The sequence below is a fragment of the Thiocapsa sp. genome (assembly GCF_022340925.1).
Classification (GTDB): domain Bacteria; phylum Pseudomonadota; class Gammaproteobacteria; order Chromatiales; family Chromatiaceae; genus Thiocapsa.
Window position 1 is genome coordinate 1 of sequence record NZ_JAJDNA010000014.1, and the last position, 46,026, is coordinate 46,026.

Here is a 46,026-nt window from a genome sequence, read left to right on the forward strand (position 1 = left end):
CCTGTACTCGGCCCGCAAGGAGGAGCTGATCAAGCCTTTGCTCGATCGCTTTACCGAGCAGACTGGGGTCGAGGTCAACATGGTGACAGACAAGGCCGAGACCCTGCTCAAGCGTCTGCAGAGCGAGGGGATCAACTCGCCTGCCGATCTCTTGGTGACGGTCGACGCGGGCAACCTCCACCGGGCGCGCGCGGCGGGGGTGACCCAAGCGGTCCACAGTCAGGCGTTGACGGAGGCGATCCCCGCGACCTATCGAGACCCGGACGGCCACTGGTTCGGACTCTCGTTGCGCGCACGCCCGATCATGTATGTCGACGGCAAGGTGGAGCCGGGCAGTCTCTCGACGTACGAAGATCTCGCCAACCCCATGTGGAAGGGACGCATCTGTGTTCGCTCCTCCGACAATGTCTACAACCAATCGCTGGTCGCGTCCATGATCGCGGCGGACGGAGTCGAGGCCACCGAAGCATGGGCCAGAGGGCTGGTTGCCAACATGGCACGCCCCCCTCAGGGTGGTGACCGAGACCAGATCGCGGCGGCAGCGGCCGGGCTGTGCGACATCGCCATCGCGAATACCTATTACCTCGTCGGCATGCTGACCTCGGGTGATCCGAGTCAGGTCACCGCGGCCGAGGCGATGCGTGTCCTCTGGCCCAACCAGGACGGTCGCGGCGCGCATGTGAACGTGAGCGGGATTGCCATGACCCGCTCGGCGAGGAACCAGGAGGCAGCGCTCAAGCTCATGGAGTTCCTGGCCAGTCCCGAGTCACAGGCCTGGTATGCGGAGGTCAACGGGGAGTACCCCATACGCAAGGATGCCGAGATCAGCAAGCTCCTCCGGTCCTGGGGCACGTTTAAGGCCGATGACTTGCAGCTCTCGAAGCTCGGCGAGCTCGGCCCGGACGCCGTGCGACTGATGGACCGCGCGGGCTGGAAATAGACGCAAGGCGGCGGGAGCAGCGATAATGAGGCCGCGCGCGGCCTCATCGCTCAACTCAACCGAGAGACCTTTGCAGGTTTGAGTCCACGCGCGGTGCCGAACCCCGGTCGCCCGCAGTCAGGGCGATCCCACCCCTGTACCGTACCCATACCCGTTCACGGGCTCCAATCGACCGGATTGCGGCCACCTCCGCATCGCCAACCGGAAGGCCTCCCGCAGAGCCGCCTCTGCGTGAGTCGACGAAACGCCCGTAGGAAAACCGGGAGACCATCCGACTGATGAGGCAATCTTGAGCAGCAACGGGCAACGCGGCCTCTGGACCGCCGGGGTCACTGCGACAGCGCTCGTGCTGGCTTTGCCGGTGCTGGTGATCATCGGTTTTCTCTTCGTGCCCTCGGGCGATGTCTGGCAGCATCTGGTCGACACCGTGCTCGCTGACTATGTCGCGAGCTCGCTCCTGCTGATGCTCGGCGTTGCCATCGGCACCCTGATCGGGGGTGTGGGAACCGCCTGGCTGACGAGCATGTGTCGGTTCCCCGGCCGCGGGTTGTTCGAGTGGGCGCTGATCCTGCCGATGGCGATGCCCGCGTATATCATTGCCTACACCTACACCGGCTTGCTCGATTTTGCGGGCCCTGTGCAGACCGCCCTGCGGAGCTGGAGCGGGTGGGGAGTCGGGGACTACTGGTTCCCGCAGATCCGCTCCCTCGAGGGTGCCGCGGTGATGCTCGCGCTGGTCCTCTATCCCTATGTCTACCTGCTGAGTCGCGCCGCCTTTCTCAGCCAGTCGCTGTGCGTCTTGGACGTGAGTCGCACGCTCGGCAACGGACCCTGGCGGACCTTCTTCGTTGTCGCCCTGCCGTTGGCGCGTCCCGCGATCGTCGCGGGGTTGACGCTTGCCCTCATGGAGACCCTCGCCGACTACGGAACGGTGCACTATTTCGGGGTCCAGACCTTCACCACCGGTATCTTTCGCACCTGGTTCGGACTGGACAATGCCGCAGCAGCCGCACAGCTTTCGGCGATGCTGCTCGGTTTCGTCCTGGCCCTGATCGCCCTGGAGCGCATCTCGCGCCGCCAGGCCCGCTATCACGACACCAGCCAGCGTCATCAGTCGATTCGACGCTATCCGCTGGGCGGCTGGCGCGCCGGGGCGGCCATCGGCTTCTGCCTCATCCCGGTGATGCTCGGTTTCGTGATCCCCGCCGCGCAGCTCGCCAGCTGGGCCATGACGACCGCCGACCGCGCCTACGATGCCGCTTTTTGGCGCCTGGTCCTCAACAGCCTGGAGCTTGCGTCCGTGGCCGCGTTCCTGTGCTTGCTGCTGGCCCTTTTGCTTGGCTACGGCAGACGCCTCCATCCAACCCGCCAGGTGACCACTGCGGTCAAGCTGGCCGGTCTCGGGTATGCGGTGCCGGGCACCGTGATTGCCATCGGCGTCATCATCCCCTTTGGCTGGTTCGACAACACGCTCGATGCCTGGATGCGCCGAAGCTTTGGCATCTCCTCTGGCCTCCTGCTGAGCGGCACGCTCGCGGCCCTGATCTTCGCCTACCTGACACGGTTTCTCGCCGTCGCGCTCCAGACGGTCGAGGCGGGTCTTGCCCGGATCCGGCCGTCGATGGACGAGGCCAGCCGGGCCATGGGTTATCGACCGGGTCAGGTGTTGCGACGCGTGCACATCCCGATGCTGCGCGGGAGTTTGCTGACGGCCGTCCTGCTGGTCTTCGTCGATGTGCTCAAAGAGCTCCCGGCAACCCTGATCCTGCGGCCATTCAATTTCAATACCCTCGCGGTCCGCGCCTACGAGCTGGCCTCAGACGAACGCCTGGCCGATACCGCACCCGCCGCGCTGACCATCGTGCTCGCCGGGCTGCTTCCGGTTATCCTGCTCAGCCGGTCCATCACTAAGTCCCGCAATGCCGACACAGCTTGAGGTTCGAGACGTCTGCGTCGCCTACGGCGACAACACCATCGTGCGCGAGGTCTCCTTCGTCCTGGAAGAAGGAATCATCGGCTGCCTGCTCGGGCCGAGCGGCTGCGGGAAGACGACGCTGCTGCGCGCCATCGCCGGCTTCGAGCCGATCAGTCACGGCGAGATCCTGCTCCACGGGCACCGGGTCTCCGCGCCTTGGAGCACGCTCCCGCCCGAGCAACGCCGAGTCGGCATGGTCTTCCAGGATTTCGCCCTATTCCCGCACCTGAGCGTGGCCCGCAACGTCGCGTTCGGGCTCCAAGGGCTCGGGCGGGCCGAACGCGGTCAGCGTGTTGCCGAGCTCCTGGACCTGGTGGGTCTGCGTCACGCGGCCCACCAGTATCCGCATGAGCTCTCCGGCGGCATGCAGCAACGCGTTGCCCTCGCCCGCGCCATGGCGCCGCGCCCGCAGATCTTATTGCTCGACGAACCCTTTTCCAGCATCGACGCCGAATTGCGCGAGCAGCTTGCGCGCGAGGTCCGGGATCTGCTGAAGCGTGAAGGCGTGACGGCGATCCTCGTCACCCACGATCAGCTTGAGGCCTTCGCCATGGCCGACCAGATCGGGGTCATCGCAAACGGCCGCGTCCGCCAATGGGGGACCGGGTTCGGACTCTACCATGAGCCCGCGGACCGTTTCGTCGCCGACTTCATCGGCCAAGGCGTCCTCCTCCCGGCCGTTGTCGTGGACGAGACTCGCGTCAAGACCGAGCTGGGCCGAGTCGCCGGAAGCAAGCCGCACGGTCTCTCGCCGGGGACACTGGCGGAGGTGCTGATCCGGCCGGACGACATGCTCTATGACGAGACCAGTCCCAGGCGGGCGGTCGTGGTGGAGCGAGCGTTTCGAGGGGCGGAGTATCTCTATCAACTCCGGCTCGCGAGCGGGACCGAGGTCCTCTGTCTCGTCCCGAGCCATCATCAGCACGCCATCGGAGAGGAGATCGGGATTCGGCTCGAGGCAGACCATCTGGTGGTCTTCCCGTGCGAGACCGACGAGCCCTCTCGGCCCGCCTCCCTCGCTGACCCGGTCGGTCAATGATCAACATGGCAGGAAAGCCCGTCACGCCACACGTCCCCGATCCGCCAGGCGCCTCGGCTCCGGCGATCCCGGCGATGTTGCGCAATCTCATCCTGATCGATCTCGCCGCCGCCATCCTTGTTGCCCTGCCCTCGTTCGGTGGCAACCCCCCGACCGGCAGCCTTCGGGTCCTCTTTGCGCTACCATGGAGGCCCTGCGTGAGCAATGTGGCCGGGCTGCTCGGTTTGGAGTCGCCTACGTTGAATCCCGCCTTGCTCGCAATCGGCGCGGGCATCAATGCAGCCATGCCGGCTGTGATTGGTGGCTCGAGCCGCGGCGGTAAGTCTCCCTGATGCTCAACCTGGGATCTCAGATGGAACGCTCTAACCTTTCCCCGTGGCCTGGTCTCCTCTTGGCTTGCACCTTGGTGGTTCCGACGCTTTCCGGTTGCGCGAGCCAGTTTCGCGAGCGGCAGCTGATTCCGCCCACCGATCCCGGGGCGCAAACCTGTATGGCGCAATGCGAATTCAACAAGGCGCAGTGCGAGCAGCGCCAACACGGACGGGAAGAAGAATGCCGGACTCACCACGACCGGCTGACGGCGGACCTGAATGCGTGCCGTGCCACGCCGGGCGCACTCTGCCCGCAGCCCGAGATCTGCCTGGGTGCGGACCTGGTGATCTGCGAGACCCGGTACGACGAGTGCGTCGTCGCCTGTGGCGGCAGGGTCGAGACCCGTTTCTCGCTCACCGGGGAGTCCGCACCCTGACCTCGTCGCGCACCTCACGGCTGGGGTGGACGATCGCCAGTTCTCCCGCGTCCGCACCCCCGAGCAGCTCGGTCACGAGCCCGCCCCGGCGCCCCACCGCGACCTCGCGCAGGTGAGCCCGCCCCTGCTCCATCACGAACATCGCCCACGCCTCATCCTGGCGGAACAGACTGCTGGTCGGGACTTGCAGCACCCCTTCCGCCTCCCACAGGATGAATCGGGCATTCACTCGATAGCCATCCCCAAGACGGTCCCAGTCGTTTGTCGGTGAGACGATCTCCACGATCACCCAGACGCGTTGCTCCTCGACGCCCAGTGCGGAGATCTTTGTGAAGGCGGTGGGTTCGACCCGCTTGACCCGCCCCTCCAGCGGATGGGGCGAGCCCCAACGCTCGAGCCAAACCCGTTGACCCGGGGCGATCCGCACCGCATCGGCGGACAGGACATCCACCTCGACCTCGAGACGGCTGGGATCGCCGATGACCAGAATCGGCTCCCCCGGCTGAACCACCCGCGCGCTCTCGAAGTACCGCCCCAGCACGAACCCGGCCACGGGCGAGCGCAGCTCCAAGACGCCACTGGCCTCCGGGTCCTGTCGGCCCGCGTAGGCGAGCTCAGTGCGCGCTGCCTCCAGCTCGCAGTCGGCGACGCGCATCCGAAAGCGCGCCGACGCCAGCTCTGCCACCGCCCTCCTGGCTTCGGCCTCAGCCTGCTCGACCAGGCTCTCCGAGATCATCCCCTGTCGGCCCAACGGCCGAAGCCGTGCATATTCGCTGCGCGCGAGCGCGTCTTCGGCCTCGGCGGCCTTGACCCCCTCGCCTGCGGCAGCCAACAAACCCTCGGCAGCGGCAACCCGAGCCCGCGCCCGCTCGATGCTGCGCACATCGAGTGCCGGCGATGCCGGGGCATCCAGGGTCGCGACCAGATCACCCTCCGCCACCGGGTCGCCGACCTCCAGGGCGAGACGCCGTGCGTGCCCGGCAATGGGCGCGGAGATCTCATAGCGGTCGACGACCCGGGCCCGGCCCTCCTCCTCTAGACTGACCTCGAAATGCCCGCGGGCGATAGGTTCCACATCCACCAGGATCGGCACCGGACGAAAGCCCCAGAACAGGATTGCGAGCAATCCCGCCACGGTCAAATAGGGGACGGCGCGTCGCCACCTGGTGACCTGATCCCGGTTCATTCTCGTGTCTTCAAGACCGACAACAAGTCGAGACGACCGAGCTGTCGAGAGACGATCAACCCCGACAACAGGGTCGCCAGGACAACGACGGTCGCGGCGAACGCGTACACACTCGGCACGATGACCAGGGGAATGCGATAGAGATCGGACTCGACCCCATGGACGATACCGACAATCAAAGCCGTCCCGATGATGAACCCGACCGGGATCGCCGCCAGCGTGATCAAGGCGAGCTCCCCCAGCAGGACGTAAGCGATCTCGCCGCGGCTGAACCCAAGCACCCGAAGGCTAGCCAGCTCCCGAGACCGCTCGGTGAGCGCAATCCGCGCATTACTGTAGACCACCCCCACGGCAATGCTTCCGGCCAACAGGGTGCTGATGAAGGCGAAGGTCAGCACGATCTGCCCCATCGAGTCAGTGAAGCTCTCCACTGCCGTGAGCCGATCCGTGACACCAGCAACGCGTGGCGTTTCCTTCATTGAGGCGACGATCGCCTCCCGGTTTCCCGGACTCACCGCGAGCAAGGCGCCGGATATCGCGCGGCCCTCCTTCAGGAGCCTGTTCAATGCCTGGAGGTCCATGTAAGCGGCAACCCCGATAAGCTCCTGAACCACCCCCGTGACCGGCACCTCAAGGACGTCTCGCCGACCCTCGAGCACCTCCAACGTTACCCGCCCCCCTGGACGCACATTCAAGACGCCCGCGAGGAAATCACTCAAGACCAATCCCGCCGGCGGGAGCTCTACCGGCCCGAGCCGGTCATCGAGGACCCGTCTCAGGATGGACGGCGACTCGATCCCCTGAACGGTGCTGAGGTAACTGGCTGGGCCGTGACGGAGCCGAACGGCGACGGCTCGCACCGGCTCGACGCGGTAGACGCCGGACAAGGACGCCAGCTCCTGCATGGCCCGGCGCGAGGTCGGCTCGACGAACGTCAGTGCCAGATCATCCCGCTGTGCCAACCCGTATTGAACCTGGATCAGGTAGTCAAGCGCACCTTCCTGAAAACGCCCTACCATGAGAATCCCGCACGCCATGGCGATGCCGATTACGGACAACATCGCCTTGAACGGACGTCGCTCGATATTGCGCAGGATCATTCGGGTGCGTTGGTTAAAGCAGCGCTGCAGACCCAGACGTTCGACCAGCGTCGGACGAAAGACCGGCGGCGCCTCCGGGCGCATCGCCTCGGCCGGTGGCAGCAGCACCGCACGACGCACCGCGGCAAGCGCACCGGCAATGCCGGCCAACAGGGTGACCAGTATGCCAATGATGATCGTCGCGGGACGTATGCAGAAGTCGAGGTACGGGAAATGGAAGAAGCCGCGATAGAGCTCGGCCATCTGTCGGCCGAGCCAGGTGCCAGCGGCCAATCCGATCGTCAGACCCAGCGCGACGATCAGCAGCACCCACAGGCTGTAGTGGAGTCCGATCTGCCGATTGGTGTAGCCGAATGCCTTGAGGATGGCAATCTGCTCGCGCTGCGTGCCGATCAAACGCCCGAAGACGACATTCAGCAGAAAGGCCGCAACCCCCAGGAAGATCGCCGGGAACAGCCTGGCCATGGCTCCCAGCTGGTCAAGCTCGGAGCTCAGATAACGATCCGAGATCTGCTCCTCGCGGGGAATCGCGCCGAGCCCGCCGTAGGGGGCCAACAGCAGATCCAGTCGCTCGATCACGTCGCCGATGCGTGCCTCGCGGCGCAAGCTGACCGTCAGGCTGTTGAAGGCCCCGTCCATGTCGTAGGCATTGGCAAGCTGGGTTCGGTTCATCCAAAGCACGCCGTGGCGTGCGAAATCCGGGAAGAGATCACCTGGCTTGATCTGATAAATGTGTTCCGGAGACAGGGCAATACCCACGATCTCAAGGGCTTGGCGACGGCCATTGATAATCGCGCTCAACTGATCGCCCGGATGAAAGCCGTGCGCATCGGCGAAGGCTTGGCTGACGACCAAGTCCCGATCACGGTCCGGCTCCGGAAGTCGCCCCTCGCGGATATACAAGCGATTCAGCGCTGCATTCCGGCCATCGGGTAATGAAATCAGCATCCCGGTGGCCGGATCGTCAAAATCGGGGATATCCAGATTGACGCCTGCAACCACTCGGGTCTCGACCTGCTGCACGCCTGGGATCGCTTCGATTTCCTCACGCAGTGACTCGGGCGCACGCTCTAGCGTGACGAACAGGTCGGCAAAGCGATAGTCCCGATAAAAGGCGTTACGGGTGAGGGTCAGAGCATCCAGCGAGGAAAGCGCCATCAGCAGGGTCGAAACGCCGCCGGCAATGACGACGGCGATCGCAACGGCCTGACCGCGCATCCGCCAAGCCTCGCGCAGCAGCTTGCGGGTCAGGGCATTCACCAGCTCAAATCCCGCGGCGATCGCCTGACCGGATTGGTCCGCTCGGCAAGGATCCGCCCGTCGCCGAACTGGATGACGCGGTCCGCCATGTCAGCGATCACCGCATTGTGGGTGATGACGACCGTCGCGGCGCCGAGGTCGCGATTGATGCGTTCCAGGACCTCCAGAACGACGACGCCGGTGCTCGAATCGAGCGCGCCCGTGGGCTCGTCGCACAGCAGCACGCGAGGGCGCTTCGCAACCGCCCGGGCGATGGCGACGCGCTGCTGCTCGCCACCAGAGAGCTGCGCGGGGAAATGGTCCATCCGCCGGCTCAGGCCGACCAGCTCAAGGGCTGCCTCCGGGGTCATGGCGTCCTGGGCGATCTCGGTCACGATGGCCACGTTCTCACGCGCCGTCAGGCTCGGGATGAGGTTGTAGAACTGAAAGACGAACCCCACCGTTTGGCGTCGGAACGCAGTCAACCCACGCTCGTCCAGGCGGGTCAGGTCCAGTCCGTCGAAGATGATCTGACCTGCTGTCGGGGAATCCAGGCCGCCGAGGATATTGAGAAGGGTTGACTTGCCGCTGCCCGAAGCGCCGAGCAGCACCGCGAGCTCGCCCGAATAGAGGATCAGATCGACGCCGCGAAGGGCCTCGACCCGCACCTCGCCCATGAGGTAGACCTTGGTGATGCCGCGGGCCTGGAAGACCGGAGCCGCCGGGACACCCGGGTGATTCATTCGACCTGATACCGGCGGACCGGGTCGGCAGACAGTGCCGAGCGGAGGATGCGCGTGGAGCTCGTTTCAGCACAGGCACCCTCTCGCAGGGACGCAGGCTCCAAGCGGTTGGGGCCGCAGCGCCGCAGGCGATCGGCCATTCCCTGGCACCGTCGGAATAGAACAGGCATAATCATTGCCTATCGTTAACGGATTTCCTTACACACTGGACTGAGGCTAGACGATGAATGACACGAATGTGACCTGGCACGAGCATCAGGTCTCTCGTTTCGAACGCGAAGCGATGAAGGGACACAAGGGCTGTGTCATCTGGTTCACCGGACTGAGCGGCTCGGGCAAGAGCACGGTCGCCAATACGCTCGATCACAAGCTGCACCGCGCTGGCCTGCACAGCGCCGTGTTGGACGGCGACAATGTACGCCATGCGCTCAATGCAGGACCCGGCATGCTCCGGGAAACGCATGGCGAGTCATTCGCGGAGCGCTTTGGTCTGGGATTCTCGGCCATCGACCGCGAAGAGAACATCCGGCGGATCGGCGCCGTGGCTCAGCTCTTCTCCCAAGCCGGCATCATCGCCCTCACGGCATTCATCAGTCCGTACCGACAGGATCGGGATCGCGTCCGCCGCACCATGGATGCAGGCGAGTTCATCGAGGTCCTGGTCGATACACCCATCGAGATCTGCGAGACCCGCGACCCCAAAGGACTCTACAAAAAGGCGCGGGCGGGCGAGATTAAGGGATTCACTGGGATTGATGACCCCTACGAAGCCCCGCTGGCGCCCGAGCTCCGGCTCGATGCCAGTGAGAAAGCCCCTGAAATCCTGGCCGACGAGGTGATCGGCTACCTGGTGGACCGCGGCATCATCCCGTCGATTGCCTGAGGCCGGCTCGCTGCCCAGAGCCACGGATGTGACACGAAAACGGCAGTGGAGCGAGTCCGTTCCGCTGCCGTTCTCAAGCTCAGCCCTTTTCCAACAGGTTGCGGAGATCGATGATCGCGGCATTCGCCCGCGAGATATAGGAGGCCATGACCAGGGAATGGTTACCCATAGGGCCGAAGCCGGTGCCGTTCAGGATCATCGGGCTCCAGATGGGATTCTGGGTGTTCTCCAACTCGCGGATAATCTGCTTGAGTGAGACCAGGGCGTTTTTGTCACGCAGCACCGGCTCGAAATCGATTAGCAGCGCCTGCAGGCTGTGAAGGAGCGCCCAGGTATAGCCGCGCGCTTCGAAGAAGACATCGTCGATCTTGAGCCAAGGGGTCTTGTTCTGGGCCTCCTGCGGGGATGGGCGCGCCTGCTGGGCGTTTGGATCACCCGCGAGCGAGATGTCCAGCTGGGCTTGGCCGACGGCATAGGAGAGGCGTTGTGCGAGGCTCCCGAGACGCTTCTCCGCCACCGCCAGATAGGACCGCAAATTGTCAGAACGTGCGAAAAACTGTCCGTCTCCGGCCCTATCGTCGCTGAGACGGTCAAAGTAACGATACAAGGCCTGGACGCCGCGGCGATACTCCGACTCGGTCGATGGCAGGATCCAGGACTCCGAGTCGTAGCTGAACTGGGGCTCGGCGATCTGTAGATCGGCATCTTCAACCGATTGGGTCTGTGAGCGCGAGAACTCGTTGCGCATCGCCCGATTCAGGTCACGCAGCTCGGTCAGGGCACCGAATTCCCAATTTGGGATGTTGTCCAGGAAGACGCCGGGCGGCGTCATGTCGTTGCTGAGATAGCCGCCGGGTTTCTTCAACAGGGTCTCGGCGATACCGATGGCAGCGGCTGTGGTCCGCGTGCCGGTCACGAGCTTCGTCTCGTCGCCGCCTGCAAGCTCCTTCGCCCGCTCGTTGACGTCGAACTTTGCCGGCGATCGCGACCAGATGATCGCGAGGATGGAAATGACCACCAGATAGGTCAGGAGAAAGAGGCCGAGGGTCCACCACAAGCCTTTCTCTCGCCAGGTCCGAGGATCATAGAGCGTGACGACCTTGGTGACCGTCTTGGGCAGTTGCGCCTTATCCATCGTTGTCTCCGTAGGGGCTCAGGGGGAATTCAGCCTTCGCGGCGGCATTCTCCGCTTAATCTCGAGCAAGGTCCAGCCAGCGGCACCCACGCGTCAACAGGGTGGAAAGGCGCATTCCTCGTGATCCCCGGACTCGCCTGAGCCAAGACGCCACACCGCGCCGGACAGGTGTGTGATCAGGGGGAAAGCGGAGGTGAGGATCCAGCCCACACGCCGGCTCCCGAACGGGCGGCCAGCGCGTGGGGCGACCGTTAGCGCATGGGGGCGAAATGCATCATCCAGCGCGGCACGGTGTCAGCAGGCTGACGCGGCGCAGTGGACTCTGTCGGGAGCGGCTCCGCCTCCGCGGGCGCCGCGTGTGAAGACGACTCGGCGGATGATTCCGGCCTCTCGGCTGCTCCCGGCTGAAGGGTAGCGGGAACCTCGGGCGCCGCCGGCTCGGCCACGGCAGCAGGGGCCGGCGCAACCGGTTGCGTCGCCTGCGCGGGCGTCTCGGGCACGAGCTGCACGTCAACCGGGACTAGGGGAGCGGGCTCGACCGAAGTGACCGACTCTGCACCGAGGCCGGCCGGCTGGGCTGCAGGCAGAGGGCCGGCCTCGGGACTCGTGGGTAGGGTCGGGTGTGCCAGCCCCGCTTCGACCTCGGTCGCGGGGTGAGTCATCGAGTGCGGGGCGGGCAGCGGCGCGAAATGTGGTGCCCCAAATGCCCTCGGAGGCTGCACCGGAGCCGGCGCGGCGGTGTCGACGGCACCAGCCTCGTCTGCGGGGGCGGCGGTCATTGGTGCAGGCTCGGGCTCGCCTGCAACGACCTCAGCCTCCGGGGGCGGGGCTGTCTCAGGCCGGGCCGTCGCGGCGGACTCTGGCTCCGGGGCCGCAGCCGCGGCCGCCACGCCCTCGGGCGTGGCAGTCGCCTCGGGCTCCGGGGCCGCCACTCCCTCCGCCTCCGGTATCTCTGGAACGACATCCGGCGCCGGCAGCGGAGCGAAGTGCGGCATCCTGTACTCCGGCACCGGTGGCGCTTCAGCAGGGGCTTCGGTGACCGACCCGGCGGCGGGGCCTGACGCGGTCCCCGCCTCCACCGCCCCGGCGGCGGGTCCCGGGCCGGGCGGAGCTGATGGCGTCGGCGCGGGTTCGGCCACAGCCGTCTCGGGCTGAGGGCTCGGCGGCGCGGCAGGCTGGGCCAAAGTCAGGCTTCCGATCGGGGCGAGGTTGGCAGCGACTTGCGCCGGATCAAGCTGACCCTGGCGCGCCGCCAGAGGGTCGGCAAGGGTGACGTACAGGGTCCCAAGCACAGTCAAAACGCCCACCGTCCAGACGGACGTCTTACCGATATCGATAGCCGCCAGTTTTGCTCGCGCCTCGTCGAGCATGGCCACGACCTCTTTCATCAGGCTGATCCTCTTGTTCGGGTGGCTTCGCGTGTTTTGTTGTCTGAAAAACCTGCTTAGGCTGCCTGAATGGGCGCGGCGGTTCAAGGGAGAATGACATGGACGAGGCCGCGCAACCGGGCACCCCAAGGTATACTGCACCGGTCCTCTTCAATGCGAGTCCCGGACTGTCAACTGCTCGGCGCGGCCTATCTGGGGTCGGACGAGCGATGCCTCGGGCGCAGTTCACGACATCCGGCAAGGCTCCAACAACGCGCTCCCTCAATGCCGACCAACCTTCTCGCAGGTGCCGGATATCTCCTCGCAGGGGTCCGGCTGATCATCCGGCCGGGACTTCGGCGCTTCGTCGTCATTCCGCTCGCGATCAATGTCCTGCTTTTCTCAGCCGCAGTCTACTCCGGCGTGACCCTGTTCGAGCACCTGGTCGACTCCTTGCAATCGCGCCTACCGGGCTGGCTCGGCTGGTTGGACTGGATCCTCTGGCCGATGTTCGTCCTGGTTCTCCTGGTCGTCGTTTTCAACGGATTCGCACTGGTCGCCAACCTGATTGCCGCCCCCTTCAACGGCCTCCTCGCCGAAAAGGTCGAGCAGATCCTCACGGGTCGCCCGCTCGATCAGAACAGCAGCCTTGCGACGCTGTCCGCCGCGATCCTGCCGAGCCTGATCGACGAGATCAGGAAGCTGATCTACGCGTTTTCCCTGGCGATCCCCTTTCTTGTGCTCCTGTTCGTCCCTCTCGTGGGCCAAGCCCTGTGGTTCGTCTATACCGCATGGGTGCTCGCTGTCCAGTATTCCGATTACCCGATGGGCAACCACGGCCTGCGATTCCGTGATATGCGTCAGCGTCTTGCCCGGCGGCGCGCGCTGAGCCTTGGATTCGGAGCAGCTGCCGCGCTGCTCAGTGTGGTCCCCTTGGTCAACTTCATCCTCATGCCGAGCGCGGTGGCCGGCGCAACCGCCATGTGGGTGCGCGAGCTCAGGGGCGCGAGCAACTACCAGCGCGCCAGCGAGTCCCGCGTGGCGACCCGATCTGTCCTGCTGTCGATCGATCACCTCTCCGGTGGCATGAGCGGCGAGGTGCTGACAGGGCCTCACTCGGGCCAACCGCTCAGTGGCATCCCGACGGAGGATCTGATCGACCTGCTGCAAACCTGCTACCGAAACGACCCGGAGTCCGCCGAGGCGCTGGAGGTCTACCTGGAGCGCGAGCGCGGGTACAAGACGACCGAGTCGATCAGTTACCAGCGTCGCGAGCCCCCGACCGCACCGGCCGAACGCATGCACCCCGACGAGGCCCGGGCGGTCCTTGGACTGGGTCTGGATGCTGGTGCACAGGAGGTCCGCAGTGCGCATCGACGGCTGATCCAGCGACTGCATCCCGACCGCGGCGGGTCGGATTATCTGGCCGCGAAGGTCAACGAAGCCAAGCAGATCCTGCTCGAGTGAGCGTCCGATCATGATGGCCGATGCGGCGGAACCGAGAGGATCAACACGGCCATCCCGCAAAGACCTATACTCGCGCGTTGCCGAGACGAGCCGTTCTCGCATCCGAGCCAGTCCTTGCGAGCCCCTGGTCCGGGCTGATTGGGCCGTGGCAGGATCGCCGCTGGCGCGCTCCAGACGGAACGCGGCGCCGTCTCGACCGTCTGATGATCGCAGTCCGGCTGCATGCGAGCCCAGTCCCGATATCCGTCGCCGCGCACGCCAGGTCGTTTCCAGATCAAGAGGCACTGATCCGCCATGTTTGCCCGTATCCTGCTCGTCCTGGTGGTGCTCGCGGCACTCATCGGCGGGCTCGCCTACTTCAAGTACCGCCAGATCGAGGAGCAGATCGCCTTGTCCTCGCAGCCCATGCCGGCGCCCACGGTCACGGCCGTGACGGTCGCGCCGAAGGACTGGGAGCCGACTCTGGAGGCGGTCGGCACCGTGCAGGCGATCCAGGGTGTGGAGGTCAACAACGAGGTGGCGGGTCAGGTCACGGCGATCGAGTTTGACTCTGGCGCCATGGTCAAGCGGGGCGAGGTGCTGGTTCGCCTTGCCGACGAGGTCGACCAAGCCGACTTGGAAGGGTTGCAGGCCGCCGAGCGCCTTGCGCAGATCAAGGTCGAGCGCAACCGCACGCTGCTCAAGGACCGTGCCGTCGCCCAAGGCGACTTCGACGAGATCAGCGCACAGCTCGACCAGGCCCGCGCCCAGGTCAAGGCGAAGCAGGCGACGATCGAGAAGAAGACCATTCGTGCACCCTTCGACGGTCAGTTGGGCATTCGTCAGATCAATCTTGGCCAGTTCCTTCCCGAAGGCTCGCCGATCGTCCCGCTCCAGACGCTCGACCCGATTTATGTCGACTATGCCCTTCCAGAGCGGCACCTGGGACTCTTGTCGGTCGGTCAGGCCGTGCGGGTACGCATCTCCGCCCATCCCGAGCGGGCATTCCCCGGGACCGTCCAAGTCATCAGCCCGGGGATCGACCAGGGTACGCGGAACGTCCGCGTCCGTGCCCTGCTGAGCAACCCCGACCTCGCCCTGCGGCCCGGTATGTTCGCCCGCGTGGCGACCCTGTTGCCGCGTGAAGAGGCCGTGCTCACCCTCCCCCGCGAGGCCATCGCCTTCAACACCTATGGGGATGCGGTCTTCGTCGTCCGTGCTGAGGAGGGCAAGACGATCGTCGAGCGCCGGCAGGTCCGCACCGGCGCGGTGCGCGGCGACGAGATTGCGGTCATCGAGGGCCTCGCCGCGGGCGACCGCGTCGTCTCATCCGGCCAGGTGAAGCTCAGGAACGGGCTGGAGGTGAGGACCGTCGAGCCGGATCAGCCGCGCGAGTCCGAGGCGGCGCCGGAATGAAATTCACCGACATCTTTGTCTACCGCCCGGTGCTGGCCAGCGTCGTCAGCCTCCTGATCCTCATCCTCGGAATCCGGGCCTTCGTCGACCTGGAGATCCGCCAGTATCCGGAAACCCAGAACACCGTGGTCACGGTCACCACCGCCTACCCCGGCGCCAGCAGCGATCTGGTCCAGGGCTTCATCACCACCCCCCTGCAGCAGGCGATCGCCGAGGCCAACGGCATCGACTACCTGGTCGGAACCAGCACCGCCGGGGTCTCGGTCATCGAGGCGAACATGCGCCTCAACTATGACCCCAACGCAGCCGTGGCCGAGATCCAGGCCAAGGTCGCCAGCCGCCTCAATGTCCTCCCCGAGGCCGCCCAGAACCCGGTCATCGACTCCACGACCGGCGACTCCACCGCACTCATGTATCTCGCCTTCTACAGCGAGGAGATGACGCTGCCGCAGATCACCGATTACCTCATCCGGGTCGTTCAGCCCCAGCTCCAGGCCTTGGATGGAGTCGCCAAGGCCGAGATCTTCGGCGACCAGACCTTTGCGATGCGGATCTGGCTCGACCCCGCTCGGATGGCCTCCCTGGGCGTGAGCGGGGATGATGTAGCGCGCGTCCTCGAGGAGAACAACTATCTCGCCGGAGTCGGACGGCTGCGCGGGGAGCAGGTGCAGATCGACCTCTCCGCGACCACCGATGTCAGCCGCGTAGAGGATTTCCGGCGCCTGGTGGTCCGCACCGAGGACGACACCCTCATTCGGCTCGACGACATCGCCACGGTCGAGATGGGGGCCAAGACATATGACTCCAGCACCTTGTACAAGGGAATCCCCGCCATCTTCATCGGCATCGAGCCCTCCCCGGGCTCCAATCCGCTCGAGGTCGCCGCGCGGGTTCAGGATCTGATGCCGGAGCTCAGGCAGCAGTTTCCGGAGGGACTCAAGGCGTTCGTCCCCTATGACGCCAGCGAGTTCATCCAGGAATCCATTAAGGAGGTCTTCACCACACTCGCCGAGGCGGTGCTGATTGTGCTGTTCGTGATCTTCCTCTCCCTGGGCTCGGTCCGCGCCGCCCTGGTTCCCTCGGTGGCCGTGCCCCTGTCGATTGTGGGCGCAGGCTTCCTGATGTTGCTCATGGGCTTCTCGGTCAACCTTCTGACCCTGTTGGCGATGGTCCTGGCGATCGGACTGGTGGTCGATGACGCCATCATCGTGGTGGAGAACGTGCATCGCCATCTGGAGATGGGCAAGAGCGGCATTCAGGCGGCGCTCGATGGGGCCCGTGAGCTCGCCATGCCCATCATCGCCATGACCACGACGCTGGTCGCTGTCTATGCCCCCATCGGGTTCATGGGCGGACTCGTGGGCTCCCTCTTCACTGAGTTTGCCTTCACCCTCGCGGGGGCGGTGGTGGTCTCGGGTGTCGTTGCCCTGACCCTCTCCCCCATGCTGGCCGGTCGCGTGCTGCGCGCAGGCAGCGAGCAGAGCCGCTTCGAGCGCCGCGTCGAGCACGCCTTCGGCGGGCTCGCGGCCGGCTATCGGCGCCTGCTGCGCGGCTGGTTGGACTACCCGGGCGTCACCCTGCTGGTCGCAGTTGTGGTGCTGGGCGCCATCTACGGCATGTACAGCATGACCAAGAAGGAGTTGGCGCCGACCGAGGACCAGAGCATCCTCTTCTTCATGGGCACCACCCCGCAGACCGCCACCGTCGATCTCAATCTGCGCGCCATCGACGAGATGCTGCCCATCTTCGATTCCTTCCCTGAGTACAAGGAAAGCTTCATTATCGCCGGTATGGGTGGTGACCAGAGCAGTACCTTCGGTGGCTTCAAGATGTCCCCGCCCTCTGAGCGGAAGCGTTCGCAAATGGAGATCCAGCCGCAGCTGCAGGGTATGCTCGGCGCAATCACCGGGATGCAGACCGTCGTCTTCCCCCGGCCGAGTCTGCCGACACCGGGGAGAGGCATCCCGCTCGAATTCGTCATCCTGTCCGACCGCCCCTTCGTCGAGCTTGATGGGCTTGCCGATCGGTTGCTGGGCAAGGCGATGGCCAGCGGCAACTTCATGTTCCTGAGCAAGGACATCAAGTACGAGCGACCGCGTACCGTCCTTGACGTCGACCGCGACCTCGCCGGCGATCTCGGGATCAGCATGGCCGATCTCGGACGGAGCCTCTCAGTGATGCTGAACGAGGATTACGTCAACTGGTTCAGCCTTGAGGGGCGGAGTTATCAGGTCATTCCTCAGGTCGAGCAGCGCTTCCGCAACGACATCGGCGAGCTGCAGGACTTCTACGTCCGCAATTCAGCCGGCGACCTGATCCCCCTGGCGGCCCTGGTCGACATCCACGACGAGGTCGAGCCGTCGAAGCGCGTCCAGTTCCAGCAGCTCAATGCCATCACCCTCTCCGGTGTCATGACGCCCGGGATCCCGCTGGGAGCGGCCCTGAGCTATCTCGAGCAGGAGGCCTCAGCCCTCTTTCCGCGTGGCGTGCGCTGGGACTTCAAGGGCGAGTCGCGCCAGTTCAAGACCGAGGGCGCCGCGCTCGAGGTTACCTTCTTCCTCTCGCTCCTGATCATCTATCTGGTCCTCGCGGCGCAGTTCGAGAGCTGGCGCGACCCCTTCGTCATCCTGATGTCTGTCCCGCTCACCATCGCCGGCGCCCTTGCCTTCCTCTTCCTCGGGTTCGCGAGTGTCAACATCTACACCCAGGTGGGCCTGATCACCCTGATCGGCCTGATCGCCAAGAACGGCATCCTGATCGTGGAGTTCGCCAACCAGCTCCGCGAGCACGAGGGTCTCTCGAAACGTGAGGCGGTCGAGCGGGCTTCGGCGATCCGGCTCCGCCCGATCCTGATGACGACGGTGTCTATGCTGGTGGCCATGATCCCGCTCCTGACCGCAAGCGGGCCGGGTGCCGTCAGCCGGTTCGACATCGGCCTGGTGATCGTGACCGGCCTTGGTATCGGCACACTCTTGACGCTGTTTGTCGTGCCGGCCTTCTACCTGCTCCTTTCGCCCGAGAAACACCGGGCGATGGGCGCCCCGCGCCCCGGACTGGAAGCTGCACAGCATCCCTAGAAGCCTGTTGACGTTCATCTGAGCGAGGCTGACGGCGAGCAGTTCGTCACGCTGGCAAGGCGCGGCGAGGAGCAACAGTCGGCTCGATGACACCGTCGACGCGGTCGCTCGGGATGCTGCTCGGCGGTGCGCCCGCGCAGCCGAATGCCCCCGCACCTCTCCGGTGCAGCCCCAGGGGAAGCGCACCAATCCGTTCCGGACAGCCCGCCTTGCATCCCGGCCCCGGCGGCGGCACCTCGGGCGGCATCTGATGGCCCGGGAATTGCGCTTAGCTGAAGTACGCTGGCGCCACGCGGGCCCTGCCCTACCATCCGCTCGCGGATACGCCAACATGGAGCCGGATCCCGGGTAGAGCCTGTCTGACTTGAGGCTGATCGACTGCGCCGGAGGGACAGCGGTCCGTATCCGCACGATAACCGACTCAGGAGGCGAGCCGAGGCGATGATGGCCCTTGCAAGCAGCGCGGTCTTCACCGCGCCCGCCCGGATCTTCAACCACGACATCATGGGCTGCACAGCGGAGGGTGTTGCCGGGAATCACCTCTATTCGGGCCGAGCGCTGGCCCTTACCGAGCCCGGGGACATCATCCAGCTCCACCCCGCACTCAAGCCCCAGTGGGACTTCATCTGCGCGCACTACACTCGCGTTGGACTCTCCTTCACCGAGCAGGTGATCTGGAATGTCAGACAGCGCGCCCTGGAGGAGCATGCAGATCGCGAGATCTCCGTCTTCTTCTTCGGCGCCGCCGAGCATGCGGCGCGCCCGAACCAGGCCTGGCATGGGGTGGTGCAGCACATCAATTCCAAGAACAACTTCATGGCCCTGGCGGAGGCGCTGGGGGTGCCGGTCCCGCGGACGCTCTGCCTCGCCGACGTGGCAGATATTGGGACGACGGAGATTGCACGAGCGCCTTACCCCTGCTATCTCAAAGCCGCCGTCTCCGTCTCGGGGGTGGGCATCTACCGCTGCGCCGATTCGGCGGAGCTGCGCGACGCGTTGAGCCGGTTCGCGACCGGCGTTCCGATCCAGATCCAGGCGGAGGTTGCCACCGATCTCTTCCTCAATCTCCAGTACGAGGCGGACGCCGTCGGCTACCGGCCCATCGCGACCACCGAGCAGTTGCTGGAGGGGCCGGTGCACCAGGGCAACCGCTATCCTGCGCGCCACGCCCCATGGTCCTGCGTCGAGCCGATGGCGGAGTGGCTGCACCAGGAGGGAATCCGAGGCGTATACGCCTTCGATGTCGCCGTGATCGACCGCGACCAGGGCCCGGAATATCTCGCCATCGAGTGCAACCCGCGGTTCAACGGGGCCTCCTACCCCACCGCCGTGGCGCGCAAGCTTGGCATCGACTCCTGGCTCGCCCGCACCTTCCGCACCGAGCACCGCTCCCTGGCCGAGCTCGACCTGCTCGGCATCGAGTACGACCCAGCGAGTGGGGAGGGGGTGATCCTGGTCAACTGGGGGCCCTTGTTGGTGGGCAAGCTCCTCGTCCTGCTGGCCGGCCCGCCCCCTGCGCAGGAGCGCCTTGCCCTGGAGCTTCAGAGACGACTCTGATAGCTTCACCCCCATGCGCCCCGCGGCATCGAAAACGTCATGAGGCACCGCTTGCGGTGCCTCGATCGTACCTGGCCGACCTCGATCTGCCCACAACCTCTCGCGCGGACCCTCATCGAGCCTCATGCCCACCGACCGTTTCTCCCTCATGGTCCACGGCGGCGCCGGCGCCCTGGACAACGTCAAGGACGACAGGACCGCGGTGCGCTACCTGGAGAGCTTGCGCATCGTGCTCGAGCACGGCCGGGCTATCCTCTCCCGCGGGGCCAGCGCCATTGAGGCCGTGGAGACCTGCGCCTCCCTGCTGGAGGACGACCCCCTGTTCAACGCGGGCTGCGGCTCGGTGCTCAACGAGCTGGGTCGGGTGGAGATGGACGCGGGGATCATGGACGGCCGCGACCTGGCCGCCGGTGCCGTCGCCGGGATCTCCAATATCGCCAACCCGGTCCAACTCGCCCGCCTGGTGATGGACGGCAGCGAGCATGTGATGCTGATCGGGGAGGGGGCGATGCGCTTCGCGGAGCACTGCAAGGTACCCTTCGCGCCGGATCACTACTTCCTCACCCCCGAGCGCATCGCCCAGCTCGATCAGGCGCGCCTGAAGCACCGCATCATGCTCGACCACGACGAGGCCGACGAGCTAGCGGAGTCGCAGAAATACGGCACCATCGGCGCGGTCGCGCGCGACGTGACGGGGAACCTCGCGGCGGCGACCTCCACCGGCGGCGTCGTCAACAAACGCCTCGGCCGGGTCGGGGACACGCCGATCATCGGCGCCGGGGTGTACGCGGACAACGAGACCTGCGCCGTCTCAGCGACCGGCTTCGGCGAGGACTTCATGCGCACAGTCATCGCCAAGACCATCGCCGACGTCCTCGACTTCAAGGGCGGCGATGCGCACTCGGCGGCGGATGAAGGCATGAGCTACCTGAAACGCAAGGTTGCCGGCCGCGGCGGGGTCATCGTCATCGACCGGGACGGCCGCTGTGCCGCCGGCTTCACCACCAAGCGGATGATCCACGGCTGGATCGCGCACGGCGGCGAGACCGTCTGCCGCTTCTGAGTGGCTGTCATGATGGGGGGGAAGACCGCTCGCGCGGCACGCTCCGGTCACGGACGACGATGGCAGCGAGCCGGAATGCGATCCCAGTCGGGCGCCGCACAGGACGACACTGAGGCTTCAGGTCCAACCGAGGCGGGAGCCGTCCGACCCCCGAAAGCGCTCACCCACCCTTGCCCGAACCATCCACCGCACGCAGTCGGCCGCGTCCAGCGCGCCCTCTTCCGGAGCCCAACGCGCAAAGTCCTCGGCCTGAACCGGTGAGAATGGTCCCGGCTTGCACTCGAAGACGAGGGTGTCGGGCCTCAAACAGATCAACGAATGCCAGGTTCCCTGAGGACATTCGAGACCCGTGCAGTCCTGGTCCGCTCCGGCCTCGGTTCGCCCGGTGACGCGCCCTTGCTCGTCAAAGCCGATCCACGCGGCGATCCCCTTCAGCACGAGAATGAGCTCCCACTTCGGTGGACGGCGGTGTCGGTGGGGCCGGACATAGGTTCCCGGCTGCATAGCGATCAAGATTCGCTGGACCGACTCGCCGTGGGAGTCGTGAATGAGGTGATGGGCCCGCCGCCGCGGAGACGCAAGGGCCCTTTCGCAGAGGTCATCGAACAATGCGGTATTGATGATCTTCATCGCGTGATCCAGCAGCTGACAACCAGGCGAACGCGGTCGGGTCGCGCGGCCGTTCGCCGGGTGCCAGCCAACTCACCATCGATCCTCAGCCGCCCTGCGGGCCTGCCACATCGACGAGCTGATAGAGGGTTCTGCGTTCCTTTGGCGCCCTCCCCGGCGTGATATGCCCGTCCAGTAACCCAGCAGCCGTGGAATCGCGGCGCACCCGGGCACAAACGGTTGCCCTTCCCTTGCAGACGTCGGCCCCGGGGGCTTGGCGGTTCACAGGGTTGAGATCCCCGGGACCAATCCCAGCTCGCCTGGGCGTTCATGCTCATCGCGCTGACCGATCCGCTGACCCTGCCCTCGCGCGCCAGCCAGGTGTCTTCCAGGCCGGCCGGTCGCGCCGCATCCAGCGCCCGCCGCGCCCCGATCGGACGGACCCGATGCCAAGTCCCGATGCGATCTGCGTTGCACTTGGACGGCCGGCTCTTTCGGTTGGGGGTCAAGCGCTGGGCTCGATCGGCACGCTCAGGTTTGTGCCGCGATTGAGACCGGCTGCCACAAGGCGCTCGACGCGGCCACCAAGAGACCAGCACGGCGCCCGACAGGTTGTGCCAAACGGGTTAGGGCGCGCCTGGCAAGCGCACTGCATCGAGACCGCTGCCCTAAGCCGCTGCTTCCAACGCCTGCTCCAGGTCGGCGATGATGTCGTCGATGTGCTCGATGCCGACCGACAGGCGCACCAGGTCCTCGGAAACCCCGGCACGGGCCAGCTCCGCGGGTGACAGCTGACGATGTGTGGTCGTCGCCGGATGGCAAGCCAGCGTCTTGGCGTCGCCGATGTTCACCAGACGCACCGCGAGGTTGAGGGCGTCGATAAAGCGCGCACCGGCCTCGCGTCCGCCCCTGATGCCGAACGACAGGATCGAGCTCGCCTTGGCGCCGTCCATATATTTCTCGACCAGCGGGTAATCGGGGCTGTCGGGCAGTCCGGCATACCGGACCCATTCGACCCGGGGCTGCTCCCTGAGAAAATTGGCCACCGCCACCGCGTTCTCACAGTGGCGATCCATGCGCACGTGCAGCGTCTCGATCCCTTGGAGGATCAGGAAGCTGTTAAAGGGGGAGATGGCCGCGCCCATGTTGCGTAGTGGCACCACGCGCGTGCGGCCGATGTAGGCTGCCGGGCCGAGCGCCTCGGTGTAAACCACCCCGTGATAGGAAACGTCCGGCTCGTTGAGCATCGGGAAGCGGCTCGCATGCTCGGCCCAAGGGAACTGGCCTGAGTCCACGAGGATGCCGCCGATGGTGGTGCCGTGTCCGCCCATGTACTTGGTCAGGGCATGGACGACGATGTCGCAACCGTGCTCGAAAGGGCGGCAGAGGTAGGGGCTCGGCACCGTGTTGTCGACGATGACCGGCACGCCGTGAGCGTGCGCCATCTCGGCGATTGCGGTCAGATCCGCGACATTCCCGGCAGGGTTGCCGATCGACTCGCAGAACACCGCCTTGGTCTGATCGTCGATCAACGCTGCCATGCCGTCAATGTCATTGGGCACGGCGAAACGGACCTGGATCCCGAGCCGCGGCAATGTGTGTGCAAACAGGTTGTAGGTCCCGCCATAGAGGGTCGAGACCGCAACGATGTTGTCGCCGGACTGGGCGATGGTCAGAACGGCGTCGGTGATCGCCGCCATGCCCGACGCCAAAGCCAAGGCAGCAACGCCCCCCTCCATGGCCGTGACCCGCTTCTCAAGCACATCGCTGGTAGGGTTCATGATCCGCGTATAGATGTTCCCGGGGACCTTCAGATCGAAGAGATCAGCGCCGTGCTGCGTGTCGTCGAAAGCGTAGCTTGTCGTCTGATAGATGGGGGTTGCCACCGCCTTCGTGGTCGGGTCGGGGGCAAAGCCGGCGTGAATCGCGAGGGTCTCGATCTTCATGGTAGCTCCTGGTGGTGTTCTGATTATGGTCGCCGCGACGCTCCGGAACGGAACGCTGTCGCGGCAGCGCGCCGGCCGTTGGGCGGTGGTTTGATGGTCGCGGTCCGCGCGCCGGGTGGTCCGACAGTGCCCGCGGCACGGCACGGGGTTCGGCGAGGCCCTGCGATGTTAGCCAGCGACGAGCGGGCTGTCGATCCGCGGTCGCGCAGCGGCACACGACCGTTGGCCGACGCGGCTGTGGTTGCCAAACGAAGGCGGCCCAGCCGGCCGGGACGAGGTTCGCGAGACGACAGCGGGGCGAAACCCCGGTTTGCTTGACATCAAGACCGTCACTCCGGTCCGCGGCTTCTGGTAGATTTGCGCAAACCGAAGCCGCTATTCGCTGACGACAGACGACAACATCGGAGGACGGGGCAGATGGTCGAGATCAAACATCACGAGACGGGAAAGATCCTGGAGAGGATCGACGCGGACTCCCTGGCCGGTGCCGACCTGCGTGACATGCAGCTGAACGGGGCCGATCTGCGGGATGCCGACCTCACGGGCGCCAACCTCGAGTCCAGTGACCTCGTCGGGGCCAGGTTGAGCCGGGCGCGCCTGGTCGACGCCATCCTTGTGGCAGCCGATCTGACCGATGCCGACCTCAACGCGGCCGATCTGCGCCAGGCCCATCTGGGCGCGGAGCGCCCTGCACGCGCGGCGACCCTCAATGGCGCGGACCTCTCGCATGCCAACCTGGAGCGCGCGGATCTTCGCCATGCCCACATCCGATTCGCCAACCTGCAGGGCGCCAGCCTGAGCCATGCAGACATGCGCGACACCGACTTCCATGGCAGCAATCTCTGCCACGTGACAGCTTCCAAGGCACTCTTCATCCGTGCCAACCTGCGCGAGGCAAACCTCTGCGGCGCCGACCTGCGCGACTGTCATCTCAACGATGCGAACCTGGTCGCCGCGAGTATGCACGAGGCGGACCTGACCAGCGCCAGCCCCGGCGGCTTCACCGTCGTGAATCTCGCCAATTTCGAGGGCGCCGACCTGAGCGGGGCCAAGATGCGCAGCGTCTCGGCACAGGAGACCAATTTCCGAAACGCCAACCTCACCGATGTCGATTTCACCGACGCGGTGCTCGGCGGTGCAATCTTGCGCCGTGCCGATGTCACCAATGCCGATTTTTCCGGGGTCGAGCTGGCGAGCGTCACCATGGAATTCGCCAACTTCTCAAAGGCTCGCAATGCCGTGTACCCATCCTACAAGAAGAATCTCCGATAACCCATGCCAACAGATGGATCGACAGCGGAACGGATCGCCGTTCTCGGCGCCGGCATCTCCGGTTTGAGCCTCGGCTGGCTGCTCTCACGAATCGGGAAGCGGGTCACCGTATTCGAGTCCACGGATCGCATCGGCGGGCTGGCGCGAACCTTCGACTGGTATGGCGTGCCCTGCGATATCGCGCCGCACCGGCTCTATTCGAAGGACCAGGACCTGATTGCCCTCATCGAGTCAATCGTGCCTTTGCGCGAGCATCGTCGCAACAGCCGGATCCTGATGAAAGACCGGGTCATCCAAGATCCGATCAACCCGCTCGAGTTGGTGCTGCGGTTCGACCGAAGAACCGGCGCCCGCCTGGTCTGGGGCTTTCTCGCGCGCCCGAAACTGCCGGAAGACTCTTTTGAGGCTCTCGCCCTGAACCGTTATGGAAAAGGACTCTACGATTTTTTCTTCGAGCCGTATACGAAGAAGATGTTTGGCGTACCCCCGAGTCAGATCTCGGTGACTTGGGGACGCGAGAAGCTCCGCTCGTCCGGACTCCTGGATGCAGTCCGGCGCGGCTCCAAGACCTTCTTCAGCACCTTTCACTACCCTGCGGAAGGGGGATACGGAGGCATCGCCGACGCGATGCGGGAGCGGATTGAGGGCGAGGTCAAGCTCGAGGCCAGGGTTACCGGCATGGAGCACTCCGAGCAGCGTATCACCGCGATCGAGTACCAGCAGCGCGGCGCGACGCATCGGTTCGAATGCGACCGCGTCTTCAGCACCATCCCCGCCACCCGACTCGGTCGGATGTTCGGGGAAGATATCCGGTTGCGGTTTCGCGGCATCCAGCTGGTCTATCTCCATGTCAAGCGGCCGCGGGTCATGCCCTATCAGTGGGTGTATTTCGGCGACGGCGAGGTGGTGATCAACCGCATGGCCGAGTTCCGCAACTTTCACGACCCCGGGATCGCATCGGACAACACGGTGCTCTGTGCCGAGGTCACGGCCGAGACCGATCGACCCGTGGAAGACGTGTTGGACGCCCTCGAGCGTTACCACCTCGTCGAGCGCGCCGATGTCGACGATGTGCTCGTCGTGCCGGAGCGATTCGGCTACCCCGTCTATGACCGGGGCTTCGAGGCGGCTAAGGCGCAGGCCGAGACCCTCTTCGGTCGCTTCGACAATCTGCATCCGGTCGGCCGCAACGCCGAGTTCCGCCACATCGAGGTCGACGAGGACCTCGAATCCGCCCTGGCGGTCGTCCGACGCCTGTACCCCGGCGCAAGGCTCGGCACATGAAGCGGCTCGCCGCTCTGCTGGTCCCCATCCTGTTCACGGCAGGCCTGCTGATCTATGCCCTGGCGGGCATCGATCTGGGTGCGTTCTGGACGACGTTGCTCGACGCACAGCTCTGGGTGATCGCGCCCTTCCTCGTCTTGCTCACGCTCTTCTGTCTCAGCAATGCGCAGCGCTGGGCACTGATCCTCCGTCCCTTTGGTCGCTACTCGACCCGGGACGTCGCCCCGTCGATGATGATCGGGTTGGCCGGGAACAATGTCCTGCCCCTGCGAATCGGCGAAATCATCCGCACGGTCATCTTCGCGAAGGAATTCGGGCGCTCGCGCAGCGGCGTCTTGATGACGCTGGTCGTTGAGCGCGCCTTGGACCTGGTCGGCATCCTGCTGGTCTTCGCCACCGGTGTGATCCTCGTCGGGGACGTCCCGAGCGGGTTCAAGGTGAGTCTGTTCCTCGCGCTCGCGGGCATCGCCGCGCTGATGCTCTCCTTGATCCTGTTCGCACGTTTCCCGCGGGTCCCGTTCGGCATCTGGACGCGCGCAAGCCGTCACCTGCCCACCAGAATCGCCAAGCGCGGCGATACCTACCTCGCCGAGCTCGCGAAGGGGCTCGAGTCACTCGCCATGCCGCCTGCCGCCCTCGCCCTGCTGCTCTACTCGCTGCTGCGCTGGTTCATCGCCGCGGCCATGGCTTGGCTCAGCGTCGCCAGCTATGGGGTGACGCTCCCCGCCGGACTCGCCATGTTGGTGATCGGCGTGACCGCGGTTGCCGTGTCCATGCCCAGCGTGCCCGGGTTCATCGGGCCGGTCCAGGCCGCTTTCGTCTTCGCCCTGACGCCATTCGGCGTGACTCAGGAGGTCGCCCTCGCCGCCAGCATCCTCTTCCTCATCGGTCAGTGGATCCCGGTCACGCTCACCGGCGCCTTGTATTTTCTCTCCAGGCATTACTCCTACCGGCAGATCCGCCGTGAGGCGGCATCCATGGAGGACGCTTGATCGTGGCGCATTGGCCCGACAAGCCGGGCCGGCCAGAGCTGGGCATCAACTGCATACGGTCAGTCAGCGCGGGCCCGCCTCATGCGCGCGCTGTCATCCCGCCGCAATCGTCGGATAAGCAGCCAATTCTTGATGTTCACATGCCCTTCGTCGGCGGCTCGACACGGACGACCCAAGTATCCATCGCGCCCAGGCGTTGCACCTGGGTGACGACCAAGCCGGCCTCGCGATAGCGCGCATCAACCGACAGTGAATCCGGTCCATCCTCGCCTTCTGAGCGCACGCGTAGCATCTGCAGCGAGTCGATCCCGAGATAGGCCATCAGGTCCTTTAGTCGGTCGAGAAACTGCGCATCGGGGATGGCCGGAAAGGTCCAGTGCCTGCGGTCACGGATCAGGAGACCAGCCGGCTCACACGCCCCCCTCATGCCGAAGACATCCCAATCCCGGCTCAAGCCGAGGCCATCGATCCAGCCAGTCCGATACGGGATCTCGACAGGCCGGCCGTCCTGCACACCGAGCGTCATCCGGAAATCGATCCCCTGCGGATAGGCGTCCGCGTAGAGTGGATAGAACGCCAGACTCTCCACATAGACTGCACCTGCCCGGGCACGCGTGGTCTCGAGCGCTTCCAACGCGCCGGACCAAGCGCCCTGGGTATTCCCCTCGCCGATCGGATCCAGGTGCTGCCCCCGATAGAGTCCGAGCAGGGCAAATGCCACAACGGCCAGACCGAAGGCGCGCTGCGAACGCGGCGAGCGAAGGCGTGACGAGATGGCGTCGACGGCCAGTACGAGCACGGACAGGTAGAGCGGCAGCAGCATCGCCTGGTGCCGCATCAGCCCGCCGAATGGATAGACCCCGACAACCGCCGCGAAAAAGACAAGAGCTGTCGCGCCAAAGGCACTCAGCACCAGGAGAAGCCGCGCCTGCTGTTGCCGGCGCAGCGCCGACACCAGGACGGCCGTAGCCGCAATCCAGAAGGCTCCGACCGCGATCGCCTGCCAAACGGGCGTCTGAGGAAACTGAGGGGTCAACCAGCCGGCATTGCCGACCAGACCCCTCCAGGCGAAGTCGAGCGGCGAATCCGTCTCGCGAAAGATCAGGGAATCGACATGCGCCGGCGCCACCGCGCCGCGACCGCGACCGTAGCCCACGGCGAACCAGGACATGATGAGGAGGCTCCCGATGCCCAGCAACCCGACCGCGAGCCGGTCGGGGAGACGCCATCGGCGCGGCCATTCCCCGAAGCGCAACGCCGGCTTCCCGGACTGCCCGGCCCAGATCATTGCCAGCACAAGCACCAACGCCAGCGTGACGAAGAGCGTCGAGTACATGAAGGCGAAGGCGATCGTGAGGCCCAGGGCGGCAGTCAGTGTCTGCGGCCGGGACGGGTTGGCGCGTCCCGACGCGTTCAACGCCACCGGCGGGACGAGCGAGGTCGCGGCGAGCAGGCCAAGGATCAGGAACAGGAGGCCGAGGCTGTAGGATCGCACGACCACGCCGAGCTCGAGGAAGCCCGCGCTGGTGACCAGCAGCAGGGTGCCGAGCAGCGCCGTCTCCGGATCGACTCGCAGACGCCGCAGCAGCACATACCAAAGCGGGACCGTCGCCGCGGCGGCCACCACCGAGGGCAGACGAAACCAAAAGGGATCGGAACCCAACGCCGCGATCGGCATCAGCAGGAGGTGATGCAGCGGCGGATGCGCGTCGACGAGACCCTCTTCGAGGGCCTTGGTCCAAGGCGAAAGGGTGCTCAGGTAAAGGTGCCACGCCTCGTCATATCCCCAGCGGGGATCCAATGCGAGGAGCAGGCCGATCGCGAGCGTGGCGAGCGTCAGGAGGACGACCGCCACCATAGGATTAGGATTGCCCCCTTGGGCCCCCACCAGCGCCGCGATGCCGTCGCGTGACGCCTGACCCGGCGAAACACCATCGGGCTCGAGTCCGGACATGGCGTCGGTGCAGTGGGACGTGGGGCCGCTCCGGCGCCCGCATGCACAGGGGGCGTCACGGAACGGCGCCGCCTACTTGATCGAGCGGTAGTAGTCCATCAGGATCTGCGCGACCTCGGGTCTGGAGAACTCGGGCGGCGGCGCAATGCCGTTGCCGAGCATCTCACGAACCTTGGTTCCCGACAGCAGAACGAAATCCTCTTTGGAGTGATCCGGTGCCTCACACATCATCACCACCCGGCTGAGCTTCTTTGAGTAAGCGGTATGGTCCGCCTTGAAGATCTCGATATCCAAGGCACCTGCTGGCACCTCCTCGTCGAAGATGGTCTGGGCATCGAAAGCGCCGTAGTAGTCGCCCACGCCGGCATGGTCGCGGCCGATGATGAAATGGCTTGCCCCCATGTTCTGCCTGAAGTACGCGTGCAGCACCGCCTCGCGCGGTCCTGCATAGAGCATATCGAATCCGTAGCCTGTCACCATGGCACTGTTCGGCGGGAAGTACAGCTCGACCATCTTGCGAATCGCCGCATCCCGCACCGGAGCCGGGATGTCGCCCGGCTTGAGCTTGCCGAGCAACATATGGATCACCAAGCCGTCGCAGTCGAGGCGCTGCATAGCCATGTGGCAGAGCTCCTCGTGCGCAAGGTGCATGGGATTACGGGTCTGGAAGGCAACCACCCGTTTCCAGCCGCGCTCTGCGATCTCGTTGCGGATCTCGACCGCGGTGCGGAAGGTATCCGGGAAGTCGTCTTGGAAGTAGGAGAAATGCAGAACCTGGATCGGCCCCGACAGCGCGAAGCGGCCCTGACTGTGGAAGGTCTTCACACCCGGATGCTCTTCGTCGGCGGTGCGATAAACCTTCTCGGTCATCAGCGCCATCTGATCATCGGTGACCTGCTCGATCGCCTCCACATCCATCACGGCGAGGACCGGGTTTCCCTCGACATTGGGGTCGCGCAATGCGATCCGATTGGCATCCGCGATCCCGCTGACGCTCTCTAGAAGGCAGAGAATCGGGACCGGAAAAAACAGACCGGCTGTGGTGCGCATCCCCTCCGCGACACTGACGGCGTCGGCGAGGTTCATGAAGCCCGGGAGCGGACTGAAGTAGCCACCGCCAAGCATGACGGCGTTGGCGGCCGCCTGGGAGCTGATCACCACCGACGGGAGTGTCTCCGCCTCTCGCATCAGCGCATGATGCGCATCCGGGTCGTAGACGAACAGCGGCATTAAAGCGTCGGAACCCACAGGTTTGATCATCGTCTGCCTCTCCTCACGGCGCCATCGCAGATCCGCCGGTGCTCGACCCCGGACCAGGATAGGACGGATTATTGAAGTCGTTGCGCATCAGTTGCGCCGCTCCGGCGGCGCGGCCCGTTCAGCCGCCAACCGGGGCTCCCACCGGTGTTGCGGGGCCCGGCGCGCCGACCACAAGGCTCGCCCGCCTGATCCCACCCCGCGGGCACCGCGACCGAGACTGCCCCGAGCAGCCTGGCCTGTAACCTTACCACGCACCTGGAATGACCTCGCCAAGGTTGTTTTTATGCAGCAAACAAATTCCCTTAAGCGGATGCTGATGAATCGCCATCCTGGCTGTCATCAGCTCGCCTTCCGCGAGGCGCGACAATCGGAAGACGCCAACTTCAGGCACTTGGGTGCCTGAACATGCCGGGGCAGGAGGCCCCGGACGGGAAACGCTGAATACATCAGCGTCTACTCAAGCCGAACGCGGCGCAGCAGGGTGCCGGAGTGCGCTAGACTTGCGGACGGCTCGATCCTGCCCGCTCGGCAGGTCGGGCCGCCCTGTTGGTCTCAGCCCGTCACGGATACGCCGATCATGCCCTATTTCGTTTATAAAATCTCTCCGCCGCTGCAGTTGGATTACATCGACACCCTGGAACGTTACCAAGACGCCCGCAAGCTGGTCCGCAGCCGCCGCCAGGCGGAAGAGCCGGGCAGCGGCATCCAGTACCGCCTGGTGTTTGCTCGGCAGCAGGCGGAAGCAGAGAAGCTCCTGTCGACCCCGCGCGACGAGCGGGTCATCGGGGAAGACTAGGAGCCTCGTTCCACCTCATTTTGCGCGACATTGAAAGCGGAACTCAGGACTGACCGGCGACACGCTCACTGATCGGGCCGCTCCGCCGATCAACGCGCGGACATGGCAACGCCGGGTCGCGTGCCCTTCTCCGCCAGAAGGAACTCGCGCACCTTGCGCACGTAATCCTGAGTCTCTGCGTAGGGCGGGATCTTGCGCCCATGCTTAATGACAGCGCCTTCTCCCGCATTGTAGCCGGCGAGTGCCAGCTCGAGGTCCCAATCGAACAGATCAAGCAGATCCCGCAGATAGGCGGAACCGCCACGGACGTTCTCGACCGGGTTGAAGCTGTCGGCCACCCCATAACGTGCCGCGGTGCCCGGCATCAACTGCATCAGGCCCTCCGCTCCGGCACGCGAGACCGCCGTAGGATCGTACGCGGATTCGGCGCGGATCACAGCGTGGATCAAGGCAGGCGGAAGGCCGTAGCGCCGTGCATTTGCCCCAATCAGGTTGTCATACAGCGCCCGTCGCTTGGCGAGTGAGCCGGCGACCCGGCTCGGCGACTTGGATGCGGCCCGCCTCTTTGCGCCGACGCTCGCCGATCGCGTCTGATTCTCACGAACCAATTTCTTTGACTCACGCTTCCATTCGAGACGATACTTCTTCCCTTTCAGGGGTGCATCGGTGAAGTACACCTTGCCCGTCGCGTCCACGTACTTGTAGACGTCCGCCTGCGCAGCCTCCGAAGCAAAGCAGGCGGTCAGCAGCGCCAATATCGCGATGAATCCATGCATCTCTGCCTCCGCGCGGGCCCGGCCGATCCACCACCGAAGCCAATGCCAGAAGACGATCCGACCGCACTCCCGGGCTCGGTCCCGCTGAGCCCGCACCAGCTGAAAATCCCGCTGCCCCCAGTAGAGCTAGAGACACCCAGCCGAGGGGCAAGCCCCGCTCACGCAGTTCTTGTGCGCATCGCGCCGGGACGCTCCGGTCCGGCGACACATCCTAGGGCAAAACGGCCACGGACGTCAGCCCTCTCGACGCCTGAAATTGACCCAGGTCGCATCTCAGTCGCCCAACAACCCGAATACGGATGCCTTGAACACTGTACCAAACAACAACTGCACAGCCCAATTCTAGACCAATTCGCCGCAGCCGTTTCGCAGTAGCGGCCAGCCCGCAAACGTCGCGATCGATCTTTTCAGATTGCGGGAAAATCGTTCGATGAAATACTTCATGCTGAATCAAGTGACTTGTCATGTTAAATAACATTTTCATGATATAACAATCAGTTATAATATTTTTATTTCTTCTCTATATAAAGTAATTTCAGATATTAAATCCGCGCAAATTTCTATTGCTTTTCCATTTTCGTTTCCTATAATGTCAACCTGCCTACAGATCAAACGTCAAATGTACCGGGGGGAACATGGATCGACGTTACTTTCTCAGTGCTGCCTTGTCCGCCTTTGCCGCGCCGGCGTTCGCCAGACGGCCCGCCGAGCGCCCGCGCGTCCTGTCATTCCACCATCTGCACACCGAGGAGCGCATCTCGGTAACCTACCGAGTCGGTGACAACTACCAACGGGGGGCATTGCAGAAGCTCAATCACTTCTTCCGCGACTTCCGAACCGGCGATACGGTTACCATGGATCCCAAGCTGTTCGACCTGCTCTATGACGTGAAGGCCCACCTCGGCGACACCGATGCTCGTTACGAGATCTTGAGCGCCTATCGTTCACCGAGCACCAACCGAATGCTCCGCGCGACGAACCGCGGCGTGGCCAAGAACAGCCTGCACCTGACCGGGCAGGCAATTGATGTACGCTTCCCCGACCTTCCAACGCGGCGCATCCGCGACGCGGCTCTCTCGCTCGCGCGCGGCGGCGTCGGCTATTACAGGCGCTCGGACTTCGTCCATCTCGATACCGGCAGTGTGCGGCGCTGGGGCGCCTAAGGAGCGGCTGATTCGCTGGCCGTTCCGGCCGGAAATTCAGCACGGAACCGCATGACGCGGTGGCCCGTCATTGTCAGGCGCCTTGGCGCCTGACAGCGGCGGGGCATGCTGCTTCGCACATGAAGCGCTGAATCTGTCAGCACGTCACGAACAGGAGGGCCATGGCTGGCTCTCCATGGGCAACGTCAGGGCGCACTTCGGCAACGCGGTTTCCGAAATCCCATCGGTTTGCCCGCTCATCCCAGGACGCGAAAACTCGCCGTGAGGACGGGGACATCGACCTCCGTCACCGCGATTCGCAGGCGATCATTCAGTGCCGGCGTCTCCCGCGATCGCACCCGCCCCTCCAATGCCAGCTCGGGGATCAGAATGGTCGTTTTGCGGTCATCGCGTTCGACGACGACGCCCTCGCCCCGCCAGTCTCCGTTGTCTCTCAGATAGACGTGCTTCCAGTGCTGGTTCGACAGACGCTCGCTCCGCCGAACCGAGGCGGCCGCAGCCTCCGCCCGTGCGATCCGCTCCTTGACCTCCTCCCGTGCAAGACCTTCGCCACCCGTAAGCTCAGCTCGAATCTGCTGGTGCACCAGGAGATCGGAATAGCGTCGCAGGGGGCTCGTCGCCCGGGTGTAGAAGTCCAGACCCAGGCCTGCATGAGCGTCCGGAACGTCTGACAGGCGAGTCGGCTTGAAACGCCGTCGCCGAGCATACATGGCCGCGAGATCGGCGGAATCGTCGAGATCGTCCGGGAGTGCCTGAGTGGCGAACGGGATGGGAATTCCACGATCCAGACAAAAACGTGCCGCGGCAACCCCGGCCATCAACATCGCATCCGTGACCATCGCACGACTCGTAAGCCTGGGCAGCGGCCGGATCGTCACCTGCCCCTCCTCATCCACTCGCACGCTCACCTCCGGTAGATCAAGGCCGGCCGCTCCGCGCGCATGGCGTCGCCTGCGAAAGGGCTCGACAAGGGCACGTATCGCCGAGAATGGCGGCGCATCGATCGACTGCTCTACGCGCTCGTAGCTCAAACGCTCGACGCGCACCCAGGTGCGCAGAATCTCGACGTCGACGAGCTCGCCGTGCTCGTCACAGCGGATTCCAAAGGAGAGGGCCGGCGAGGTCGGCGCGAGACCGAGGCCGAGGCGGTCGGTGACGCCCAGCGGCAGCATATTGACGATGCCCTCAGGCAGGTAGAGATTGGCCCCCCGTGCGCGCGCCTCGAGCTCGGGCTCCGAGTGCGCGGCCACCAATGCCGCCACGTCGGCCACGTGCACCCATAGCCGATCCCCGTCGACGCTGATCGCGTCGTCGGGGTCCCGGTTGCCTTCATCGTCGATGGCATAGGCGAGGAGATGGGTCAGGTCGAGCCGATCCTCGCCCGCCAGGTCGGGGACCGGCAAATCCGGATCCGAGGTCGGCACACCGCAGCGGGCCGGGTATGGATTGTGGTTCAGCCGCCAGTAACCGACCTGAACGAGTGCGCGGTGTGCATTGTCGGGGGTCTGGCCATGACCAAGGGCGGAGAGGATGCGACTATGCTCCGACTGGCCCAGTGCCAGGCGCTCGATCTCGCCGAGTCGAGAGACGTCCTCCGGCGCCGGCCTCGCCGCCGCCATGCGCTGCAGAAACGCCTGCCACTCGCGCGCCTCCGCCGCCTTGGCCTCCCGCTCCGCCCGATCGCGCTCCACCGCCTCCCGGGGACGTGCCCAGATTCGGCCTGGCGTCCCGCTGAAGGTCAGGCCCTCGGAGACCAACTGCCATGCGGCCCAAGCCGTGGCCGGCGTGAAGGCATCGAAGGCCAGCTCGGCGAGGTCTTTCAGGGTCGTCTCGCCCCCCTCCAACAACTCCCAGGCCTCCTCCAGCTCGCCCTCCCGGGGGGCGAGCTCCGACAGGTTCCGTAACGGACCTGGATGGAGCAGCTCGACATCCTTTGGCCGTACGCGCTTGCTTTGTCCGCCGTCAAGCTCGATTTCGATCTTCTCGCCCACGCTCACCACCCGGGCCGGGCGGGCCTTGTAGAGTACCAGGCTGTTGACTGGGGGACTGGATTGATATGACGACAAGCTGCTGTGATCTCCTGTTCGGGCTGAAATAATGCGGCCTGAGTCCGACCTGTCAGCCAGGGCCGACCAGGGCGCTCTCAACGCGTTCGGTTATGATAACGAATCTGGCCGCATCTCAACGCGGTCTCCCGGCGCGATCGGCGCGAGGTGATTTTCATGCATCCAACTTGGCGAGACGTTCTCACGGCGACCCGCGCGCAGCTCGGCGAGGATGGGGTCCCGCGCTTCCCGGAATCGGGCCCATCGAGCACCGACGGCTGTCGTCTGTTCGACCTCTCTCATCTCGGACTGATCGCGGTCCGTGGAGACGATGCCGCCGACTTCCTGCAGGGCCAGCTCACCAATGACATCCGGGAGCTCTCGGAGACCCATGTCCAGTGGAGCAGCCACTGTAGCCAGAAGGGGCGGATGCTGGCGAGCTTTCTCGTCATCCGCGCCGGCGATGCCTTCTATCTCCAGCTGCCCGCGCAGCGTGTTCCCGAATTGCTGAAACGACTCAGGATGTTCGTGCTCCGCAGTCGGGTCACCCTCGAAGACGCCAGCGACGAGCTGGTGCGGATCGCGCTGACGGGGGACTGCGCCGCGGTGCTCCTGGCCAAGCGAGGGCTCCCGGTGCCGGATCAGGCGAACGGCCTCGCGCTGACCGACGGGCTCGCCGTCATTCGGCTCTCCGGACATCTCCCCCGCCTCGAGCTCATCGGCCCGCCCGATTCCATGCGCGAGCACTGGGAGGCCTTCCGGGGCACGGCGACCCCTTCAAACGCGGACGGCTGGACGCTCCTGGACATCCGCGCCGGGATTCCCACCGTCTATAACCAGACCGCGGACGCCTTCGTTCCCCAGATGGCCAACATGCAGCTGATCGACGGGGTCAGCTTCAACAAAGGCTGCTACACCGGCCAAGAGGTCGTCGCCCGCATGCAGTACCTCGGCAAGCTCAAGAGGCGCATGTACCTGGCCGAGCTCGAGAGCGACGTGCCCCCGCAGCCCGGGGATGGACTCGTTTCAGCGTCCAGTGCGTCCCAACAGGGCAGCGGCTGGGTGGTGTCGGCGAGTCGCACCGAGGACGGGCGCTACGAGCTCCTTGCGGTCGTGGAGATCAACGCAGCGGAGTCCGGCGAGGTGCGCTTGGGTGAGGGCGGACCGCTTCTGCGTCTCAAGGACCCGCCTTACGGGTTTCCTGCGCAGGCAGAGCCCTAGGAGCCCGAACGCCCCGCGAGAGGCATGCCAAGGAGCGGGAGCTGCGCTGGACCACCCGACGCCGGGCCGCGCCATTGGCGGCCTCAGCCGCCGGCCTCGGGTCGCATGTGTGGAAACAGCACGACATCGCGGATCGAGGGTGAATCCGTGAAGAGCATCACCAGCCGGTCGATGCCGATGCCCTCGCCCGCCGTCGGCGGCATGCCATGCTCGAGGGCGCGAATGTAATCGGCATCGAAATACATGGCTTCGAGGTCTCCGGCCTCCTTTTCCGCAACCTGCTGGCGGAATCGCTCTGCCTGATCCTCGGCGTCGTTCAGCTCGGAGAAGCCGTTGGCGATCTCGCGTCCGCCGACGAAGAACTCGAAACGGTCGGTGACGAACGGATTCTCGTCGTTCCGCCGTGCCAATGGCGAGACCTCTGTCGGATACTGGGTGATGAAGGTCGGATCGGTCAGGCGATGCTCGACGGTACGCTCGAACAACTCGATCTGCATCTTTCCCAGACCCCAGCTCGCATTCGGGACGATCCCCAGCTGGACAGCGATGGCGCGGATGCGCTCCAGGTCGTCGACCTCGGCCGGATCGAGATCGGGATTGAACTGCAGGATCGCCTCGCGCACCGTCATCCGGGAAAAGGGCCGCGCCAGCTCGTACTGCTCGCCCTGGTAGTCGATGCGAGTCCGACCCAGGACCTGCCTCGCCATCTCGCGCAGCATGTCCTCGGTGAGATCCATCAGATCCTGATAATCTGCATAGGCCTCGTAGAACTCGAGCATAGTGAACTCGGGGTTGTGCCGCGCCGACAGCCCCTCGTTTCGGAAGTTGCGGTTGATCTCGTAGACCTTTTCCAACCCCCCCACAACCAGGCGCTTCAGGAACAGCTCGGGCGCGATGCGCAGGAACAGCTGCATGTCCAGGGCGTTGTGATGGGTAATAAAGGGCCGGGCGACCGCACCGCCCGGAATGACCTGCATCATCGGGGTCTCGACCTCCAGATAACCCCTGGCGTTGAGATAGTCGCGGATGAACTGGACCACCTTGGTGCGGATCCGAAAGGTCTCGCGCGTGGCGCCGTTCATGATCAGATCCAGATACCGCTGGCGGTAGCGGCTCTCCATGTCGGTCAATCCATGAAACTTCTCAGGAAGCGGCCGCAAGGCCTTGGTCAACAGGCGAATACTGTCGCACTTTATGGACAGCTCACCGGTCTTCGTCTTGAAGAGCATGCCCTCGGCGCCGAGGATGTCCCCAAGGTCGAGATCGCGCTTGAAGCGCGCATAGGCGTCCTCGCCGATCAGATCGCGCTGGACAAAGAGCTGGATGCGCCCCGACATGTCCTGGACGTGGGCAAAGCCCGCCTTCCCCATGATCCGACGGCTCATCAGGCGGCCCGCGACCTTCACACGCAACCCAAGCGCTTCGATCGCCCCGGCGTCGCGCTCGCCGTACTCCGCCTGGAGCTCTCCGGCGACGACATCGCGACGGAAATCGTTGGGAAAGGCCGCGCCCTGGGCACGCAGCTGTGCGAGCTTCTCGCGCCGTTGCGCAATCAGCTTGTGCTCATCGACTGCCTCCGGACCGCTGCCGGCCGCATCGACGGCCTGGCCGGACGCACGCGGGTGCCGGTCGACTTGGTCGCTCATCACCTCAGGTTCTCCGTAAAGCTGAATCCGAGCCAGATCCGCGCAAGGACCATCTCAGGGCCAGGCGTTTCGGCCGGCCTCGCCCGCGCCGCGGTCCGCTCCGTCAGAGCGATCCGCCCCGGCGCTTAGGATGTCCGCACTTCTTTTTGCTCAAGAATACGTTAGAGGCCGCTTTTCAGGCTGGCTTCAATAAAGGGATCGAGGTTGCCGTCTAACACCGACTGGGTGTTGGCGATCTCGACATTGGTTCTCAGGTCTTTGATACGCGCCTGATCGAGGACATAGGAGCGGATCTGACTGCCCCAACCGATGTCGGATTTGCCTTCTTCGACCACCTGCTGGTCCGCGCGCCGCTTCTGCATCTCGAGCTCGTAGAGCTTGGCCTTGAGCTGCTTCATCGCGTGATCCTTGTTCTTGTGCTGCGAGCGATCCGTCTGGCACTGGACCACGATGCCGGTCGGGTTGTGCGTGATGCGAACGGCCGATTCGGTGCGGTTGACGTGCTGACCGCCCGCGCCGCTCGCCCGATAGACATCGATGCGCAGATCGGCGGGATTGATCTCGATGTTGACGCTGTCATCCACCTCGGGCGAGACGAAGACGGCGGCAAACGAGGTATGGCGCCGATTACCCGAGTCAAACGGCGACTTGCGGACCAGCCGATGGACACCGGTCTCAGTGCGCAGCCAGCCGAAGGCGTAGTCGCCGGTGAACTTGATCGTGGCCGACTTGATCCCGGCGACCTCCCCGGGCGAAACCTCGAGCAGCTCGGTCCTGAACGCGCGCCGCTCGCCCCAGCGCAGATACATGCGCAACAGCATCTCCGCCCAATCCTGCGCCTCGGTCCCACCCGATCCGGCCTGAATATCCAGGAAGGCGTTCTTCGCATCCATCTCGCCGGCGAACATGCGCCGGAACTCCAGCTCGCGGACCCGTGCGTCCTGCTTCTCGAGGTCCACCGCGAGCGCGTCGAGCGTCTCCTCGTCCTGCTCTTCGGCGGCCAGCGCCAGGAGATCGTCTGCATCGGAGAGGCCCGTGTTGAGCTCGTCGATCGTGATCACGACCGCCTCGAGCGCCGCCCGCTCCCGCCCCAGGGCCTGGGCGCGCTCGGGGTCGTTCCAGATCTGCGGGTCTTCCAGCTCGCGCAGAACCTCCGTCAGGCGGTCTTTGCGCTCAACGTAGTCAAAGATACCCCCTAAGGGATTCAACGCGTCCCTTGAGGTCACTGATCCGATAGGCGATCGGGTTGATATCGAGCATCTTCGACTCCGGCAAGCAAACGTCATCAGTATACGCCGCTCAATGATTCCGAGACCAGTTGACCGGGCACCTCATACCCGTGCGCGAGACCGACGGCTGTCGTCCTCGCGATGTGCGTCCGGACCCGCCGCAACCCGGTCTTCCGGCAAGGGCGACGCGTCCGGTGCACGCCAGGGCAAGGCGCACCGACGCGTCGCAGCAGCCGTGCGGCGAGCAGCCGCAACGCCGGCCCGACGTGCGCGCGGCATACGGGGCGCCGAAAAATTCATGTACGGTGGGTCTATACTCGGGATCAGGTCAACCAACCGGCTCCGACCCCAACCATGGCTCGCCTGCCCCGATTCGTCCTTCCCGGCTATCCGCAACATGTCATCCAGCGCGGCAACAACCATGCGCGCATCCTGTACGCGGAGGACGACTACTGGTTCCTGTGGGAAAAGATCGGCGCCGCCGCCGACAAGTTCCAATGCGATCTGCACGCCTATGTGTTGATGCCTGATCATTTCCATCTTCTGCTCACGCCGCGTCTGGAGAACGGCGTGGGCAAGCTGATGCAGTACGTCGGACGCTATTATGTGCAGCACTTCAACTCCCGTTACGAGCGTACCGGCACCCTCTGGGAAGGACGCTACCGCGCGACCCTGCTCGATCCCAGGCAATATCTGCTCCCCGTCAGTCACTACGTGGAATCCAACCCCGTCCGCAGCGGATTGGTGAAGAGCGTCGAGGAGTACGGGTGGTCGAGCTATGGGGCCAATGCCCGCGGGGATGATGACCCCTTGGTCACACCTCACCCCGAGTACGAGCACCTCGGACGCAACGCAAAGGCCCGGCGCACCGCATATGCCGCGCAAGCCGAGAAGACCCTCGACGCGGCTCTGCTGACCCGGATCCGGGACGCGACGAACAAGGCCTGGGTGCTCGGCGACTCGACCTTCTGCGCCGCGATCGAAGGGGCATTGAACCGGCGCGCCCTGCCCCGCCCGCGGGGCGGTGATCGACGCTCCGCCGCTTACCGTCGAGCCACGGGAAAGCTGTGAATCGGCCGCAAGCCCTCGTTCGAACCCCCCCGGCGGAGGACGAATTCTTCACGGAGGAAGGCTGCTATATCCTGGAAACCTGGAACCGCTCGGACGACCCCGCCGTCTCCGTGGCGCGCGCGCGCGTCCCGCCAGGGGCGACGACACGCCGTCACCGGCTTGCCGGCATCGTGGAGCGCTATCTGATCCTGCTCGGCGAGGGGCGCGTTGAGGTTCAGGGGATGGCGCCTCGCGTCGTCGGCCCGGGTGATCTGGTCTACATCCCGGCGGGTTTCGGCCAGCGTATCCTCAACACGGGCAAGGCCGAACTGGTCTTCCTGGCCATCTGCACACCGCGCTTCGTCCCCGAGTCTTACCAGGATATCGACTCCGCCCCACGTCCCTGCCTTGACCCGCTGTAGCGTCGGACCAACAATACGAGTCATGGCCGATATCCTCATCGAACGCGAGCATACCCTTGGGCTGGAGCAGGCGCTGAGCCGCCTCGAGGCGGTCGCTGAGCTGCTCGGCAGCGAGCTCGACGCCCAATGCGCGTGGAACGGAAATCGGCTCGATTTCAAACGGACTGGGGCGACAGGATGTATCGAGGTCACCGACACCGGCCTCACCCTCGAGGTCAATCTTGGCTTCCTGCTCAAACCGCTCAAGGGGCCGATCGAGCAGGGCATCACCGACCGAATCGACAGCCTCATCCCCTGCCGCACCCCCGTCTGACCACGCGCCCAGCGCTCGCCTTCACGCGATGATCCCATGAGTCCCGAGACCCAGGCGGCCGTCAGCGAGATCTTTCACCTCTACGACCCCCCCCTGTGGCTGGTCACCGCGCGTGCAGGCGCGCGCCGCGGCGGCTTTGTCGCCACCTCCGCGACGCGCGCGTCCATCGTCCCCGATCTCCCCCGCATGCTCGTCGCCGTCGCCAAGCACCATCACACGTGGGAGCTGATCGAATCGAGCGGCGGCTTCGCCCTGCACCTGCTCTGTGCCGACGACCTTGCGAGTGTCTGGCGATTCGGGCTGGTCTCGGGCCACCAAGTCGACAAGCTCGCCGACCTGTCGCTCCCCGCAACACCGAACGGTGCCCCACTGCTCACGAGCGCCCTGTGCTGGTTGGACTGTCGCGTCGAGGATCGCCTGGATACCGGGGATCGAACCGCCTATCTGGCCGCGGTGACCGGCGGCGAGGTGCTGAGGCGTGGCCCGCCGCTGACCGTTGCGGGCGTGCTGCATCATGCACCCGAGGCGCGCCGCGCCGAGTTGAAGCGTCTCTACGCGGAGGATCAGACGACCGACCGTGCGGCGATTCTTGCCTGGCGCCGGCGCCGTGGCGCGGATTAGCCCGCGGGGGAGCTGTCGTCGCAGCGCCCGGCGATCCGCTGCTCGTCAAGCGAAGGTCATCGCCACCAGCACCGACCGTGGCCCCGACGGATGCGACACGATGACACGAAAGCATCAACCGGCGTCGGTATAAGGACAGCAGGGCGGCGTCAACGGCGCTTCGGGTCCGGCCACCTGCAAGGATCATGCGTCGATCCAAAGCCCTGATGCGATGACTCCTCGGAACCGAGACCGGCCCCGCACCCCCTCCAGAACAGCGAGACCTCACCATGAAACAGCCGACCCACAAGACCAAGATCGTCGCGACGATCGGCCCGGCCTCCGATTCGCCCGAGATGCTCCGCGCCTTGATCGAGGCCGGCACGAACGTCGCGCGACTGAACTTCTCCCACGGCGACGCAGCCTATCACGCGGCCCTGATCGGGCGTATCCGAGAGGCCGCCGCAGCGACCGCACGACGCATCGCCATCATGGGCGACCTGCCCGGCCCCAAGATGCGCATCGGCGATCTGGCAGAGGAACCGATCGAGCTCCTGCGCGACGAGGTCTTCACGCTGACGACAGATGAGATCCTTGGGGACAGATCGCGTGTGAGTATCAGCTTTCCGGATCTGCCCGCGGCGGTGCAGCCGGGCGACCGGCTCTTTCTAAACGACGGCTTCATCCTCCTGAAGGTGCTCGAGGTCGATGGGCCCGACGTCCGCTGCAGCGTGCGTGTCGGCGGCGAGCTGCGCTCCCGCAAGGGGCTCAACCTCCCAGGCATCGACCTCGGCATCAGCGCCTTCACCGAGGACGATCAACGGTGGCTTGGCTTCGCGGCCGAGCATCGGCTGGATGCTGTCAGTCAATCGTTCGTCGCGACCGCAGACGACATCCTGGCGGTTCGCCAGGCTGCCGAGGCCATGGGCTATGCACCCTTCATCATCGCCAAGATCGAGCGCGCCGGCGCGCTGGACAACCTGGAGGACATCCTGCATGCCGCCGACGGCATCATGGTCGCACGCGGCGACCTCGGCGTTGAGATCCCGATCGAGCGGATCGCCGTCGTGCAGAAACAGATCACCGAGCTTGCCAATCGCTTCGGCAAGCCCGTCATCACGGCCACCCAGATGCTCGAGTCCATGGTGAGCTTCCGCCGACCGACCCGCGCCGAGGCGACGGACGTGGCCAACGCCATCCTGGGCGGCACCGACTGTGTGATGCTCTCGGCGGAGTCCGCGATGGGTCGCTACCCGGTGGAGGCCGTCGCCATGCTCGCCGGCATCGCGACCCACGTGGAGCCGGAGCGCGCCAAGCAGCCTTTCGTCCGCACCATGGACGGGTTCCACGGCTCGGGGCGCATGCGCGCGGCCGACCTGATCGCCGCGAGCGTCTATCACACCATCAAGGACAGCGATCCCAAGGCCGTCGCGGTGCCGACCCAATCGGGCAGCACGGCGCGCAATGTCGCGCGCTTCCGGCTGCCGGTGTGGATCATCGCTTTCAGCCCCAACGCTTCCACCTGCCAGGCGCTGCAGTTCTCCTACGGCATCCACCCCATCGAGGTCGCTTCAGACCGCGCCGACTGGTCGAGCTTCCTGCGCCAATGGCTCTATGAACGGGGGGTCCGCGAAGGGCTGGTCCTGCTCACGCAAGGACCGAGCGCGGAGAACCCGTGCGGGAACCATCGGATGGAAGTCCTGGAGCTGCAACCCGAATCGGGACAGCAGTGTGACTAAGCTTGCCCGGGACCCGCTCGCACCGGAGGGCTCGCCGAGATTCGTCCGTCTGGCCGACGGCCGTCGCCTCGCCTATTGCGAATACGGGGATCCCGGCGGGAGAGCGAGCCTCTACTGCCATGGGTTCCCGAGCTCGCGTATCGAGGCGCGCCTTCTGCACGAGGAAGCCAAGGGCGCCGGCGTGCGGGTGATCAGCCCGGACCGGCCCGGCTACGGCGACTCGGACCCCGATCCGCAGCGGACCCTGTTGAAATGGGCCGAAGATATCCTCGGGCTGGCGGATCAGCTCGCGCTCCATGCTTTCGATCTGATCGGGGTCTCCGGCGGTGGTCCATATGCCCTGGCCTGTCTCGCCCGCATACCGGAGCGAGTCCGTGCCTGCGCGCTGGTCTGCCCGCTTGGTCCCATCTATCTGGATCCTGTGCGCATCGAGATGCGGCTCGTGACCCGTGTGAGCTTCACGCTCGCCCACCAGTCGCCCGACCTGGCCCGGCTGCTCCACGGGGGGGCTCTTCCGGCTCTGATCGCAGCCTCACCATGGCTGATCGACGGCGTCCGCACCCTGAATGCGGGCGCATCAGACCGTGCTGCCCTGCAAGACCGCCTCGCGCGCGAGGTTCTGACCCGCAGCGTGCAGGAGGCGATGCGAGTGGGTGCCCGGGGCGCCCGCCAGGATCTGGCCCTCTACACCCAACCCTGGAACATCGATTTCGGCGCCCTGACCCAGCCGATCGCGCTCTGGCACGGCGACGCCGACAACACGGTCCCCCTCGCCCATGCGCGCTGGTATGCCGAGCACCTAGCTGGGTGCAGCTTGCGGATCCTGCCCGGCGAAGGCCACTACTCGCTCCCGCTGCGCCACGGAGGCGACATCCTGCGATCGCTGGAGGCCGAGTCGTTTCAGGCAGGCCCCTGGGGCGCTCCAGCCGACATATCGCGACCAGAGCATGCCGAGCCCTGACGCCAAGGGACCCACGCCACGCTTCGCTACGCCTGCCCGACCCCCGGCCGGTCCCGCGGCGCCCTAACGGCCTATCTGGTTGAGCTGGAAGCGGCTGCGCAGAAAGCCCTGGAACTCCTTGACCTCTTCCAGCGCCAGTTTCAGGCGTCCCTCCTCGATCCGGTTCAGGTGCTCCAGCGGCAGATAGTTGTCCGGGGGACGCCCCTGCTCGCGCGCGAGCAGCTGGGCGCGGAGCCGCAGGTAAACCAGGAAATCGAAGGCTGCCTCCAGGTTCTCCGCCTGCTTCGGTCTCAGGACCCCGGCATCTTTCAGGCCGAGGATACGGGTGCGTGTGCCAGAGTCGATGATCCCGGCCTGCAGGGCCATCGCCTTGACGCCCTCCGTGATGGCGAAGATGCCGGCCTTCTTGAGCTCGATGCAGCCGCGGTGCGGCCCGCTCTTCTCCGGCTTGATCTGCCCCAACAGCCCAAGCGGCGGCCTGAAGCGCACCACGTTGGCGGCGCTGTATGCGAGAAACAGGTTGTTGGCCCGCAGCTGAGCCGTGATGTGGTCCTTGAGCTCGCGCTCAAACCGGTCGTCGCCGTGCAGCGTGCGCAGGTCGAAGAACATGCTCCCGGAGAGGATGTTCTCAGGCGTCGCTGTCCGCAGCCATCGCTCGAGCACCGCCTTCCAGTCCCCGAGGCTGCGCCGCCACTGCTCGTTCCTGGCCATGATGCCGCCAGGGCAGGCGGGCACGCCGATCCCGATCAGGCAGTCGATCAGGTCCAGGCTGAAGGCAGTCAGCCGGTCGCGCTCGGCCGCCGAGAGATCGTCCGCATAGACGATCGCGTTGTCCTGGTCGGTCACCAGCGTCTGCTCCCGGCGCCCCTCACTGCCCAGCACCAAAAAGGCAAAGCGGTTGGTGAGGTCGGGATAGCGCTCGCCGCGCACCAGCTCGATCAGGCGAGCGAGAATACGGTCGTTGAGGTGGGCAATCGTCTGCACCAGATCCTTCGTAGCGACACCCGTGCCCACCAGATGGACGACCAGCTCCTCGGTCTTCTCATGCAGGCTCTTGAGCTCCTCGGCGCTGCGCGCCTCCTCGATCTCCTTTATCAGCTGTTGCGGCGAGCGGCTCTGCAGGCGCAAGACGTCCGAGTCGGTCAGGATGCCGCAAAGCTTGCCGTCGGCATCGACCACGCACAGCCGGTGGATCCGCCGCCGGCTCATCAGGTAGAGGGCGTCGAAGAGATACTCCTCCTCTCCGATCGTCACCAACGGGCTGTTCATGATGTCGTCGACCCGCAATCCGCTCGGATCCAGCCCCTGCGCCACCACCTTGTTGCGAAGGTCGCGGTCGGTCACGATGCCCACCGGGCTCTGGCGCGCGCAGACCACGATGCTCGAGATATTGCGCTCCCGCATCCTGTCGGCGGCGGCCACCAGCGCATCGTTCGTCTCGCAGGTGACGACCCCACGCTGGCACAGCTCCTTGACCGGCACAAAAAAGACGTTTTCAGCAGACATTTCGCCTCAGAATCCGCTGTGTTTTGGTTGGCCTGCTGCGACCGCCCCGCATGGATCCGTCGCCCGACGGGGCTATCTCAGGGCGTGGCCAACCAATTTAGCCCAGCCGGCGACGCCGCGCGAGGACTAGGCGAGCCGCAGCCGCGGCGGCGGGACCCTCCTGGGCCCGTCGGCGTATCCGCCCAGCCCAGGTCACCATGTCGCGCGTGCGTTGACCCCAGCCCAGGTGACTGGTAGCCTTCTGCCCCTGATCGGGCGCATAGCTCAGTGGGAGAGCACTGTCTTCACACGGCAGGGGTCGCTGGTTCGAACCCAGCTGCGCCCACCA

At 65.3% G+C, this 46,026-nt stretch carries 36 protein-coding genes and 1 tRNA gene; 24 read left to right on the forward strand and 13 right to left on the reverse strand.

What is annotated here, in order from left to right:
* Nucleotide 1 precedes the first annotated feature (1 nt).
* The 5 genes from LJE61_RS02085 (at nucleotide 2) to LJE61_RS02105 (ending at nucleotide 4,702) form a co-directional block, all read left to right on the forward strand.
* The gene (locus tag LJE61_RS02085) at nucleotides 2-940 is read left to right on the forward strand and encodes a Fe(3+) ABC transporter substrate-binding protein (RefSeq protein ID WP_296917277.1); all 939 of its coding nucleotides are present in this window, start codon (nucleotides 2-4) and stop codon (nucleotides 938-940) included.
* Nucleotides 941-1,229: 289 nt separating this feature from the next.
* Nucleotides 1,230-2,876 (forward strand): ABC transporter permease, encoded by a 1,647-nt coding sequence (locus tag LJE61_RS02090; protein WP_296912266.1) that lies wholly within the window; start codon nucleotides 1,230-1,232, stop codon nucleotides 2,874-2,876.
* Entirely contained in the window at nucleotides 2,860-3,954 is a 1,095-nt protein-coding gene (locus tag LJE61_RS02095) for an ABC transporter ATP-binding protein (protein WP_296912264.1), read from the forward strand. The genes LJE61_RS02090 and LJE61_RS02095 overlap by 17 nt, the downstream gene beginning before the upstream one ends.
* A gap of 5 nt (nucleotides 3,955-3,959) precedes the next feature.
* Nucleotides 3,960-4,286, forward strand: a complete 327-nt coding sequence (locus LJE61_RS02100) for a hypothetical protein (protein WP_296912262.1) — start codon at nucleotides 3,960-3,962, stop codon at nucleotides 4,284-4,286.
* Between the two features lie 20 nt (nucleotides 4,287-4,306).
* Nucleotides 4,307-4,702, forward strand: coding sequence for an Aq_678 family protein (locus LJE61_RS02105; protein WP_296912261.1), 396 nt, complete (start codon nucleotides 4,307-4,309; stop codon nucleotides 4,700-4,702).
* On the opposite strand, the gene LJE61_RS02110 is transcribed toward LJE61_RS02105, so the two are convergent.
* The 3 genes from LJE61_RS02110 to LJE61_RS02120 are packed head-to-tail and all read right to left on the reverse strand — an operon-like array spanning nucleotide 4,680 to nucleotide 8,970.
* Complete coding sequence (locus tag LJE61_RS02110; RefSeq protein WP_296912258.1) at nucleotides 4,680-5,888, reverse strand: efflux RND transporter periplasmic adaptor subunit; 1,209 nt, start codon at nucleotides 5,886-5,888, stop codon at nucleotides 4,680-4,682. The genes LJE61_RS02105 and LJE61_RS02110 overlap by 23 nt on opposite strands.
* Complete coding sequence (locus tag LJE61_RS02115; protein WP_296912256.1) at nucleotides 5,885-8,248, reverse strand: ABC transporter permease; 2,364 nt, start codon at nucleotides 8,246-8,248, stop codon at nucleotides 5,885-5,887. Before LJE61_RS02115 ends, LJE61_RS02110 begins: the two co-directional genes overlap by 4 nt.
* Complete coding sequence (locus tag LJE61_RS02120) at nucleotides 8,245-8,970, reverse strand: ABC transporter ATP-binding protein (RefSeq protein ID WP_296912254.1); 726 nt, start codon at nucleotides 8,968-8,970, stop codon at nucleotides 8,245-8,247. The genes LJE61_RS02115 and LJE61_RS02120 overlap by 4 nt, the downstream gene beginning before the upstream one ends.
* Before the next feature lie 223 nt (nucleotides 8,971-9,193).
* On the opposite strand from LJE61_RS02120, the gene cysC reads away from it, so the two are divergent.
* Nucleotides 9,194-9,853: an adenylyl-sulfate kinase gene (cysC, locus tag LJE61_RS02125; protein WP_296912252.1), complete on the forward strand. Its 660-nt coding sequence runs from the start codon at nucleotides 9,194-9,196 to the stop codon at nucleotides 9,851-9,853.
* Between the two features lie 79 nt (nucleotides 9,854-9,932).
* Here cysC and LJE61_RS02130 read toward each other — a convergent pair whose 3' ends face one another.
* Nucleotides 9,933-10,988, reverse strand: a complete 1,056-nt coding sequence (locus LJE61_RS02130; protein WP_296917279.1) for a DUF2333 family protein — start codon at nucleotides 10,986-10,988, stop codon at nucleotides 9,933-9,935.
* Between the two features lie 1,652 nt (nucleotides 10,989-12,640).
* On the opposite strand from LJE61_RS02130, the gene cysZ reads away from it, so the two are divergent.
* The 5 genes from cysZ (at nucleotide 12,641) to LJE61_RS02155 (ending at nucleotide 20,914) form a co-directional block, all read left to right on the forward strand.
* On the forward strand, nucleotides 12,641-13,822 hold the full coding sequence (cysZ, locus tag LJE61_RS02135; RefSeq protein ID WP_296912248.1) for a sulfate transporter CysZ: 1,182 nt from the start codon (nucleotides 12,641-12,643) through the stop codon (nucleotides 13,820-13,822).
* 294 nt (nucleotides 13,823-14,116) lie between these two features.
* The gene (locus LJE61_RS02140) at nucleotides 14,117-15,217 is read left to right on the forward strand and encodes an efflux RND transporter periplasmic adaptor subunit (protein WP_296912246.1); all 1,101 of its coding nucleotides are present in this window, start codon (nucleotides 14,117-14,119) and stop codon (nucleotides 15,215-15,217) included.
* Nucleotides 15,214-18,294 carry an efflux RND transporter permease subunit gene (locus LJE61_RS02145; protein ID WP_296912244.1) on the forward strand — a complete coding sequence of 1,027 codons (3,081 nt, stop codon included), beginning with the start codon at nucleotides 15,214-15,216 and terminating at the stop codon, nucleotides 18,292-18,294. Before LJE61_RS02140 ends, LJE61_RS02145 begins: the two co-directional genes overlap by 4 nt.
* A gap of 441 nt (nucleotides 18,295-18,735) precedes the next feature.
* The gene (locus tag LJE61_RS02150) at nucleotides 18,736-19,851 is read left to right on the forward strand and encodes an ATP-grasp domain-containing protein (protein ID WP_296912243.1); all 1,116 of its coding nucleotides are present in this window, start codon (nucleotides 18,736-18,738) and stop codon (nucleotides 19,849-19,851) included.
* Between the two features lie 124 nt (nucleotides 19,852-19,975).
* Nucleotides 19,976-20,914 (forward strand): isoaspartyl peptidase/L-asparaginase family protein, encoded by a 939-nt coding sequence (locus tag LJE61_RS02155; protein WP_296912241.1) that lies wholly within the window; start codon nucleotides 19,976-19,978, stop codon nucleotides 20,912-20,914.
* 117 nt (nucleotides 20,915-21,031) lie between these two features.
* Here LJE61_RS02155 and LJE61_RS02160 read toward each other — a convergent pair whose 3' ends face one another.
* Together LJE61_RS02160 and LJE61_RS02165 are read right to left on the reverse strand one after the other, a co-directional pair.
* Nucleotides 21,032-21,544, reverse strand: a complete 513-nt coding sequence (locus LJE61_RS02160; protein WP_296912239.1) for a WbuC family cupin fold metalloprotein — start codon at nucleotides 21,542-21,544, stop codon at nucleotides 21,032-21,034.
* 647 nt (nucleotides 21,545-22,191) lie between these two features.
* Complete coding sequence (locus tag LJE61_RS02165; RefSeq protein ID WP_296912237.1) at nucleotides 22,192-23,469, reverse strand: O-acetylhomoserine aminocarboxypropyltransferase/cysteine synthase family protein; 1,278 nt, start codon at nucleotides 23,467-23,469, stop codon at nucleotides 22,192-22,194.
* Nucleotides 23,470-23,886: 417 nt separating this feature from the next.
* Here LJE61_RS02165 and LJE61_RS02170 point away from each other — a divergent pair, with 417 nt between their 5' ends.
* Genes LJE61_RS02170 through LJE61_RS02180 form a run of 3 tightly spaced genes read left to right on the forward strand, consistent with a single transcriptional unit; the run spans nucleotide 23,887 to nucleotide 27,017 of the window.
* Nucleotides 23,887-24,741, forward strand: coding sequence for a pentapeptide repeat-containing protein (locus LJE61_RS02170; protein WP_296917281.1), 855 nt, complete (start codon nucleotides 23,887-23,889; stop codon nucleotides 24,739-24,741).
* Nucleotides 24,742-24,744: 3 nt separating this feature from the next.
* On the forward strand, nucleotides 24,745-26,025 hold the full coding sequence (locus LJE61_RS02175) for an FAD-dependent oxidoreductase (RefSeq protein WP_296912231.1): 1,281 nt from the start codon (nucleotides 24,745-24,747) through the stop codon (nucleotides 26,023-26,025).
* Nucleotides 26,022-27,017, forward strand: a complete 996-nt coding sequence (locus tag LJE61_RS02180) for a lysylphosphatidylglycerol synthase transmembrane domain-containing protein (protein ID WP_296912229.1) — start codon at nucleotides 26,022-26,024, stop codon at nucleotides 27,015-27,017. The genes LJE61_RS02175 and LJE61_RS02180 overlap by 4 nt, the downstream gene beginning before the upstream one ends.
* Nucleotides 27,018-27,153: 136 nt before the next feature.
* On the opposite strand, the gene LJE61_RS02185 is transcribed toward LJE61_RS02180, so the two are convergent.
* Nucleotides 27,154-28,971 carry a hypothetical protein gene (locus LJE61_RS02185; protein ID WP_296917283.1) on the reverse strand — a complete coding sequence of 606 codons (1,818 nt, stop codon included), beginning with the start codon at nucleotides 28,969-28,971 and terminating at the stop codon, nucleotides 27,154-27,156.
* A 72-nt stretch (nucleotides 28,972-29,043) separates the two neighbouring features.
* Nucleotides 29,044-30,231 carry a sulfate adenylyltransferase gene (gene sat / locus LJE61_RS02190; RefSeq protein ID WP_296909421.1) on the reverse strand — a complete coding sequence of 396 codons (1,188 nt, stop codon included), beginning with the start codon at nucleotides 30,229-30,231 and terminating at the stop codon, nucleotides 29,044-29,046.
* A 577-nt stretch (nucleotides 30,232-30,808) separates the two neighbouring features.
* Between sat and LJE61_RS02195 the strand changes: the two genes are divergently transcribed.
* Nucleotides 30,809-31,027, forward strand: coding sequence for a hypothetical protein (locus LJE61_RS02195; protein WP_296909422.1), 219 nt, complete (start codon nucleotides 30,809-30,811; stop codon nucleotides 31,025-31,027).
* An 89-nt stretch (nucleotides 31,028-31,116) separates the two neighbouring features.
* Here the strand turns inward: LJE61_RS02195 and LJE61_RS02200 are convergent, their stop codons facing one another.
* On the reverse strand, nucleotides 31,117-31,803 hold the full coding sequence (locus LJE61_RS02200; RefSeq protein ID WP_296909423.1) for a lytic transglycosylase domain-containing protein: 687 nt from the start codon (nucleotides 31,801-31,803) through the stop codon (nucleotides 31,117-31,119).
* Nucleotides 31,804-32,438: 635 nt separating this feature from the next.
* Here LJE61_RS02200 and mepK point away from each other — a divergent pair.
* Nucleotides 32,439-32,966 carry a peptidoglycan L,D-endopeptidase MepK gene (gene mepK / locus LJE61_RS02205; protein ID WP_296909424.1) on the forward strand — a complete coding sequence of 176 codons (528 nt, stop codon included), beginning with the start codon at nucleotides 32,439-32,441 and terminating at the stop codon, nucleotides 32,964-32,966.
* A 236-nt stretch (nucleotides 32,967-33,202) separates the two neighbouring features.
* Here mepK and LJE61_RS02210 read toward each other — a convergent pair whose 3' ends face one another.
* Nucleotides 33,203-35,032 (reverse strand): RNB domain-containing ribonuclease, encoded by a 1,830-nt coding sequence (locus LJE61_RS02210; RefSeq protein ID WP_296917285.1) that lies wholly within the window; start codon nucleotides 35,030-35,032, stop codon nucleotides 33,203-33,205.
* 156 nt (nucleotides 35,033-35,188) lie between these two features.
* Between LJE61_RS02210 and ygfZ the strand changes: the two genes are divergently transcribed.
* Nucleotides 35,189-36,232 (forward strand): CAF17-like 4Fe-4S cluster assembly/insertion protein YgfZ, encoded by a 1,044-nt coding sequence (ygfZ, locus tag LJE61_RS02215; RefSeq protein WP_296917288.1) that lies wholly within the window; start codon nucleotides 35,189-35,191, stop codon nucleotides 36,230-36,232.
* An 83-nt stretch (nucleotides 36,233-36,315) separates the two neighbouring features.
* Here the strand turns inward: ygfZ and lysS are convergent, their stop codons facing one another.
* Together lysS and prfB are read right to left on the reverse strand one after the other, a co-directional pair.
* The gene (gene lysS / locus LJE61_RS02220) at nucleotides 36,316-37,878 is read right to left on the reverse strand and encodes a lysine--tRNA ligase (protein ID WP_296909627.1); all 1,563 of its coding nucleotides are present in this window, start codon (nucleotides 37,876-37,878) and stop codon (nucleotides 36,316-36,318) included.
* Nucleotides 37,879-38,039: 161 nt separating this feature from the next.
* Nucleotides 38,040-39,138, reverse strand: a protein-coding gene (gene prfB / locus LJE61_RS02225) for a peptide chain release factor 2 (RefSeq protein ID WP_296909628.1) whose coding sequence is annotated in 2 segments (ribosomal slippage) — nucleotides 38,040-39,062 and nucleotides 39,064-39,138 — 1,098 coding nt in all. Because the reading frame shifts where the segments join, the coding sequence is not laid out codon by codon here.
* A 323-nt stretch (nucleotides 39,139-39,461) separates the two neighbouring features.
* On the opposite strand from prfB, the gene LJE61_RS02230 reads away from it, so the two are divergent.
* From LJE61_RS02230 to LJE61_RS02255, 6 genes are all read left to right on the forward strand, one after another.
* A complete protein-coding gene (locus LJE61_RS02230) occupies nucleotides 39,462-40,178 on the forward strand; it encodes a transposase (RefSeq protein ID WP_296909629.1) in 717 nt (238 codons plus the stop codon).
* A complete protein-coding gene (locus LJE61_RS02235) occupies nucleotides 40,175-40,579 on the forward strand; it encodes a cupin domain-containing protein (RefSeq protein WP_296909630.1) in 405 nt (134 codons plus the stop codon). The genes LJE61_RS02230 and LJE61_RS02235 overlap by 4 nt, the downstream gene beginning before the upstream one ends.
* Nucleotides 40,580-40,601: 22 nt before the next feature.
* A complete protein-coding gene (locus tag LJE61_RS02240; protein ID WP_296909632.1) occupies nucleotides 40,602-40,892 on the forward strand; it encodes a polyhydroxyalkanoic acid system family protein in 291 nt (96 codons plus the stop codon).
* A 36-nt stretch (nucleotides 40,893-40,928) separates the two neighbouring features.
* The gene (locus tag LJE61_RS02245) at nucleotides 40,929-41,513 is read left to right on the forward strand and encodes a flavin reductase family protein (RefSeq protein ID WP_296909634.1); all 585 of its coding nucleotides are present in this window, start codon (nucleotides 40,929-40,931) and stop codon (nucleotides 41,511-41,513) included.
* A gap of 269 nt (nucleotides 41,514-41,782) precedes the next feature.
* The gene (pyk, locus tag LJE61_RS02250) at nucleotides 41,783-43,231 is read left to right on the forward strand and encodes a pyruvate kinase (protein WP_296909636.1); all 1,449 of its coding nucleotides are present in this window, start codon (nucleotides 41,783-41,785) and stop codon (nucleotides 43,229-43,231) included.
* On the forward strand, nucleotides 43,224-44,192 hold the full coding sequence (locus LJE61_RS02255) for an alpha/beta fold hydrolase (protein ID WP_296909637.1): 969 nt from the start codon (nucleotides 43,224-43,226) through the stop codon (nucleotides 44,190-44,192). The genes pyk and LJE61_RS02255 overlap by 8 nt, the downstream gene beginning before the upstream one ends.
* Nucleotides 44,193-44,255: 63 nt before the next feature.
* Here LJE61_RS02255 and LJE61_RS02260 read toward each other — a convergent pair whose 3' ends face one another.
* Nucleotides 44,256-45,698 (reverse strand): putative nucleotidyltransferase substrate binding domain-containing protein, encoded by a 1,443-nt coding sequence (locus tag LJE61_RS02260; RefSeq protein ID WP_296909639.1) that lies wholly within the window; start codon nucleotides 45,696-45,698, stop codon nucleotides 44,256-44,258.
* Nucleotides 45,699-45,951: 253 nt separating this feature from the next.
* Here LJE61_RS02260 and LJE61_RS02265 point away from each other — a divergent pair.
* Nucleotides 45,952-46,026: transfer RNA gene (locus tag LJE61_RS02265), tRNA-Val, on the forward strand.

What these genes read in the sequence shown, in the direction of transcription:
- pyk (WP_296909636.1), top strand. Translation starts at nt 41,783, where the DNA reads ATGAAACAGCCGACCCACAAGACCAAGATCGTCGCGACGATCGGCCCG.
- LJE61_RS02145 (WP_296912244.1), top strand. Translation starts at nt 15,214, where the DNA reads ATGAAATTCACCGACATCTTTGTCTACCGCCCGGTGCTGGCCAGCGTC.
- lysS (WP_296909627.1), bottom strand. Translation starts at nt 37,878, where the DNA reads ATGAGCGACCAAGTCGACCGGCACCCGCGTGCGTCCGGCCAGGCCGTC.
- LJE61_RS02180 (WP_296912229.1), top strand. Translation starts at nt 26,022, where the DNA reads ATGAAGCGGCTCGCCGCTCTGCTGGTCCCCATCCTGTTCACGGCAGGC.
- sat (WP_296909421.1), bottom strand. Translation starts at nt 30,231, where the DNA reads ATGATCAAACCTGTGGGTTCCGACGCTTTAATGCCGCTGTTCGTCTAC.
- LJE61_RS02105 (WP_296912261.1), top strand. Translation starts at nt 4,307, where the DNA reads ATGGAACGCTCTAACCTTTCCCCGTGGCCTGGTCTCCTCTTGGCTTGC.
- ygfZ (WP_296917288.1), top strand. Translation starts at nt 35,189, where the DNA reads ATGCATCCAACTTGGCGAGACGTTCTCACGGCGACCCGCGCGCAGCTC.
- LJE61_RS02170 (WP_296917281.1), top strand. Translation starts at nt 23,887, where the DNA reads ATGGTCGAGATCAAACATCACGAGACGGGAAAGATCCTGGAGAGGATC.
- LJE61_RS02165 (WP_296912237.1), bottom strand. Translation starts at nt 23,469, where the DNA reads ATGAAGATCGAGACCCTCGCGATTCACGCCGGCTTTGCCCCCGACCCG.
- LJE61_RS02130 (WP_296917279.1), bottom strand. Translation starts at nt 10,988, where the DNA reads ATGGATAAGGCGCAACTGCCCAAGACGGTCACCAAGGTCGTCACGCTC.
- cysC (WP_296912252.1), top strand. Translation starts at nt 9,194, where the DNA reads ATGAATGACACGAATGTGACCTGGCACGAGCATCAGGTCTCTCGTTTC.
- LJE61_RS02150 (WP_296912243.1), top strand. Translation starts at nt 18,736, where the DNA reads ATGATGGCCCTTGCAAGCAGCGCGGTCTTCACCGCGCCCGCCCGGATC.
- LJE61_RS02110 (WP_296912258.1), bottom strand. Translation starts at nt 5,888, where the DNA reads ATGAACCGGGATCAGGTCACCAGGTGGCGACGCGCCGTCCCCTATTTG.
- cysZ (WP_296912248.1), top strand. Translation starts at nt 12,641, where the DNA reads ATGCCGACCAACCTTCTCGCAGGTGCCGGATATCTCCTCGCAGGGGTC.
- LJE61_RS02100 (WP_296912262.1), top strand. Translation starts at nt 3,960, where the DNA reads ATGGCAGGAAAGCCCGTCACGCCACACGTCCCCGATCCGCCAGGCGCC.
- LJE61_RS02185 (WP_296917283.1), bottom strand. Translation starts at nt 28,971, where the DNA reads ATGTCCGGACTCGAGCCCGATGGTGTTTCGCCGGGTCAGGCGTCACGC.
- LJE61_RS02245 (WP_296909634.1), top strand. Translation starts at nt 40,929, where the DNA reads ATGAGTCCCGAGACCCAGGCGGCCGTCAGCGAGATCTTTCACCTCTAC.
- LJE61_RS02260 (WP_296909639.1), bottom strand. Translation starts at nt 45,698, where the DNA reads ATGTCTGCTGAAAACGTCTTTTTTGTGCCGGTCAAGGAGCTGTGCCAG.
- LJE61_RS02240 (WP_296909632.1), top strand. Translation starts at nt 40,602, where the DNA reads ATGGCCGATATCCTCATCGAACGCGAGCATACCCTTGGGCTGGAGCAG.
- LJE61_RS02095 (WP_296912264.1), top strand. Translation starts at nt 2,860, where the DNA reads ATGCCGACACAGCTTGAGGTTCGAGACGTCTGCGTCGCCTACGGCGAC.
- LJE61_RS02120 (WP_296912254.1), bottom strand. Translation starts at nt 8,970, where the DNA reads ATGAATCACCCGGGTGTCCCGGCGGCTCCGGTCTTCCAGGCCCGCGGC.
- LJE61_RS02200 (WP_296909423.1), bottom strand. Translation starts at nt 31,803, where the DNA reads ATGCATGGATTCATCGCGATATTGGCGCTGCTGACCGCCTGCTTTGCT.
- LJE61_RS02140 (WP_296912246.1), top strand. Translation starts at nt 14,117, where the DNA reads ATGTTTGCCCGTATCCTGCTCGTCCTGGTGGTGCTCGCGGCACTCATC.
- mepK (WP_296909424.1), top strand. Translation starts at nt 32,439, where the DNA reads ATGGATCGACGTTACTTTCTCAGTGCTGCCTTGTCCGCCTTTGCCGCG.
- LJE61_RS02230 (WP_296909629.1), top strand. Translation starts at nt 39,462, where the DNA reads ATGGCTCGCCTGCCCCGATTCGTCCTTCCCGGCTATCCGCAACATGTC.
- LJE61_RS02195 (WP_296909422.1), top strand. Translation starts at nt 30,809, where the DNA reads ATGCCCTATTTCGTTTATAAAATCTCTCCGCCGCTGCAGTTGGATTAC.
- LJE61_RS02175 (WP_296912231.1), top strand. Translation starts at nt 24,745, where the DNA reads ATGCCAACAGATGGATCGACAGCGGAACGGATCGCCGTTCTCGGCGCC.
- LJE61_RS02155 (WP_296912241.1), top strand. Translation starts at nt 19,976, where the DNA reads ATGCCCACCGACCGTTTCTCCCTCATGGTCCACGGCGGCGCCGGCGCC.
- LJE61_RS02160 (WP_296912239.1), bottom strand. Translation starts at nt 21,544, where the DNA reads ATGAAGATCATCAATACCGCATTGTTCGATGACCTCTGCGAAAGGGCC.